At 46.4% G+C, this 42,031-nt stretch carries 40 protein-coding genes, 1 tRNA gene and 1 pseudogene; 21 read left to right on the top strand and 21 right to left on the bottom strand.

All coding sequences use genetic code 11. The features are described from left to right. The first annotated feature begins 377 nt into the window (after positions 1–377). Positions 378–866: a hypothetical protein gene (locus tag V6C93_RS30525; RefSeq protein WP_333480440.1), complete on the top strand. Its 489-nt coding sequence runs from the start codon at positions 378–380 to the stop codon at positions 864–866. A 189-nt stretch (positions 867–1,055) separates the two neighbouring features. Here the strand turns inward: V6C93_RS30525 and V6C93_RS30520 are convergent. Beyond that, positions 1,056–1,385: pseudogene (locus tag V6C93_RS30520) on the bottom strand (endonuclease domain-containing protein). 275 nt (positions 1,386–1,660) lie between these two features. Continuing rightward, complete coding sequence (gene murJ, locus V6C93_RS30515; protein WP_333480439.1) at positions 1,661–3,259, bottom strand: murein biosynthesis integral membrane protein MurJ; 1,599 nt, start codon at positions 3,257–3,259, stop codon at positions 1,661–1,663. 199 nt (positions 3,260–3,458) lie between these two features. Here murJ and V6C93_RS30510 point away from each other — a divergent pair, with 199 nt between their 5' ends. The 7 genes from V6C93_RS30510 to V6C93_RS30480 all read left to right on the top strand — a co-directional run bounded on the left by V6C93_RS30510 (position 3,459) and on the right by V6C93_RS30480 (position 16,012). Then, on the top strand, positions 3,459–6,548 hold the full coding sequence (locus tag V6C93_RS30510; RefSeq protein ID WP_333480438.1) for a PAS domain S-box protein: 3,090 nt from the start codon (positions 3,459–3,461) through the stop codon (positions 6,546–6,548). Between the two features lie 228 nt (positions 6,549–6,776). Then, positions 6,777–7,655 carry a DNA/RNA nuclease SfsA gene (sfsA, locus tag V6C93_RS30505; protein WP_333480437.1) on the top strand — a complete coding sequence of 293 codons (879 nt, stop codon included), beginning with the start codon at positions 6,777–6,779 and terminating at the stop codon, positions 7,653–7,655. A 129-nt stretch (positions 7,656–7,784) separates the two neighbouring features. Next, positions 7,785–8,714: an NAD(+) kinase gene (locus V6C93_RS30500; protein ID WP_333480436.1), complete on the top strand. Its 930-nt coding sequence runs from the start codon at positions 7,785–7,787 to the stop codon at positions 8,712–8,714. A gap of 1,057 nt (positions 8,715–9,771) precedes the next feature. Next, complete coding sequence (locus tag V6C93_RS30495) at positions 9,772–11,568, top strand: ABC transporter ATP-binding protein (RefSeq protein ID WP_349262886.1); 1,797 nt, start codon at positions 9,772–9,774, stop codon at positions 11,566–11,568. Between the two features lie 30 nt (positions 11,569–11,598). Continuing rightward, the gene (gene ccmS / locus V6C93_RS30490) at positions 11,599–12,030 is read left to right on the top strand and encodes a beta-carboxysome assembly chaperone CcmS (RefSeq protein ID WP_349262885.1); all 432 of its coding nucleotides are present in this window, start codon (positions 11,599–11,601) and stop codon (positions 12,028–12,030) included. 407 nt (positions 12,031–12,437) lie between these two features. Beyond that, positions 12,438–13,946 (top strand): adenylate/guanylate cyclase domain-containing protein, encoded by a 1,509-nt coding sequence (locus tag V6C93_RS30485; protein WP_333480433.1) that lies wholly within the window; start codon positions 12,438–12,440, stop codon positions 13,944–13,946. A gap of 362 nt (positions 13,947–14,308) precedes the next feature. Then, positions 14,309–16,012, top strand: a complete 1,704-nt coding sequence (locus V6C93_RS30480; protein WP_333480432.1) for a TAXI family TRAP transporter solute-binding subunit — start codon at positions 14,309–14,311, stop codon at positions 16,010–16,012. 5 nt (positions 16,013–16,017) lie between these two features. Here the strand turns inward: V6C93_RS30480 and V6C93_RS30475 are convergent, their stop codons facing one another. The 4 genes from V6C93_RS30475 to V6C93_RS30460 all read right to left on the bottom strand — a co-directional run bounded on the left by V6C93_RS30475 (position 16,018) and on the right by V6C93_RS30460 (position 21,113). After that, on the bottom strand, positions 16,018–16,767 hold the full coding sequence (locus V6C93_RS30475; RefSeq protein WP_333480430.1) for a hypothetical protein: 750 nt from the start codon (positions 16,765–16,767) through the stop codon (positions 16,018–16,020). Positions 16,768–16,778: 11 nt separating this feature from the next. Next, complete coding sequence (locus tag V6C93_RS30470; RefSeq protein WP_333480429.1) at positions 16,779–18,320, bottom strand: BON domain-containing protein; 1,542 nt, start codon at positions 18,318–18,320, stop codon at positions 16,779–16,781. A gap of 67 nt (positions 18,321–18,387) precedes the next feature. Then, positions 18,388–19,026, bottom strand: a complete 639-nt coding sequence (locus tag V6C93_RS30465; RefSeq protein ID WP_333480428.1) for a hypothetical protein — start codon at positions 19,024–19,026, stop codon at positions 18,388–18,390. A 212-nt stretch (positions 19,027–19,238) separates the two neighbouring features. Next, entirely contained in the window at positions 19,239–21,113 is a 1,875-nt protein-coding gene (locus tag V6C93_RS30460; RefSeq protein ID WP_333480427.1) for a mechanosensitive ion channel family protein, read from the bottom strand. 217 nt (positions 21,114–21,330) lie between these two features. Between V6C93_RS30460 and V6C93_RS30455 the strand changes: the two genes are divergently transcribed. The 3 genes from V6C93_RS30455 to V6C93_RS30445 all read left to right on the top strand — a co-directional run bounded on the left by V6C93_RS30455 (position 21,331) and on the right by V6C93_RS30445 (position 24,491). After that, positions 21,331–21,903, top strand: a complete 573-nt coding sequence (locus tag V6C93_RS30455; protein ID WP_333480426.1) for a hypothetical protein — start codon at positions 21,331–21,333, stop codon at positions 21,901–21,903. Positions 21,904–22,098: 195 nt separating this feature from the next. Beyond that, positions 22,099–23,721 (top strand): MFS transporter, encoded by a 1,623-nt coding sequence (locus V6C93_RS30450; RefSeq protein ID WP_333480425.1) that lies wholly within the window; start codon positions 22,099–22,101, stop codon positions 23,719–23,721. 401 nt (positions 23,722–24,122) lie between these two features. Further along, entirely contained in the window at positions 24,123–24,491 is a 369-nt protein-coding gene (locus V6C93_RS30445) for a hypothetical protein (protein ID WP_333480424.1), read from the top strand. Here the strand turns inward: V6C93_RS30445 and V6C93_RS30440 are convergent. The 4 genes from V6C93_RS30440 to moaC all read right to left on the bottom strand — a co-directional run bounded on the left by V6C93_RS30440 (position 24,488) and on the right by moaC (position 26,037). Continuing rightward, on the bottom strand, positions 24,488–24,730 hold the full coding sequence (locus V6C93_RS30440; RefSeq protein ID WP_333480423.1) for a hypothetical protein: 243 nt from the start codon (positions 24,728–24,730) through the stop codon (positions 24,488–24,490). The genes V6C93_RS30445 and V6C93_RS30440 overlap by 4 nt on opposite strands. Positions 24,731–24,799: 69 nt before the next feature. After that, positions 24,800–25,108: a DUF3181 family protein gene (locus V6C93_RS30435; RefSeq protein ID WP_333480422.1), complete on the bottom strand. Its 309-nt coding sequence runs from the start codon at positions 25,106–25,108 to the stop codon at positions 24,800–24,802. Positions 25,109–25,185: 77 nt separating this feature from the next. Further along, positions 25,186–25,458, bottom strand: a complete 273-nt coding sequence (locus V6C93_RS30430; RefSeq protein WP_333480421.1) for a 2TM domain-containing protein — start codon at positions 25,456–25,458, stop codon at positions 25,186–25,188. 69 nt (positions 25,459–25,527) lie between these two features. Next, complete coding sequence (gene moaC, locus V6C93_RS30425) at positions 25,528–26,037, bottom strand: cyclic pyranopterin monophosphate synthase MoaC (RefSeq protein WP_333480420.1); 510 nt, start codon at positions 26,035–26,037, stop codon at positions 25,528–25,530. A 73-nt stretch (positions 26,038–26,110) separates the two neighbouring features. Here moaC and V6C93_RS30420 point away from each other — a divergent pair. After that, a tRNA-Arg gene (locus tag V6C93_RS30420) sits at positions 26,111–26,184 on the top strand. Positions 26,185–26,649: 465 nt separating this feature from the next. Here V6C93_RS30420 and V6C93_RS30415 read toward each other — a convergent pair. From V6C93_RS30415 to V6C93_RS30390, 6 genes are all read right to left on the bottom strand, one after another. Then, a complete protein-coding gene (locus V6C93_RS30415; RefSeq protein ID WP_333480419.1) occupies positions 26,650–27,492 on the bottom strand; it encodes a hypothetical protein in 843 nt (280 codons plus the stop codon). Positions 27,493–27,509: 17 nt separating this feature from the next. Beyond that, positions 27,510–28,796: an MFS transporter gene (locus V6C93_RS30410; RefSeq protein ID WP_333480418.1), complete on the bottom strand. Its 1,287-nt coding sequence runs from the start codon at positions 28,794–28,796 to the stop codon at positions 27,510–27,512. 32 nt (positions 28,797–28,828) lie between these two features. Beyond that, complete coding sequence (locus V6C93_RS30405) at positions 28,829–29,860, bottom strand: glycosyltransferase family 2 protein (RefSeq protein ID WP_333480417.1); 1,032 nt, start codon at positions 29,858–29,860, stop codon at positions 28,829–28,831. A 91-nt stretch (positions 29,861–29,951) separates the two neighbouring features. Beyond that, a complete protein-coding gene (locus V6C93_RS30400; protein ID WP_333480416.1) occupies positions 29,952–30,305 on the bottom strand; it encodes a hypothetical protein in 354 nt (117 codons plus the stop codon). 205 nt (positions 30,306–30,510) lie between these two features. Continuing rightward, entirely contained in the window at positions 30,511–30,765 is a 255-nt protein-coding gene (locus V6C93_RS30395) for a hypothetical protein (RefSeq protein ID WP_333480415.1), read from the bottom strand. Beyond that, a complete protein-coding gene (locus V6C93_RS30390; protein ID WP_333480414.1) occupies positions 30,762–31,049 on the bottom strand; it encodes a hypothetical protein in 288 nt (95 codons plus the stop codon). The genes V6C93_RS30395 and V6C93_RS30390 overlap by 4 nt, the downstream gene beginning before the upstream one ends. A 315-nt stretch (positions 31,050–31,364) precedes the next feature. Here V6C93_RS30390 and V6C93_RS30385 point away from each other — a divergent pair, with 315 nt between their 5' ends. The 4 genes from V6C93_RS30385 to V6C93_RS30370 are packed head-to-tail and all read left to right on the top strand — an operon-like array spanning position 31,365 to position 32,438. Continuing rightward, the gene (locus V6C93_RS30385) at positions 31,365–31,595 is read left to right on the top strand and encodes a helix-turn-helix transcriptional regulator (protein WP_333480413.1); all 231 of its coding nucleotides are present in this window, start codon (positions 31,365–31,367) and stop codon (positions 31,593–31,595) included. Positions 31,596–31,617: 22 nt separating this feature from the next. Then, positions 31,618–31,821: a hypothetical protein gene (locus tag V6C93_RS30380; RefSeq protein WP_333480412.1), complete on the top strand. Its 204-nt coding sequence runs from the start codon at positions 31,618–31,620 to the stop codon at positions 31,819–31,821. Between the two features lie 16 nt (positions 31,822–31,837). After that, on the top strand, positions 31,838–32,092 hold the full coding sequence (locus V6C93_RS30375; RefSeq protein ID WP_333480411.1) for a hypothetical protein: 255 nt from the start codon (positions 31,838–31,840) through the stop codon (positions 32,090–32,092). Further along, positions 32,085–32,438, top strand: a complete 354-nt coding sequence (locus V6C93_RS30370; RefSeq protein WP_333480410.1) for a type II toxin-antitoxin system RelE/ParE family toxin — start codon at positions 32,085–32,087, stop codon at positions 32,436–32,438. The genes V6C93_RS30375 and V6C93_RS30370 overlap by 8 nt, the downstream gene beginning before the upstream one ends. Positions 32,439–32,464: 26 nt before the next feature. Here V6C93_RS30370 and V6C93_RS30365 read toward each other — a convergent pair whose 3' ends face one another. Together V6C93_RS30365 and V6C93_RS30360 are read right to left on the bottom strand one after the other, a co-directional pair. Further along, positions 32,465–33,097, bottom strand: a complete 633-nt coding sequence (locus tag V6C93_RS30365; RefSeq protein WP_333480409.1) for a Uma2 family endonuclease — start codon at positions 33,095–33,097, stop codon at positions 32,465–32,467. A 54-nt stretch (positions 33,098–33,151) separates the two neighbouring features. Then, the gene (locus tag V6C93_RS30360; RefSeq protein ID WP_333480408.1) at positions 33,152–33,841 is read right to left on the bottom strand and encodes a C40 family peptidase; all 690 of its coding nucleotides are present in this window, start codon (positions 33,839–33,841) and stop codon (positions 33,152–33,154) included. Positions 33,842–33,945: 104 nt separating this feature from the next. On the opposite strand from V6C93_RS30360, the gene V6C93_RS30355 reads away from it, so the two are divergent. Then, on the top strand, positions 33,946–34,884 hold the full coding sequence (locus tag V6C93_RS30355; protein WP_333480407.1) for a serine hydrolase: 939 nt from the start codon (positions 33,946–33,948) through the stop codon (positions 34,882–34,884). 46 nt (positions 34,885–34,930) lie between these two features. Here V6C93_RS30355 and V6C93_RS30350 read toward each other — a convergent pair whose 3' ends face one another. Together V6C93_RS30350 and V6C93_RS30345 are read right to left on the bottom strand one after the other, a co-directional pair. Then, a complete protein-coding gene (locus V6C93_RS30350) occupies positions 34,931–36,004 on the bottom strand; it encodes an SDR family oxidoreductase (RefSeq protein ID WP_333480406.1) in 1,074 nt (357 codons plus the stop codon). Positions 36,005–36,214: 210 nt separating this feature from the next. Beyond that, positions 36,215–36,733, bottom strand: coding sequence for a WbuC family cupin fold metalloprotein (locus V6C93_RS30345; RefSeq protein ID WP_333480405.1), 519 nt, complete (start codon positions 36,731–36,733; stop codon positions 36,215–36,217). Between the two features lie 546 nt (positions 36,734–37,279). On the opposite strand from V6C93_RS30345, the gene V6C93_RS30340 reads away from it, so the two are divergent. Further along, positions 37,280–37,582, top strand: coding sequence for a Dabb family protein (locus V6C93_RS30340; protein ID WP_333480404.1), 303 nt, complete (start codon positions 37,280–37,282; stop codon positions 37,580–37,582). A gap of 87 nt (positions 37,583–37,669) precedes the next feature. Here the strand turns inward: V6C93_RS30340 and V6C93_RS30335 are convergent, their stop codons facing one another. Continuing rightward, positions 37,670–38,011, bottom strand: coding sequence for a hypothetical protein (locus V6C93_RS30335; protein WP_333480403.1), 342 nt, complete (start codon positions 38,009–38,011; stop codon positions 37,670–37,672). A 365-nt stretch (positions 38,012–38,376) separates the two neighbouring features. On the opposite strand from V6C93_RS30335, the gene V6C93_RS30330 reads away from it, so the two are divergent. The 3 genes from V6C93_RS30330 (at position 38,377) to V6C93_RS30320 (ending at position 41,825) form a co-directional block, all read left to right on the top strand. Continuing rightward, entirely contained in the window at positions 38,377–39,405 is a 1,029-nt protein-coding gene (locus V6C93_RS30330) for a hypothetical protein (protein WP_333480402.1), read from the top strand. Between the two features lie 137 nt (positions 39,406–39,542). Then, positions 39,543–39,677 carry a hypothetical protein gene (locus V6C93_RS30325; RefSeq protein WP_333480401.1) on the top strand — a complete coding sequence of 45 codons (135 nt, stop codon included), beginning with the start codon at positions 39,543–39,545 and terminating at the stop codon, positions 39,675–39,677. A gap of 648 nt (positions 39,678–40,325) precedes the next feature. After that, positions 40,326–41,825 (top strand): ABC transporter substrate-binding protein, encoded by a 1,500-nt coding sequence (locus tag V6C93_RS30320; RefSeq protein WP_333480400.1) that lies wholly within the window; start codon positions 40,326–40,328, stop codon positions 41,823–41,825. Positions 41,826–42,031: the final 206 nt, after the last annotated feature.

Genomic DNA, 42,031 nt, shown 5'->3' with positions numbered 1-42,031 from the left:
CATAGTTGCATTTCAACCTTCAGATGCGGTGAAAGAGCGGGTAGCAGACTTGATTGACCGTGAAAAAACTGAGGGACTTGCCTTAGAGGAAAAGTCAGAACTCGACCACTATATGCTGCTAGAACATTTGATGAGGTTAGCTAAAGCACACGCTCGTCAGTATTTGAACCCTGCATAGAGACAGAAAAGATGAGCCGTCCCTACATGAGTGAAGAACTGCGGCGTCTGGTTGCTAATCGTGCGGATTATCTATTTGAATATTCAGCAATGGGGAAGAGTAGAGCAGCATAGAACTGCTACCTTTATCAGTAAATTCCCCATTGTCAAATCCTAATCCAGTTATCTAGATTAGGGTTGAGTCATTTTATCAAAAATGTATGTCTATTTTAGAATTTCTTGCCTCTGCCGATGGAATTGCTCAACTTTGGGCTGCTGATGGTCAATTCTTGGGGGTGCTTTTAAGCAATCAGTCTGACCCAAACTCAATCAATAATCAAAATACTTATGGCAGTTTCTATAGCTATCAAAGCATCAAAAATCCAGCTAGCCCCTACGGAGGAGCTTGTGGACTATATAGCCCTTACAATATCACCTGCATAAACCCTCCAGTGATACTTTACCAAGGTCAGCCGATACTAGTAGTCAGTAAAAATTTGAGCGTTCTGACTAATGGCTTGTCGATTATTGACCCAGATTTGATGTTGAGCGTATATACACAAACTACCTATCAGAATCCAGCCCTTGTACATCAACAGACGATAGCTGATTTCACTAATACACTGTTGCAGACTTCTGCTGATAGAAGTGCGATCAGTGCGAATGCCATTAACCAGGCAATGCAGAACGCTGCTAACCTTTTTCATTAATCCAGCCGTAGGTCTCTTTATCGAGGGTACAGTTCAAAATCTTTATGGTACTAGCAACTTTTTTGAGACATTACAGCCTGCGCCTGAGAACCATATCAGAAACTTCATGACTTGGTAGGAGGAGATTTCAGTGCGGCTCGTATTACCTCTCTAGCACTAATCAGGCGAATCAAATCTCCTGCTCTCCCCTTAATAAGGGGGGCTGGGGGGGTCATTCCGCAATTCTCCAATCTTCTGAAGAATCCTCTCCAAAACTCCCTCCAAATTCCCATACACCTCATTATTAGTGAACCTTAAAAACCGAATTCCCACCGACTCAATAAAAGCCTGTCTTTCTTGGTCATATTCTTGTGCACCATCTTGAAAATGGCTGTCTCCATCAATTTATATCGCTAATTTAAGTTCAGTACAATAAAAATCGACAACAAACCAACCAACACTATACTGACTGCGAAACTTAACTCCTTCAAGTTGCTTACCCTTGAGCTTTTGCCAGAGCAGAAATTCAGCTTTTGTCATATTCCGTCGAAGCTGCTGGCGTTTCGCTTTCTCTGAGGTTCTGTTGTAAAGTTTGGTCATTCCTGCACCCAGGTTTTGTAGAAGGTTAGTCCTGATAGATGTTTCCCCTGGTTAACCCCCCCAACCCCCCTTGGTAAGGGGGGAGTAAGAGAAAGAATCTAAGAAGTCGGGAATCTCTCCTCCAACCCATCAAACAGCGATCGCATCAACGACGCCAGCGATGAGTAACAAGAGAATGCGATCGCACTTCCACCCACCGTCATCCATCTAATAGGTTACCGACCGAACTTCTGGCGCATACGAGAGACAAACATATCCACCTCTGGTAAATTGAGCCGTGTGGCAAACAAAGCAAAGACGCCTAGGCCAACGATTCCGGCTAAACTCAATTGCACTAGCCCAACCAGCAATCCTTGAGCACTCCAAACTTGCTGAATACCCCAATTAACTCCCCAACTGGCCAACCCAGCCAAGACGCTGCCAGCGGTTAAACCCAGGATCGGTACGCTCCATTCAAGCAACGGTAAGCCTCGGAGTTTGCGATTCAATAGCCAAAGTAGCGCGATTGTTGAAGTAAAGTTCACTGTCACCGTTGCCAAAATCAAACCCGGAGCACCGAAACGCTTCACGAGAAAGTAATCGAGTACGGCGTTGAGCAAGATATTGATGATACTAATGCGAAAGGGTGTCTCACCATCGCCCAAGGCATAAAACACTCGCACCAAGACATCGCGCGCCAAGTAGACAAACATCCCAACCCCGTAGGCTACTAGCAAGGAAGCAACGAGCTCTGAAGCTTGGCTCTGAAAGGCTCCACGTTGATAAACCACTTGTACGATGGGAACCGCCAACGTCATCATCAATGCACCCAAAGGCAACATGGTAATGGCGGTAAGGAGTAATCCCTGACGAATGCGCTGCTTGAGTTCAGGCCAATTTTCAGGAGCGGCAAGTCGAGAAAATGTTGGCATCAACGGCACTAAAATCATATTGGAAATAATTCCTAGTGGCGTTTGCACTAATAACCCTGCATAGCTGATTGCCGCTGCTGCGCCGGGGATGGTAGAGGCGAAAAACAAATCGGTGTAGAGGTTAATCTGCAACATGCCGGAGGAAAGGGTGGCTGGCCCCATGATTTTGAGAACGTCAGTTACTCCGGGTTGCTTCCAGTTAAACCGCAGGCGTAACGTCCCTAAACCCGCCCGCCACTGAGCCACGAGTTGGACTAACCACTGTAAGATGGCTCCACTGAGTGTCCCCCATGCCAAAACCATGCCGCCTAGCATGACATATTTGGGCGCGGTGATTTGACTGCCTAGTTGCAAGGCTAAGATACCAATTCCACCAATCACGGTGATACTGGAAAATAAAGGACTGACTGAGGGCAGCCAGTACATGTCAGCGGCGTTGAGGGTGCCGAAGCCAATGCCGATGAGTCCGGCAAGGACAGCCATCGGAGCCATAATTTGTAGTTGTTGGATGGCGATCGCACGCACTTGGGGTGTTAACCCTGGCCCGATCAAGTCGATGAAGACGCCGGAAAATAGAATCAGAACCAGGACGACGAGCAATAAAATCGCTCCCACGAAGGTTGTGATCGTTTCCACAATGGGAGCGGCTTCCGAGCGATCGCGCTTAGCCAGGACACTGATGATCGCGCTGTGAAACGGGCCATTGATCCCACCCAGTAAAATCAACAAAAAGCCCGGAATGACGTAGGCGTAGCTGTAAGCATCAACCGCTGGCCCGACCCCAAAAGCCGCCGCGATCGCTTGTTGACGCACCAATCCAAAAACTTTACTAATCAGTGTGGCAACCGCCACGATGCCGGCAATTCCGGATAGGGAGCGAGCGGTTTTCTGGGTTTTCGACACAAATAATTATTAATTACTCCAGAGAATCATAATAATCAATTCCGAATTTCCTCTAACAATCGGGAGTCTTTTTTTCTGGGGATTATTGGCTCATTGCGCTTCCATGCAGGTGCTCAGAGCGGAAAATGGATACTTATCAGAGGCCAAGCGGCTCACTAAGATTAGTAGCAAGGGATAGGTGTACTGAAAAATCAATAAGATGACTCGCTTAAACCTGGATGACTTCGCCAACCAGATACAGGATTTGCACCAGCGTGTAGCTCAACTGCAACAGCTGATCGGTGAATCGCCGACGCTATCACCTGCTGAGGCTATGAACGATGCTAACCCAACGCGATCGCTAACCGAGCAACAACAACTGGAAACAAGGGCAATAGCCTTTGCAGAACTCAGTGTTGCTGTGGAAGAACTGCACGTCGCTAGCGACGAACTGTATCAGCAGCATGGGGAGTTATTATTTGCTCAACAAGATTTAATCGCAGAGCGCCAGCGCTACCAGCAACTGTTTGAGTTTGCACCCGATGCTTACCTAGTGACTGATGTCAATGGGGTGATTCAAGAAGCCAACCATGCTGCCGCCATACTACTCAAGCATTCGCAACAGTTCTTGGTAGGCAAGCCGTTAGCCGGTTACGTTGTGGAGGAAGAGCGTCAAGTCTTTCGTCATCAACTCAATCAGCTGCGTCATGTGGAGGGGATACAGGAGTGGGAGGTGAGCCTGCGATCGCCCAATCAAACACCGCTGATTACTGCCGTGAGGGTGGGGACTATCCAGACTCCGGAAAGTCAGCCAATCGGTTTCCGTTGGTTGATGCGCGACATTACAGAACGCAAGCGGCTAGAGTTAGAACTGCGGCAAGCTCATGAGCGCTTGCATCTTGCTGCCAACGCCTTAGATGGCATTATCTACGACTGGAACGTTGAAAATGGTACGGTTAAAAGGACACAGGGTCTTGTCGAAGTTGTAGGCTATCGTCCTGAAGAAGCGCAACCTACCCTTAATTGGTGGACTCAGTTAATCCATCCCGACGATCAACCGCGTGTTCGTCAGGTGATTTCCAGCGCCCTCGCCAACAGCAGTAGTTTTGCCACCGAATATCGGATTCGCGACAAAAACCATCAGTACCTGCATATTTGGGATAGAGGACAGATTATCAGAAATGCCAGTGGACGAGCGACGCGTGTCGTTGGTAGTACCTTGAACATTAGCGAGTGCAAACAAGCCGAAGAACAAGCTCAGCGAAGTGCTGCCGAGATTCGTCAAATCTTTAATTTGCTGCCCACTTTGGTCTGGAAATTCTGCCCTGCCAGATTTCAGTTTGTCTATATAAGCGAGATTATGACGGAACTCAGTGGCATTTCCAGAGAGGCATTCTTGGAGAATCCTCAAATTTGGGATGACCGAGTTGACTTGGGGCATGAGTCGCAAGAGGCGCTCAGAATCGCTTGGGAAGCCATTTGCAAAGGCGAATCCTACCAAGTTATTTATCTGTTTCACACCCTTCACCGAGGATCTCGATGGTTTGAAGTGATCGGGCGAGCGGTTGATGAGGAGGGCGTACTCTATTACTACGGCAGCACCACAGACATCACAGAGCGCAAGCAAGCAGAAGAATCCTTACACAGGCTGAACGAAGAATTAGAAAATCGAGTCACAGAGCGCACGGCTGAGCTAGAAAAGCTCAATCACCAACTCCTCGGAGAGATTGCTGAACGCGTGAGCGCTGAGGCAGCACTCCATCAACGGGAACAGGAATATCGAGCCTTGGTAGAACACGCGCCTGATATTATCGAGCGGTTTGACCGACAAGGGTGTCATCTCTATGTCAACCCAGCGATTGAACAGGTCACAGGCAAACCACCGAGTGAGTTTATTGGCAAAACCAATCGGGAACTTTTTATCTCAGAACCCAATTTATCTCTCTGGGAGGATGCGTTAAGTAGAGTTTTTGATACGGGACAGGAAGAACAACTGGAGTTTAGTCTTGTCACCACCCAAGGTCTAAAGTACTACCAAACCCGCTTAGTTGCGGAATTGGAGAGTGATGGCAATTTCATATCTGTTTTGGGAATCAGCCGTGACATCACCGATCATAAGCTAGCGCTTGAGGCACTGCGGGAGAGCGAAGAGCGCTTCCGCCAGTTGACCGAAAATATCAAGGAAGTATTCTGGATGGTTACCCCAGATTCCAGCAAAAGATTATACGTTAGTCCCGCCTACCAGGAGATATGGGGTCGCTCTTGCCAGAGTCTGTATGAACAGTCTAATTCTTGGAGTGATAGTATTCATCCTGAAGATCGAGAGATCGTGATAGCCAAGCTGGAGCGACAGTCTCGTGGTGAATATACGGATGTAGAGTATCGGATTGTGCGACCGGATGGCTCAATGCGTTGGATACGCGATCGCTCGTTTCCCATCTATGATGCACAAGGTCAATTTTACCGCCTTGCTGGAATTGCCGAAGACATCACCTTACGCAAGAAAGCAGAACTAGAAACGTTTAAGGCACTCCAAAGAGAAAAAGAACTGAGTACCGTAAAGTCCAGCTTTGTTGCCATGACTTCCCATGAGTTCCGCACTCCTCTGACGACGATTCGCTCGTCTACCGACTTGTTAGAGCGTTACCGCAACCGCTTGTCAGAGGACAAACAACAGACTCATCTGCATCGCATTAAATCGGCTGTGGAACGGATGACTCAGATGTTGAATGACATCCTCCTGATGAGTGAAGCGGAAGCAGGCAAGCTGCTATTCAACCCTGCACCTTTGAATTTACTCCAATTTTGTCGCCATTTAGTAGACGACGTGCAACTGGGTGCCCAAAAACAGCAGGCGATTCATTTTACCTGTCCCAGCGATGCCGAAGGCGGTTCGCTTCGCGACCATCGCATCCTAGACACACAAGATACCCCTAACCAGGAGACTACACCCTTAGATTCTCCCCTGTGTTCGGTTTCATTGGATGAGAGGCTGCTGCGGCATATTCTCAACAATTTGCTCTCGAATGCTCTAAAGTATTCTCCAGAAGGCAGCACCGTCCAATTTAACCTTACTGCCAAGGGTGACCAAGTAATATTCCAAATTCAAGACCAAGGGATTGGTATTCCCCCAGCAGACCAAACTCGCTTGTTTGAAGCCTTTCATCGTGCCAATAATGTCGGTACGATTCAGGGAACAGGATTGGGATTGGCGATTGTTAAGCAGTGTGTGGACTTACATCAGGGTGAGATTACGTTTACCAGTGAAGTCGGCAAAGGCACAACATTTATCGTCACTTTACCGTTATAGTGCCTGACAAAAACCTTTATTGCTCACTGCTCACTGTTATGGAATCAATCTGCTACCTTCCATTCCTCCAAAGTTGCAATGCCAACCTTGAGGTAGGGGTTATCCAAGAACTCTTTTATCGTTTCCTTCCATCCAGGTCTCATAGAGCGGACAGTCGCTCTGAATAACCATATGCTTTGTGCGATCGCTCTTTCCCAACAGCAGCAACTTCGGTGGTAAATTATTTTCATGCAAGATTGGATTTACCGTTACCCGCCCTTAGAAACCGGAGTCTTACTAAAGCGCTACAAACGCTTCTTTGCTGATATTGAACTGACCTCTGGGGAAGTTATAACGGCTCATTGCCCTAATACTGGCCCCATGACGGGTGTCTCCACTCCTGGGAGTTTAGTCAAAGTTTCCCGCAGCGATAGCCCTAAGCGAAAGTTACCCTACACCTGGGAGATGATTCAGGTTGATGACAACGAACCCACCTGGGTTGGTGTCAACACCGCACTCCCCAATCGAGTGATTAAGTTAGCGTTGGCACAACGGCTATTTCCAGAGTTAGCCAACAGCTACAACGAAATTTGCTGCGAGGTTCCCTATGGCAAAGAACTGAAAAGTCGGGTGGATTTTTTACTAAAAAGTGTTCCCATCCCCTTGAGTGCAGCCACCAAGGAACTCGCATTGTGTGAGCAACTTCCCATCTATCTAGAAGTCAAGAGTGTCACCTTATCTCAAGGAACTGTGGCGCTATTTCCCGATACAGTAACCACTCGCGGACAAAAGCACTTGCGAGAACTGATGGCACTTCTACCCCAAGCACGAGCCATCATGCTTTACTTCATTAATCGGGGAGACTGTCTTTCCTTTGCTCCTGCTGATAGTTATGACCCCGTCTACGGTCAATTGCTGCGAGAAGCTGTACTTCAAGGAGTTGAAGTATTACCCTGCCGCTTTGAAATTACCCCGGAAGGAATTCGTTATTTGGGGTTGGCTGAGTTTCTCCCTATGCAACCTCCAGTAATTGCGACAGCTGATGTCCCTGTTGTAACGACTCATACTGAGTTGGAGTCTAACGTAGAATTTAACAAACCACAGAGTCGCTCCAGGACGCTGAGCTAAGAGAAAGAGAACGTTAACCTTCTCTCCCCAGCTTCCACAACTTTCTAAGCTACTACGATTGAACGCAACTTCGTATGAGTCGGCAGTCTAGAATGACGATTATCAGACGGGCTAGAAGATGAGGTTAACGTGCAGCTAAAGCAGGTGATCATTGCGTATAAAGCCAAAGACTCCCACAGCCGCAGTTGGGCAGAAAAATGTGCTCGGCAATTGGAAAATCGCCAGTGCCATATTTTGATGGGGCCTAGTGGTACACAGGATAATCCTTACCCTGTCTTTTTAGCCTCCGCCATGAGTCAGATCGATTTAGCTGTAGTACTAGGGGGCGATGGGACAGCACTCGCTGCCGCGAGACATCTTGCAGGGGAGGGAGTACCGATTTTAGCGGTTAATGTGGGCGGACACTTGGGGTTTCTTACTGAACCGTTTGAAGAATTTAAAGACACGGAGCAAATTTGGGATCGATTAAGCGAAGATCGCTACGCCATTCAGCGGCGGATGATGGTTCAAGCGGCTGTATTTGAAGGCGATCGCAGCAACATGGAACCCTTTAGCGATCGCTTCCTCGCGCTGAATGAGATGTGCGTTAAACCCGCCTCAGCCGATCGGATGATTACCTCAATTTTGGAGATGGAAATTGATGGGGAAGTCGTCGATCAGTACCAAGGGGACGGACTCATTGTCGCCACACCCACCGGCTCAACTTGCTACACCCTTTCAGCAAATGGGCCAATTTTACACGATGGCATGGAAGCCATTACTGTAACGCCGATTTGTCCCTTGAGTCTTTCCAGTCGCTCCATTGTTTTACCCTCTGGTTCTGTGGTTAGCATTTGGCCTCTAGGGGATTATGAACTCAATACCAAACTCTGGATGGATGGTGTTCTAGCCACTTCCATTTGGCCTGGACAACGGGTGGATGTGCGCATGGCGGATTGTTACGCAAAGTTCATTATTTTGCGAGAGAACTATTCCTATTACCAGACGTTACGAGAAAAGCTGCAATGGGCGGGTGCCAGAATTCCTTATAGTAATAACCATCGTAACGGAAAATCGTAATGGGTAATGGGTAATGGGTAATGGGTAATGGGTCAAGCAACCCTCAAAAGTTATTCCTTTTCCATCCCTCATCCATTCATTACCCAACTCTAGGATGCTGCTCCTCTGATATCCCCATAATTATTGATGGCAAATTCAATCTGTAGGAGCAAGCGCTCTTTCTAGGTTGGCAAGGTACCTTTGTGGAAACAAGTCGCATCTTCTGCAAATCCTAAACCCGCTGGGCCGCAGATTGTCACCAAATTCTCACCGAGCCAGTTTACGCATCAGAAACAATTTAGGATTGTAGGTCAGACACTGGTAACTCTTATGGCAGTAGTCAAATAATTTGCCCCATAAATTTTGAGGGGTTTGAGCCAGAACTGTCATAATTGTAAATACTCCTGTGAGAGTAAGGGTTGACTGTTACTAGACGACATGCAGCTAGATTCTTTCCAGCCATGAATTTCCGTACTTGTTTAAAGCCGGACTTGGTGAATTAAGCGCAAATAATCGTTGAGAAGACAGAGTCAGGACTTACACCATTGGACTATTAGCAATACACAACCGACAGAGCTAATCTTTCCAAACTTGTACTTTTTGTGTATCAATTGGAAGTATTCCCTGAAAATCTTAATCTGATCCAACCCACAACTGCAAAGAAGCAGAATGAGGTCTTAGAGATTCTTAACAAAGAGTTGATTTTTCAGGAAGAAGTACTATCTCGGACAAATGACTAGACCCAAAACCACAACACTGAGTTGAGTGAGAGAGTGGAAAATGAGAAGGGTTAGTCAGTTGGTAGATACGTGAAACGAGTGTTCATGAGAGGGATAAATCCTAGTTTGATTCCGAAAAACATTTGAGGTATTTTTCTCTCTTTGACGCCACCCTTGAGCAAATTGTTTCGGAACTACTCCCAAAAAAGTCAACACAATATAAGGTTTTGTAATTTAAGATTAAATAACTCTGAGCAAAGTAAACTTTATGAATTTAAGGTTTGATTAAAGTGTCACGTTTGCAAAAACAAGCAGATGGCAACAAGAAGCAAGCTGCTTTAGGCGGTACCCAGGCGCGATTGCATCGCTCTCAATCGAAGCGCAACCGAGCGTCTTCCTCTCCTCCTCTATGGCGTCTGATTCATTACGGGCACAAGTACCGGACGCAAATTTGGCAAGCGATCGCGTGTTCAATTCTCAATAAAATCTTTGACTTAGCACCCCCTGCCTTAATTGGTGCGGCAGTGGATGTGGTGGTGAAGCAACAGGATTCTCTGATTGCTCAGTTGGGGGTAAAAGACATCTTTGGGCAACTCCTCATCTTGAGTTTCCTTAGCTTCATCATTTGGGGATTTGAATCCATTTTTGAATATGCCTACGCTCGACTGTGGCGTAATCTCGCCCAGGCTATACAGCATGACTTGCGCTTAGATGCCTATGGGCATTTGCAATCACTGGAACTGGCTTATTTTGAGGACAGAAGTACTGGCCGATTAATGTCGATCTTGAGTGATGACATTAATCAATTGGAGCGGTTTTTGGATGTAGGAGCCAATGATATTATCCAGGTAATCACAACAGCCATTGTGATTGGTGGAGCTTTTTATATGCTGGCTCCCAATGTGGCTTGGATGACGATTGTGCCGATACCTTTTATCCTGTGGGGTTCGATCGCCTTTCAGCGTCTGCTGGCTCCTCGTTATGCGGATGTTCGAGAAAAGGTGAGTCTGATCAATGGGCAATTGGCGAATAATTTGACAGGCATCACCACGATTAAAAGCTTTACCGCCGAAGAGTATGAATTAGGTCGAATTGAAGCCCAAAGTGATGGGTATCGCGTCAGTAACAAGCGTGCGATCGCACTTTCTGCCGCATTTATTCCCTTGATTCGGATGCTCATATTGTTGGGCTTTACAGGTATTCTGCTTTACGGGGGGATGGATGTTGTTGCCGGAAGGCTGGAGGTAGGAACTTATAGTGTTTTGGTATTCCTAACTCAGCGCTTGCTTTGGCCGTTGACGCGATTAGGCGAAACCCTCGATCAGTATCAACGGGCGATGGCGTCCACCACCCGTGTGATGAATCTCTTGGATACTCCCATCGAAATCCACTCAGGGGACACACCGTTGCCTGTTGAGCAGGTGCGCGGTGAGGTGGTGTTGAAAGAGGTGACTTTTGCTTACCATGACCGTGCCCCAGTGATTCACAATCTGTCCCTGCACATTGGAGCGGGAAAAACCATCGCCATTGTGGGTTCGACGGGTTCTGGAAAAAGTACTTTGGTTAAGTTATTATTGAGGTTATATGAAGTACAATGGGGAACTATATCCCTTGACGGCATTGACTTACAACAACTACGGCTAGGGGATTTACGTCGGGCGATTGGCTTAGTTAGCCAGGATGTGTTTTTATTTCATGGCACGGTTCGGGAGAATATCGCCTACGGCACCTTCGATGCCACTCACGCCGAGGTATTGGCAGCAGCAGAGATTGCCGAAGCCCACGAGTTTATCAGCCGACTGCCCCAAGGGTATGACACGATTGTTGGGGAACGGGGACAGAAACTGTCGGGAGGGCAACAGCAGCGGATTGCGATCGCGCGTGCCATTTTGAAGAATCCCCCGATTCTGATCTTGGATGAAGCCACATCTGCGGTGGATAATGAGACGGAAGCCGCGATTCAGCGCTCCTTAGAGAAGATTACCAAAAATCGGACAACGATTGCGATCGCTCATCGCCTCTCCACCGTGCGTAATGCCGATTGTATCTACGTCATGGAACACGGCAAATTAGTCGAACAAGGGCGGCATGAACAACTGCTGGAGCAAGAGGGGATTTATGCCAGCCTCTGGCGGGTACAGTCTGGTCTAAAATGAGATGCGCTTGATAAGGACGGAATCTAGAAAATGATCATGTTTGGTCGCCCCCAACCAGAGAGGGCAGAAGATCAGTGGAAACATCAACTTGCTCGCTTTGCTAGAGACAATCAGCAAGAGTTGGCAGCACTCTCTTGGGGGCTATTTCTAGAACGGGGAGAAAGCGAGGATACGCTGGGTATTGACCTGCATCCAACGCCGCATTTTGTTTATTGTCCCCGAAAGGCGATCGAGGAACTGAATCAAAGAGTAGAAAACCACATTCAGGAAATTCTGGGAATTGTGGACGCCCACCAACCGGAGAAGGAAGTTCTGATTATTGGGATTGGCAATGACCAAATCAAGCTGATTCAGTTTGAACCGGAACCTGCACCTCCCGCTTGTTTTGAGCAACTCGGTAAGGACGTTAATATCTTACTAGAGCAATTAGAGCAACGCCTATGTCAGCATTTGGAACCCTAGTATATAGAGGTTCTCAATCGAGTGGAATACACATTCTTTGTAGGGCACGGCATTGCCGTGCCCTGACTGTATTCTAGGCTCCATCCAATGTCTCATTAACTACCTCACGGTACGGAGTTGATATCCACCCAGGCTAAAAGCTCGTTGGAAATGCCACTGCTATCGGTTCGCTGAAAAGAATTACGCAGAACTCACAAAATTAACTGGAGGCGCTTATCTCGCCTCCGGTTGAGATAGCTATTATAGAGAATAGGAATATCAGGGAGCTTTTTTCGAGCAATTCGCTTTAGTAGTGCAGTCGGACAAGAAAGATATGCCGTTTGCTACTGAAATACGCTGTTGCGAGTTTCAGCGTGTCACGAAAAAAGAATCCGTTAGTTTCTCCAAAGTTATAGAGGGATTTATAAATGAGCCTTGAAAGTGACGAAAAAGGCGTCATTTTAATTGTTGATGACAACCCGGATACTTTGGATTTACTGTTCTTCGTTTTGAGTGATTCTGATTTTACAGTATTAATGGCCAATAGTGGCAAAAGTGCTCTCCAAGCCGTCGAAGAGGCTCATCCCGATCTCATCCTTTTGGATGTGATGATGCCGGGAATTGATGGGTTTGAAATCTGCCGTCGCTTGAAAGCGAATGAGTCCAGTCAAGACATTCCGGTCATTTTTATGACCTCACTTTCCGATACGGACGATAAGGTCAAGGGTTTTAATGTGGGAGCGGTAGACTATATCACCAAGCCGATTCAGGAAGAAGTCCTTAAAGCTCGGATTACGACCCACTTAACCATCCGAAAACTGAATCGTAGCTTAGTTGAGCAAAATAAAAGACTGCAAGAGGAGATTAGAGAGCGTCATCAGAAAGAACAGGAACTGCGACTCTCGAACCAGGCGATCGCAGCGAGTAGTGATGGTATTGTAATCGCTGATGCTAGAAAGCCTGATATGCCCATAACCTACGTTAATCCCGCGTTTGAGCGGCTAACGGGTTACGAGGCTCAGGAAGTCATTGGAAAAAACTGCCGTTTTCTGCAAGGAAAAGATACCGATCAACCCGGTCTCGATGAGCTACGGGAAGCAATTCGAGAAGGGAAGGGTTGCAAGGTTATATTATCCAATTATCGCAAAAATGGGACACTTTTTTGGAACGAGTTAAGTATTTCACCGATCTATGATGCGGATGGAAACTTAACTCACTTTGTGGGTATTCAATCGGATATTACAGAGCGCAAGGTGGCGCAAGAAGCGCTGCACTATCAACAGGAACAAACGGAAAATTTACTGCTCAATATTTTGCCTGGGCCAATTGCAGAACGGTTGAAACTGGAGCCAAGCACGATCGCTGACAGTTTTGAGGAAGTAACTGTTTTATTTGCTGACCTCGTTGGTTTTACGGAGTTCTCCTCTCGGCGGTCGGCAAAACAACTGGTTGAAGTTTTGAATGTAATTTTTTCGGCGTTTGACCAACTCGTTGAGAAACACGGTTTAGAGAAAATTAAAACCATTGGCGATGCCTATATGGTAGTCGCCGGTTTGCCCACACCCCGAGCCGATCATGCTAGTGCGATCGCACAAATGGCTCTTGACATGCAACAAGTACTGACCAAGATAAACGTACAGACCGACGAATCCTTTAGTATGCGGATTGGTATTAACTCCGGTTCAGTTGTGGCGGGCGTGATTGGTCTCAAAAAATTCAGCTACGATCTGTGGGGCGATACCGTGAATACTGCCAGCCGCATGGAATCACTTGGGATTCCCGGTACCATTCAGGTAACCGCAGAGACTTATGAACGATTACGAAATGAATTTCTGTTTGAGGAGCGAGGCGTCATCTCTGTCAAAGGCAAAGGAGAGATGACTACTTATTTGCTCAAAGCTAGAAAAACAGCTATCTTTGACCGTAAATTGGGATAGGCGCGATCGCGAACCGTCATCCTATTTCTTGGTGAGTTCATGACAGGAAGCTTGGAGAATTTCAGAGGTGCGATCGCACTCTTCCTATACAGGATAATACAGTTTACTGTATCCGTCGTTACTGAAATGATGAATTGCTGACTGTATAAAGCGCACGATTAGTCAGGTTCCTGTTTCATGGTCATCCAGCGATGAACAATGAATAAAAAATAATCGCTCCTATTTCTGATAATATTTTGCAAAAGTGTTATAAAAAGCGCTGAATTACTATTCTTCTAAGAGTGAGAAAATGCGTTTTGGAGGCGATTGCTACCCAGGCAAAAGCTACTTTGAAGTCATACTAGAAATTTATTTACTTATCGATGAATTTGCCTAAAAAGTTGCGTAAAGCTAATCGTCTTAGTTTTTTTCATAATCTCGACCCTCTGACTGTCATCGTTTTGCTCAGCCTTGGAGGCTTAACGATCGGCTTAATTGCAGCCGTTACCTGGCATCTTGTCCACCGCAACCAAGTCAATCACCTCACCCTAGTGGCTGGTAATAGGGATGGAGAAAGCTATATTCTCAGCCAAGCCATTGAAAAGGTCGTTGAAGCCAATAATCCCAAGATTAAAATTGATATACAAGAAACAGGGGGAACAACAGAAAACCTCAAGCTCTTAGAACAGGGAAAAGCCCAGCTAGCGACTGCCCAAGCTGATGTTCCCACAGGGTCTTCAGCACGCGTCGTAGCCGTACTGTATCGGGATACCTTTCAGTTAGTTGTCAAGCAAAAACCTGCAATTAACCGATTGCTTGACGCTAAGGGTAAGCCTACTGCTGTGCCGCAAAAGCCTGCAATTAACCGCTTGCTTGACGCCAAGAACAAGCCTATTACTGTGCTGCCAAAGCCTGAAATTAATCACTTTAGTGACCTCAAGGGTAAGCGGATTGGTCTACCTGAAAGTGGGGGGCAATTTCGCTCATTCCTACAGATAGCAAACCATTACGGTCTCAAGAAAGAAGACTTCCAATTTGTTGGTGTGAATGACGAGGACGCTGATCAGGCATTTCGCCAGAATCGGGTAGACGCCGTGTTTCGCGTCCGCGCTCTGGGTAATAAATCTATCCTGAATCTCGTACAAAAACACCAAGGACGATTGCTGCCAATTGAACAGGCGGCGGCGATGAGAATTCAGTATCCTGCATTTGAACCCACAATTATTCCTCAAGGAGCCTACAAGGGCAGTCTTCCCTCTGTGCCTGCCAATTCCTTGCCGACAGTAGCCGTGCAAAGAGTACTGTTAGCCAACGAGACAGTGGAGCAGAACATCATTCAAGAAATCACCGCCATTCTCAATGAGCATCGTCAAGAAATAGCCGATGCTATCCCTAAAGAATTTGATGAGGTTAAACCCTTAGTGGCTGCCATTAGTCCCCCTAGCACTACAAGTGGAACAGGTATACCCACCCATCCCGGCGCGATCGCATTCTATGAGCGTGACAAACCCTCCTTTATCCAAGAAAATGCTGACTATGTAGGGCTTATCCTGACCATAGTCTTGCTGTTCGGGTCTTGGGTTTGGCAGCTAAAATCATGGATTGAGCAGGGAAAGAAAGATGCAGCCGACGTTTACATCGCATCAGCGATCGAGCTAATGAAGGATGATGACTGCGACCCTGAAATTAGGCTCAAGGAACTCCATAAAGTTTTCAGGCAAACTGCCACCGATCTAGTTGAAGAAAAAATTTCCCAGGAATCTTTCCGAACATTTAATGAAGCCTATCAAACAGCAAGAGAATCGATAGAACGCCAAATCCAACTTGTCCAGAAAGACAGCGAGAAGCAGGTAAAATTAGCCGAACAAAAGCAGAGAGAAATATCGGCTCACTATGTAAAATCTGTGGTGGAATTATTGCAAGATCGGAAAAGAGATATGAGTTTAATTCAATCCGACTTAGATCAACTTCTAGAAACAGCAGCGGCAAATCTAATTCAGGACAATATTTCCCAGGAATCCTTCCGAACATTTATTGAAGCCTACAAAACCACAAGAGATTCCATTGAACGGAAAAAGGTTTCCTGAGCTGATCATTCCTTGGGAGGATAATACATTCCATTCCGATATACCCATCCCGTAAGCTGATTCAAGTAATCTGAGGCCGATAAGCCTCGCATACTGGCATTTCTACCGAGGTTACTAGGGTTAATTCCAAATTCTTCGCATAGGGCTTTTTGAGTCAAGCCTTTTCCATCATCTAGGTTAGTGTCTAGATTCTTATCGGTGTCTGATGTACTCTCTATCGTAATGGCTTCTATATCGATCAACTTGATAGATTTATATTCCTCATTCTTCAGTTGAGGAGCTGTGTTTTCGACTTTCTCCACGCGTTCATCGATCTGTCTGACTGTCTTTTGGAGATGATTGAGCATCGCATCAAAACTGGCAATTTTTTGCTCCACAACTTTTTCAAGCTGAGGGTCTTTCTCCAAACGTTCATCAATTTGTCTAACCGCTTTATGGAGATAATCTAGCATCGTATCGAAACTAGCAATTTTTTGTTCCACAGCTTTTTCAATTTGAGCATCTAGGTTCTTACTCAGTGCGGTTACCAGCTGAGTTTCTAATTCAGGTTCAAGTAATTCGGGTTCAAATAATTCGGGTTGAGAGGACTGATTTCCAGCAAGATAGCTTTCAATGAAGGTAACTAATGCAGCAGATGCTGTTATCCCTTCTTCCCGCGCCGCCTTTTGAAAATCCTGCCATTTTTTATAGGGAATCATGAAGGTGGCTAACACCATCTCATCTGGTTTTCTCTGTCTTGCCTGTTTGGGCATCATCGTTCGACGAGTTAATGAGTTGCTCCTTGAGGAGCTTTTGGGTTAGGTTGAATAATTTCAAACAGTACGCATCGGCTTAACCAGTGTTCTTGATCGGGACTCACATTTGTGGGAGAGCCTTTACGGCTAATGGCTCGCAGGCGGCGGCGATCAACACCAATATCTTCTAGGATAGTTTGCACCGCTTGCGATCGCATCAATGCCATTTGCGTACCAGCTCTATCCGTTGGATGACTGTAACCGACGATTTGGAGCTGAAGGCTAGGATATTGCCGCAGCAGTTGCTTGATTGGGGCAAGTTTGACATCAATATCACGCGGTTCGACACTGACTGAGTTTGAATTAAAATAAATCCGCGTGGCGATGGAAAAAGGCTGTATTTTCACCTGATTGATCACAGACTGCACCCCAGGAATTTGTTTAAATGCCTGGATAATGTTCTCAGGATTGGTGAGTTGAATCGCTGTTCCCTTTAAGGTGACTTTCCCGTCCGCAAAATCTGTTGAGATGGAAATTCCGTCGATCTGATTGAGTGCCATTGCTACTCGTTGAACTTCTGTAACGACTTGGCTGCGATCGCGGAGCTCATCGACAACGATAATATCGTTAGCTAGCCTGAAACCTGGAACAACAGAATGGGTAAGCTGTTCTGCGTGACGACGTAAGTCGCGACTTGGTAACTTCCCCGTTAAGTGGACTGTTTTTCCCCGAACATCCGCGCCCAAGCGATAAACCGCTAATTCTGGTGCAGCGGCTAAAGCTTGTGCTAGTTTTTGTTCGAGCCGATGCTCATTTATCTTGAAATATTGATAAATTCCCCAAGGTACCCCTATTAAAATTGCCAAGCCTACCCCTAAAGGGACGAGGGAGAGCCGATTTGTGCTTTCCTTTTTCTGAGCCTTAGCGGCTGTGTTCCGTCGAGAGGTGGGTTGGTTAGAGGTATCCCATTGTTCTTCTAACTGAATCGATTGCTGGTTCAGTGGGGTAAAACGTTGTTGAAAGGGGGAAGATTCTAACTCGTCGGCAGTAGAATTGGCTACAGTGACTGGAGGGAGTTGATCAGAGGGCAGAACGATCAATTCCTCCAGTGCTGCTGCTGTCTTTGGCTCTGTCCGATCTGGCTCTATGAGCGCTAGTAACCCTTCCAGTGCCGTTGCTGTCTCCGGATCGCTGTAGTCTGGCTCTATGAGAGCTATCAACTCTTCGACTGTCGTTGCTGCCTCCGGCTCGGTCTGCTTTAGCGGTGCTGGCTGGGTAGAGACTACCGAGTCTGCCTCTGGTGCTGGAGGTGGAGACGCTGGAACTGACACCGTTTGCTGGGGGAACTGGACAAACCCTGAGTTCGGGCTAGCTGTAAAGGGTGCAACGTCCTCGGTTTTCACCTCGCGATCGCTACTGGCAGTTTGCCCCCCTGCATCGACATTGAGTAGTTGAGCAAGCTGACCGAAAAAACTCTCAATTTGTTTATAGTCCTGGGGAGACATTTCAGTCGATTTAGACTGCCCATTTTCTCGACCAGAAGCTACGGTTGGATCGTCTGCGAATGAAACCATCTGTCGTCTCTATCTAGCTGTGAGCGCTACTCCCACCTGAGACAGCAAGGTTAGCGCTGAAGGTAACTTAACCGTCAGTCCTAGATTCTTCAGGTAAGAAATAATTAGCCTTTTGGGAATCACCCGGCTCTTTCCACGGAGCCACCAAATCAGTACCTTTGAGTTTGAGAACGAGTTCAAAGAATAGTTCCGCCATATCCTCTTTAGCCATTTTGACAGCTGTGAGTGGGGAAATGCGTTTTTCCAATTCCTCGAAGAACTGGTTTCTTAATTCCATTAGATCGCCTTGGAGCTTCTTGTGGCTGGACAGAAGATCATCGCGAAGAGATCGGGTTTGTTTGTCAATGGCTTCATCCAGGGTGGCAACATTGCTTGATAGCCGCTTACTCAGGCGATCAATTTGCTGTAGAGTCTCGTTTCTCTCTTCTTCATTCCTGACACCGATAGATCTGAGTTCCTTCGTCAGCTCCTCGAGCCCTGACTGGAATTCCGTAGAGAGGACTTGTTGTACCCTCTCTAGGCTTTTATCGGTTTCTAACTTGAGATTTATTAGACGTTTATCCGTTTCTTCTTTGTACTCCTTGAGGGCAACCTCCAAGCTTTGGATGCGGTTGGAGTATTCTTTGAGCTGAGGTCCGAAAAGAATGTCACGGATTTGATCAACGTTGCCAAACCCTTGACCCATATCCGCGCTAGTGTCATTCATGTTTTAAACCCTATCCTGTAGGCTCCCTAATTGACTTCGGTAATAGCCAATATTTTGCTTTTACAAATTCTCGTTTAATTTTTACAGTTTATCAATAGTTTGGATGTCAAGAAACTATGATTTACTCATTCAACCCTACAGTATGCCATATCTAGGGATACAGCGGTACATTTACTTGATGAAATAACTTGAAACCGTTGTTCATAATACGTCTAGTTTGAGTTGCGGTCTTGCTTGCTAGCCTGCTCTCCTGATGGAGTATTGGGAGTGGTAATCTGTTTGCCATTCTTGCCATTCTTGCCATTAGAACCCCATGTCAGATCTACCTGGAAGAGGTTGCCAAGGGAATGCAGTTGAAATCCTCGTGGGCTATAGTTCTTGGGCAAGGCCTCTTCTGGAAGAGTACTCATATTGCCATCTCTTACGGCTGAGTAATGGGGGGAGAGGATTTCAATCCCGGCTGCGATGCACTTATCCCGAATATTTTTATTGAATTCCGAAAAAATCGAAGAATCCCCTTGCGGCTGAGTGGTATAGAGTCTGACCTCATAAGTAACTGAGAAATTATTGAGCTTTTTTTGATAGATTTTGGCAGCCGGTTCTTCTAGGACACCACGGGTAAGAAGAGCGGCCTCAGTTAGAATTTCATAGATTTTTTGCCACGGTACATCATAAGAAAAATCAACGGTTGTGGAGAGAAGCACTGGTTTTTGGCTATCTCGAAATGAAGCACTGTAATTCTTGATATTACTGGCTAGTAAGCCTGCATTGGGCAGCGTAACAATAACATTAAGGCTTGTGCGAATTCGAGTCACTAAGAGAGATTTTTCTTCAACATCTCCTCGAATAACGTCTCTTCTCAGATCCACTATCTCAATGCGATCGCCAATCTGGAAAGCACGGGTATAAATTAGAATAATGCCAGATACCATGTTAGCAATAGCTGCTGAAGACCCTAGGGAAATCAGAAGGCCCATAAAAACAGAAATGCCTTGAAATGAAGGCGAGCCGAAACCTGGCAAGTAGGGAAAGCTAATAATACCTGCAATCGCTAGAACAAGCACTTTAAGTAAGTTATACGTTGGTTCAGCCCATTCAGGATAAAATCCAGGTAAAGAAATCGTTCCCTTTTTTAATTCGTTAAAAATTAACTTTAAAAAGCGAATAACGTAATAGGTAACAATAAAAACAATAATAATATTGAAAATTTTTGGGCTGTAATTGGCAAACCCTATCCAAGCTTGATTAAAGGCTGAAACAAACTGGCTCCAAAGGCTTAATCCGAAACGTCTGGTCCAAGGGAAAAAGCTTAGAACTAATACCGTATAAATGCTAATAACCACCAGGTTACTGAAGGAACGAATGGCTTTAAGTATCTTCAATAAAATATCACTGACATGACGAGAACTTAGTAATTGAGAGTTACCAACTCTCAACGCTAGGCGTTCCGCGTTTCTTTGGGAGTGCAGCTCGGCAGAAATTCTAGTAAAGATTTGATGGACGAGAAACAGAAAAATAATCAGTATAACCGTAGAAATTAGAGTGTAAGAAATGGCGTGAGTATAACTGAATCGAGCGCCAGGACTTGTTAAGGAAGATGCATTCTGTAACGCTTCCTTGAACCACTGCCATATTCCTACTTCAACAGCATCACCGCTGAACCCAGACTCGTTTCTATATTGACTGATAGCGTTTTTTAGTTTTTGAATATAGGCATTGGCTAATTCACGGGGAGTGGTGTTGGCAGCTTTCGCATCAGCGTCTGTAATTTGCGCAATGACTGTCTCTCCGGAGAAAATCACTGTCACCCCATTTTGGTCTCCCAATTGAATCGATTCAACTGGAATCGATGAATCTTGAGCCAAGGACTCAACTTTTTCAGTGATTTCTTGCGATCGCTGTTCTGGGGAAGTGGAACCAAAACCTTCTTGGATGGTGAATAGTGTTTGGTTACCCAGAATTACAGCAGCCTCCTGGGAGCTGCTACTGGATGTAGCGTTCTCCTGAGAACGAGCCAAGGTTGGAGCTGTAACGAGCAACACGGTTGCCAGAGCTAAGCCTATCAGCGATCGCCAATAAATTTTCATTGTTTATCGTGAGTCGGGTTAGCTTTTCATTGTCCGCTCAACCATGTCGGTTTTGTCAAGATCTTCTTGCCTTCTTTTCCTACTTTCCTGATTCCTCAGTACTCAAAGCCTTATTTGACAATAATTTTTTGAAGGGACTGGTGACAAATCTGAGCGGATAACGTTCTTTCAAACCGATTACCATAATAATGCTACCTTGTATTAATTTTTATCTGATATGACTGAAGCAAACAATGAAGAGTTAGGAAATTTAGAAGAATTTTTATTAAACAGTTTAAGTTCTTCCACTAATGCAGATGATGGATACGAGCGCTTGCAAGAACTCTTGATCAAACCTGAAATGATCAGGATACGTGACCAAGTTGCCCGACTCGAAAAAGAGCTGCCTCAAATATTGAAAGTGCGCGATCGCGTTGTTGAACTGGAACAAGAGTTTCCCAAACTACTGGGAATGCAAGATCGCATTGCCGGGCTAGAACAAGAAATTCCCGAATTTTTGGGAATGCGCGATCGCATTGCCGGACTAGAACAAGAAATCCCCGAACTTTTGGGGATGCGCGATCGTGTTGACAGACTAGAAGACGGGCTTGCAGAGCTTGAGCGCCAGCTTGACAGATCAGAAGAACTCACCAAGTTAATGGTGCCCTTAATTTCTGAACTATTGAATCGTAAGTTTGCTGAATTCAAAAAAGAGATGCTTGAGGAGATTACTCCTCTCATTGAGCAACTCGCCCAGGAAGAGAAATCCCTTTCCATCCGAGTTACTGGGCTACCTCAAACGACTCAGTAGCCTCTCAACAAAGAGCCAGATAAGCAGTTATTCTAATTGAAACCTTCGTTAGCGCTAGACCAGCTTGGCAGAAATAACTATCCAGTTTAAAAAGGTTAAAAAGCTTACTGTACAAGCTTTTTTCCTTCTGCCTTCTTGCGCTAGCTCCTCCATAGGAGTGCCGCAGTTGTTTACGTCCTTCACTCTCAAGGTTTCATGAACGCATCAACCATCACGCCTCCATCTACCTGGAGTCCTTTACGTCAGCCTGTTTTTCGTGCCCTTTGGATTGCGTCTGCGGTGTCCAGCATTGGCACTTGGATGCATGACGTGGGGGCAGCATGGCTGATGACTTCCCTTTCGCCTTCACCCTTTTTAGTGGCACTGATGCAGGCGGCATCAAGCTTACCATTCTTTCTACTCGCGTTACCCGCCGGTGCGATCGCAGATGTGGTAGATCGGCGCAAGATGCTGTTATTTACCCAAGGTTGGATGCTAATTGTCGCCGCATTGCTTGGAGTATTAACGGTTACAGGTATCACGACTCCTTGGATACTCCTGATACTCACGTTTGCCCTCAGTGTCGGGAGTGCGATGAACATGCCCGTCTGGCAAGCGATTGTCCCGGAGTTGGTGGCAAAAGAACAACTTTCCTCCGCCGTTACCTTAAGTGGTATTGTGATCAACCTATCGCGTTCTATTGGCCCTGCTGTGGCAGGGATAGTGATTGCGGCGGCGGGAACCGGTGTTGTTTTTCTGTTAAATGCAGCTTCATTTGTTGCGGTAATGCTGGTGCTCTATCGTTGGCAGAGAACAACCCAAGCCAGTGCCTTACCTGCCGAACGGTTTGTAGGAGCCATCCAAGCCGGAATTCGCTATGCGCGTTTTGCACCCCTGCTTCAGACGGTATACGTTCGTACAGCCGCTTACATTCTGTTTGCGAGTGCGCTATTTGCCCTATTACCCCTTTTAGGACGCAGAGAATTAGGTCTGGATGCGCTGGGATATGGCATTATTCTGGGTTGTTGGGGAATCGGTGGGTTAGCGGGAGCGTTTATTATCCCCAAAGTGCGGCAAAAGACTTCGATTGATCATTTGGTTGCCGGGGCATCCGTGTTGATGGGTGTGATGATGCTGGTGTTAGCGTCTGTCCGCAGTGTCTACCTCGTCTGTGGTGTGATGTTTGTGGTGGGTATTGCCTCCCTATCGGTGATGGTGAGTTTGAGTGTGTCTGCTCAAACCGCTGTTCCTACTTGGGTGCGTGCCAGAGCCATAGCAACTCAGATGTTGGTGTTCCAGGGATGCATGGCACTGGGGAGTTTATTATGGGGTGCGATCGCGCAACGGACTGGAATCTCCACTGCCCTCACTGTTGCCGCCGTAGGATTAATTGTCTGTGTGGGACTGACGACTCGCTATCGCCTGCGGTGTGTGGAGAAATTCGACTTCTCTGCCTCTCTACACTGGAATCAACCCGTTCATGCCTTTGAGCCTTGCCCGAATGACGGGCCGGTAATGGTTACACTGGAGTATCGCATTGACCCCGACAACGCGGAAGATTTCACCAAGGCGATGCAGGCACTGAGTTTAATTCGTCGTCGAGATGGGGCGATTCAGTGGGGATTGTACCAAGATTTATCTGACCCCGGTCGGTTTGTGGAAACGATGGTCGTGGAATCTTGGGCGGAACACAAGCGGCAATTTGAGCGGGTCACCAATTCGGATCGGGTAATTGAGGAGCGTGCTCGTGCGTTTCATATTGGGGATGCACCGCCGAAGGTTTCCCAAATGATTTATGCGGATTACACAGATGGAAAGGGAGTCCGACAACCTTGCTGAAGTTGACCAAAAGGGGAGTAGGGAGTAGGGAATTGGGAATAGCGAAAGCGTTGCGAGGCGTGACGCTGGAACGAGCTGTTGCCGATTCTTCTGATCAGAAATCTCATTTAAGAAGGGTACAAGCCCCCACAAGACCAAGTGGCTGGTTTCAGGTGGGGTAAAAATCCCCTTACTGTTACCTACCCCATTCCCTACTCCCAATTCCCAACTCCCCTTTAAGTTGCAAGGTTGTCGGACTCCCGTGATTCAAATCACATCTAAAGTCGATCGGGTTCACCCTGCTTTGCCCTACCCATCACTTTTTTAGGGTTTGAATATCACCTGTTTTGATGACCTATTCCAAGGCAGAGCTAGGAACAAAAGTTGTAGAGTGAAACAGTAAACCCATCCCACTTAAAGCCATGCCACTCTTTGATTCCAGCAACTGTTCTGAATCGGAAACTTCTAGTGAACTGCTAGAACAAAAACTTTTACAGACAAAAAAATACTTGTCAGCTAAAGCTAATTTTATAGTGTTTCAGGATTGGTCTTCAGAGAGTCAAGGTATGGTCATGGGTGATAAAAATTGGTTTGATGACGAGCAGCTAGCCGATGAGCTCGCCCAATTGTTCAATCAGGATGAAATATTGGATGAGCAGCTAGCCGATGAGCTCGCTAGTTTGGAAGAGTATTTGCTGGAGTCTCAAACCGTTTTAGTGACTTGCCCAAAAAATATGCCCCGGTGGGAAAATGCGTGGTGGGGAGAAAGGGTGCTTAGAGAGTTAGGCTAATTTTCTCTGATCGACTCAAGGGTGTCTTTGGGTGTACTTTCTGTAACGTGCAATTTTTCCCCATGAAAGACACTGATCAGGCAATAATTTTTATCAAAAATACCATAAGTGCTTTCCGTTCCGTGAGACAAGGCACTGAAATTGGTCTGTTTAGAGGGAAATTCTACGCCAAGTCTTCTGTACTTTGAGTATAAAACAGTTCGCCCTTTACTCAAGAATTCGTTAATATCTTGACGCATGGAGCGTTTAAGTAATGGGGAATGGGAAATGGAACAAGAGGTCAAAATTCCAATTCCCAATTCCTAATGTTAGAGATTCCGCTGATACTCTTCAAGTAAATCCATCAGGTTCACCTGGCAGCTTTTGGGCAGTAGGTCGATTAAAGCAACTTGCCGTTTACCTCCCCCCAACTGGACGGGGATATCTTCCAGAATTTTGATGACTTGGCTTTCATCGAGCCTGTTATTGGTTAGCAGGGGATAGACTCGTTCTGCCACCGTGGTATGCAGATGGGCTTCCCTTAAATAAAGGTGCCACTTGGAAATATCAATGTAAATGTTTTCGCCAATCTCGGCTGCGAGGGCTTCGATCGCTTCTGAGGTGTTAGTTTTAGCCATAAAAATTAACCGTTTCTACTGGAGTCGATGCCTGTGTGATCAATACTACTGTGGCGTTTGGTGAGGTTGGTTGAACCTTAGGATGATTTTGGGGGAGTCGGTTTGGCAGGCAGGGGGGAATAATTTGCGATCGCAAAGATATAAAGGGCATGTCCCACCACAATCAATGCCCAAAGTCCGGTAACCCAGTAGGCCCAAGGCCAGTCGGTATGATACAGGGTTCTGAAAAACCAAATCCCAGAGTTAAAGGCTGCAAAAATTGCCACATGGACAGCGAAGTTCATTCGGTCATCTAGGCGGCGAAAGTCTGGGTCATTGCGATCGGGTTTGCGAGGCCAGCGAGGAGGCATAGATAGTCGTCAGGAGTGAGGAGTCAGGAGTTAGGAATCAGTCCTAACAACTAGCTTAATTCTACGTCCTTAGCTGTCATCTTCCTGAAGGATGTAGTCGCCTGACTTGCCCCCTGTTTTACTCAAGAGGCGAATCGCTTCAATCTGGATGGATTTTTCCAGGGCTTTCGCCATGTCATACAGGGTAAGGGCGGCGACTGAAACCGCTGTCAGCGCTTCCATTTCCACGCCGGTTTCCGCTTTGGTCGTCACGGAGGCTTGAATTTGGTATCCCGGTAACTGGGGGTCGGGCGTTATTTGTACTTGCACTTGGGAAAGTGGCAAGGGATGACACAGGGGAATCAGTTGGGAGGTTTGTTTGGCTGCCATAATTCCAGCCAGCCTTGCTGTTCCCAGTACATCCCCCTTGGGGGCGTTTCCCGCTTCAATGGCCTCAAAGGTGGTGGTTTGCATTCGCACTTGGGCGGCTGCGATCGCTTGCCGTCGGGTTGACACCTTGCCGGAAACATCGACCATCTGGGCTTGACCCTGAGTATCTAAATGGGTCAGGGGTTGAGTTGAAAAATTTTCTTGCTGCATTTGCTTGCTGCATTTGGTTTAGGTGTGATACTATCAGTAATCGGTGAGTGAATGAAAAAAGTTACTCAATCGAGGGCTTGTAGCTCAGTGGACTAGAGCACGTGGCTACGGACCACGGTGTCGGGGGTTCGAATCCCTCCTAGCCCGTTCAAAAAGGCAGAAGAATCAAATCTTCTGCCTTTCTTTTTTTGTCGATTAACTTGATTATCTTTCGCTCAACAGACTTGTCTCGATCAATAGACCTGTTTTGAAAGTCTCCTTTCATCCTGGAGTGTGAGCAGATGCTCATGAATGTCTCTTGCTCTCATTCAATTTTTGCCCCCCTAACCCCCCATGAATAAAATGCTTCGTCCTTACTCCTCTCCCGTAAAAGGGGAGAACTCTTTTGGGTGGGGGGAACCGGAATCTCAAAGTCCCCCAGAATTGGGGGATTTAGGGGGCATTCCAGGATTTATGCAAGAGGTCTAATTTAAAAAATGCTGTATTTGGTAAGTGATTTTGCGGGAATCATTCACAACGATCGCCTCCTAATTCGGTATCTACCACTCAGAACACATCCTGACTCGTCGCTGTCATTGTCTAGGCATAACGGATTTGTGATTCCAGACGGAGTTATTGTTGGACAAGTCCTAAGCTTACTGTAAAACCTGCATCATTTTTGTGACCCCCGCCGCCTAGTTGGCGAGCTACTTCACTCACATCGAACTCACCGACAGAACGCAATCCCCACTGTCTTTTACCATCGCTTCGATCAAAGTAGTAAGCCACAAAGGGCGCTTCTGGATACAGTTCACAAAGCTTGGCTTTGACTTCCAAAAATAAACAGGATGCATTGACAGCAGGGATTCGGTAGCCAGCTATATCCAGCCAAGTGACAGCCGTGGTGCACATCAAATTAACCGTCTGTGTGGCGAATCCTGCGATCGCCTTACCCTCGACTCGCAGCTGTTCAACGCTCAGAGTATCCCACACCTCAAAATCCATCGGGTAGCCACAAAGAGCATAAAATACCTCCTGACTATCAGGAAGACTAAAACGCTGTAAATCTCGATCTTGGATGTAGTGGATGAGTTCTGGTGCAGGTTCCTCCGGATAAAAGTGATTCCAGGCGAGCATTGCCCCAGAGCGATTTAGATCGAACTCGACTCGAAAACCCATGTCTCGATTGTCAGCCATTGACCGAATTGCCTCCTCCCGGAGTTCCTCCAGTGGTAGCTGTTCACTTCTGTGATGATCTAGAACAGTAACGCGGTGCCGTTTTAGCATTTCCAGCAGAATCTGTTTGGCATAGCAAAAATCAATAATGTAAACCTGGGAGTTCTCTGGTATTTCGGGTGGTGGGTTTCCATGCCTAACAGGAAGGTAGTGAGCCTTGTTCCCAAAGCATTTCCAAGCAACATAGGCACCGCCAAAGCCGTCATAGCAACCAGCGTGGTAAAGTATGTAGTCACGCATTACCCATTGTCCATCCCTTAATGTGTATTTAAGCCAACAGGAGACAAAGCATAGATATCCCGCTCCCGACCCGTAGCAAATCGGAGAGAATGGCGTAAATCCTTACTATTCTGGGTAAGGAAGATGATGAAAGCCAGCAAAGTAAAACCAAACGAGATCGAAAAGATGCCTTGATAGCCCAACTGTTGGGCAAACGTCCCAAAAACTGGCCCTGCGATCGCAATTCCCAGATCAAGTCCCCCAAGGCATAGGGAAAAAACTCGTCCACGTTCATGGGGATGAGAACGGTCAGAAATCAGGGCAATCATGGCGGGAATCAAGGTTCCACTGGCAATCCCTTCTAAAAAACCAGCCAGCAAAAAGGAAACCGAACTCTGCGCCTGGGAAAGTAGCAGCATTGACAGACTATAGAAGACAAAACTCGCTGTAATAAATAATCCTCGACCATAGCGATCGCTTGCCCGTCCAGTGAAAAAGCGACAGCAAAAACTGGACATGGCGGCGGCGGTATAAAACCATCCCGCATTCAAATCAACATTGGCTTCTCGGATATACAACGCCACAAACGTCGCTATTACCCCAAAGACTAAGCCGGTCAGTAACATAACCAAGGTAGGAATTCGGAGGCGAGGACTGCCGAGTAATTGCCAGAATTTATCGCTGTCCGGCTTCACGGACAAGGGGTTAGTCGAGTCACCCGTTGTAACTTCCCTTACAGACGACGGGATAATGCGAGGTTCTTGAACTTGGAACGCCACGAATAAACCAAGCAATCCCATCGCGAATGAGAATAGAAATAAAGGCGTATACCCTGCTTGCTCTTGGAGAAAGCTGCCCATAGCAGGCCCGATCGCCATCCCAATGGGATTGGTTAAACTCATGTAGCCAATCACCTCACCCCGCTTGTCCACTGGCGACAAGTCTACGACGAGAGCACTACTGCTGGTTGTATAGGCTGCAATACTAATGCCATGAAAGATGCGAATCAACAACAGCAGAGGAATTGATTTGGCAAATAAGTACCCTATAGGCGCGAGGGCGACTACCCCATAGCCAATTAGCAGCACTAGCTTGCGACTGCGGCGATCGGATAACTTGCCCAACCACGGACGAAACAGCAGTAGCCCGATCGCAAATGCACCGATCACCACACCAATTTGTTGCTTGGTGCCGCCTACATCTTCCACATATAAGGGTAGTGTCGGCAGTAAACAAGCCAAACTTGCCCAAAACAGAAGACCAGCAACAAATAAAAGGAATAGGTTTCTTTGTGATTGCGGTTCAAGCCTACTAAAAATCTTCACTCACCCGGTTTTCCCGCAAAGTTCAAGCGGGTTTAATCTCCCTCTTTATATTCTGTAACATTAGACTCGACCACTTCCCTCACCCGATAGATTGGTCTTCCTTGAGATTCGTGATAAGTTCGCATTAATAGCTCACCCAACAGACCAAAACAAAACAGTTGGATACCGGTTAAAAGCAAGACGACTGCCAAGATAAGTAAAGGTCGATTGCCGATGTTTTGACCAAAACCCAGCTTAAGAATGGTCAGATATACGCCTAATCCGATCCCTGAGGCGGTTGAAATAATTCCTAATAACCCAAAAACATGCATGGGTCGCGTCAGAAATTTTTTCATGAAATAAATCGTAAATAAATCCAGTACCACCCGGAAGGTACGCCCTAATCCATATTTACTGCTACCGTGGCGGCGGGCATGATGACGCACAGGTAACTCTGTAATTCTGGCTCCTTCGATAAACGCCAAGGCGGGTAAAAATCGATGCAACTCACCGTAGAGGTTCATATCGGCGATGAGTTCTGCACGGTAGGCTTTGAGAGAACAGCCGTAGTCATGAACGTGTACCCCAGTAATTTGTCGAATCAGCCAGTTGGCAATTTTGGACGGTAGTAATCGAGTTAAGGCTGCATCCTGGCGATTTTTGCGCCAGCCGGTGACTAAGTCATAGCCTTCGTCTAGCTTGGCAATGAGCATGGGAATGTCAGCGGGGTCATTTTGTAGGTCACCATCTAAGGTAACAATGGTGCGACCTCGTGCATGTTTAAACCCGGCTGCCATTGCTGCGGTTTGACCGTAGTTGCGACGTAGAATGACAGCACGTAAATGAGGACGGGTGAGGGCTAGTTGTTTAAGCAGTTCAGCTGAGCCATCTTTAGAGCCATCATCCACACAGATGAGTTCGTAGTTCATGCCTGTGGGGTTCAGTGTGGATGCGATCGCCTCAATCAGGTGAGGCAAACTCTCCACCTCATTGTAAATGGGCACAACTACGGAGACATCAGGGAGAGGCTTGAAGGCAGAATCTCTGGGTACTTGAGTGCTTTGAGATAATAATGAAGGGTTCATACTTTATATGAGAATTCGCGCCAGGGTTTAAGTGAGTGACGGTCTGATTTTACAGACTCTATTACAAATGACTGACGTGGAAAAGAAAAAGTTATCTAGATAGGTGACGACGCAAATAGGCTTGTTGTTGTGCGTGAATTTCTGAAAGTCGGTTGAATGCTTCTTTTGTGTATCGATCTACTTCTCGTTCAATGGCTGACCAAACGAGCTTCAGTACTTTCGCTTCGCGGCAGGCACGAATTAAGGTGCAGCAAGCGGCTACCCATTGTTCTAACTGGCGATAGCTAATGAAGTAGCCGCCCATGCATTGGATATGCACCCAAAGGACATGCTTCCATTTTTCCCAGCGCCAAACTCGGCTTGGGTCGATTTTGAGATATTTGGCAAGTTGTTGGCGGGTAATAACAAAGGTTTCGGGGTTGAGGCGATCGCGCAGGATGTTCATGGTTGTTATGGAGTCGGTGCTGTCTGTGCTGAATCTTGGAAGAACCCCTCCCCAGCATTTGCCCCCTAAATCCCCCAATTCTGGGGGACTTTGAACTCCGGTTCCCCCCACCCCTCTCGTTCTCCCCTAAGAGGGGAGAGGAGTAAGGACGAAGCCTTTTTTTATTGGGGGGTTAGGGGGGCGAAATGCAGTGAGTTTAACTAAATCAGGAGATGTCTGTAGACGGTAGCCTTAATAAAGGGGATTGAGGGGGCTTCGGGGACTGTTGCACGTCAGTATCTAGCTCATCTGGCATTACGTCAAAAACAACTTCAAAGGGAACGCTGGGTATCATTTGCTTGAGGATTCGCAGATGTCCCTCCGCGTCTACTCGACGGCGAAAGCGTCCGACGATGAGGGTACGCATATTGGGGAAGGGGCGAATAATGCACCAGGGATTGAGCCGTTGTAAGTAAGTCATGACGCCCTCCTAATCTGGTTTTTGGGTTGCTTTTTTAGGGTGTTTTGAATGATGGTTTCGATTGTGTGGCGTCGGGTGTTGTTGTTTTGCGGGTGGAGTACCCAAGCGCTGATGGGATCGGGCTGGTAGGTGAGTTTGTAGAAAAGTTCGGGGGTGATGATAACTTTCCAGACTGGCTGTTTGGGTTGTTTGCGAAGTCGGTAGCCGCGTTTGTGGAGTGCTGCTTTGATGGCAGCAATCTCTGTGGCGACTCGGAATGCTTCCGTCGCTTTTGATTTTTTCATTGGTAATCTATTAGTAGTAGATTTAGCAGCGATCAGCCGAGGCGAAATTACACGCAGGGGCGATCGCATTTTTTGCTGTTGGGTATGACACTGATTCAGAGGTCAGGAAAAACAGCAATCAGGCAAGCGAATCTGTGAACATCCAAGAGCTAGTAAGCAGGTTGGATGACCGTTTCGTGATATGAAACACAAGAGAAAGGCAGACATCTCAAGGGCAACCAATTTTCAGCCAGAAGTTGGCTTTACGATTTGTACACCCTTTTTACGTCCGCTCCCTCTGGTTTATGTTTAAACATTTATGTTTATTATCTTAGGATGTCCGAGGAGAAAGATCAACTAACGTTAGCGAAATTGCGAAAACGGGCTGGGCTAACTCAGCGTCAGGTTGCAGATGGCTTAGGTATCACCAACAAAACGGTTAGCGAATGGGAGCGAGGGATAGGTGAGCCTCATTTAACCATTTCTGAAACTCAGCGTCTGATGGATATTCTGCAATGTACGTTTGAGGAGCTACTGGAGGCGACGAGTCAGCGCCCTCAGAAGTAGGGACTCTTCAACAGGGCAATGAATGTGGCGAGCGATCGGCTGCAACATGCTACAACTTGAAGGCGATCGCTTTACCTCTAATCACTGGGTTGATGGAACACTGCTTCGCTATCGCCAAACCATATTTCGCACTGCACAACCGGACAACCACCAGTTTGGGAGATTGACAAGAGCGATTTTTAACCCATCAGCTTATCAATTGGGGTTGCTATCATATTCGGAGTAGCGGTAGGGATAGCGAAATGACGCTCGCGGACGTTCGTGAACTAGTGCAATATGTCACCAATGCTCAGGGTAAAACGATAAGCGTATTAGTACCTCTAGAGGTTTGGGAAGAGATTCTGAAATCGTGGCAGGCTCTTTCAGACCAGCTTGAGCAAGTGGATGAAGCGGAACCTAACGAGCAAATTCTGGCAGATTTGAAAGATTCCCTTCGCCAAGTAAAAGCAGGACAAACATTCCCTATCTCTGAATTATGGGATGGAATTGATGTCTGAAGATTCGACGATTGAGGTTCGATTTACGCTGCCGTTTAAGCGTCGGCTGAAATCCCTCTCTAAGCGTTATCGTCAGATTCAGAAGGATATTCAGCCCATCATTGTTCAGCTTCAGGCTGGAAATTTTGTTGGTGTTCGCATTGCTGGGACAAACTACATCGTTTTCAAGGTGCGGGCAAAAAATAGCGATATTCCCAGTGGAAAAAGTGGCGGGTATCGCTTGATTTATCAGTTGTTGTCGCCGCAGTGTGTTTCGTTACTGTTGATTTACGCCAAGTCCGATCAAGCAGATGTGGCTACGGAAGACATCGAAGCGGCGATTGAAGAAGTAATGGAAGAAACCTAAATACTTAGACCTCTATAGTGCTTTAATCAACGCATCTGTATTTTCAGTTCGCGCAGCATCCGACTAGTTCCCTCATCAATCGCTTTTTGCACCAGTTGCGGAATCATTTCGGTGATAGGCAGCTTGGGAAAGATAAAGCTGACAGATGATTCAGCGTAGTCACCATTGTGAAGGAGGTAAATCTTGAGTTGGCGATTCCGATAAATCCACACTTCCGGAACCCGCAAACTTTCATAGGCATCCAAAGTAGTCTTTGAGGTGACATCAGACTCAATGGCAAGATCGGGGGGTGGATAAACTGCCAAATCCATATCGGTACAGCCTCGAACACAACTGGCATTCTGGATGTAAAGGCAAGTATCAGGTTCAACTCCCGCAATTTCGGGTTGCTTCAAAGTAGTTGAACCAAAATCTTCCCAGTCCCGCTCTTGGGCATCCAAGATAGCTTTGACAATATCACCAATGATGCGATGGGGTCTTTCATGTAATGCCAGAGGAGACATAATTTCTAGCGTTCCTAGGTAGTAAGCGATGCGGGTGTTGCGCTGTTCTCCCAGTTCAGCAAGAAGTTGTTCAAAATCCTGCCAAGAAAGGTTATGAATGCTAATCATGCTACCCGGAGTCAGTTCAATGGCACGAATGGGAATGGTAACGCTCATCGGTAGTTCCTCCGTTGATACCTGACGAAAAATAGAAAGAAGAACAAGAAAAATCTAATCCCTGTTCTGATAACTAGCAACCACTCTCCCCGCCTTAACAAACTGCCGAAAATACGATCGCCCTATCTCATCCCCATCTTCCGAGAGTTGGTCAACGGCAATCCCATTGCGTCCTGTTTGTTGACCGGAACTATGGATGTAATACCCATCACCTAAATGTAATCCCACATGGTTCACTTTCTCAGCTTTGGCGAAGAAAACCAAATCCCCTGTACGTAGTTCTTTAAACTCAATCTCTTGGGTAAAATCGGCTTGCTGATAGGAGTCTCTGGGTAGCCAAATTCCCGATGCCGCAAATGCCGCTTGCATCAGTCCGGAACAATCGTAGTTTGGCCCTACCGTACCGCCCCAGAGGTAGTAATTGGGTTGCTGCATCGCCGCTTTTGTAAAGGCAATAATAGCGGGAATACGTTCTTGAATTTGCTCTAGGGAAAGAGCGATCGCACGATACCTCGTTTCCGCTGGCTCCAGTCCAGCAAACTCCTGCACGGGCAACCAAGCACCATAGCCATCTTCACACAAACGCACCTCCAACGCCTCCTCAACAGAATTTTTTGGCAAAATCTGCAAGTGACGCCCTACAGCGGCCTGCGTTGCCAAACCCTGGCAGCGAGGAGAATCATACAGGTTTAGATTGACAAGGCAGCGGTACTCATCAGCTTGATACGAGGAGTCATGAGTCATTTGAGTTATTCGTGATAGATAAGCAGTAATCTGGGAAAGACTTTAACCTTAAACAGCAAAATTCCAAAGTCTAAACACCATTTCTAATCACTCAACTGCCACTAATGACATTTTTCCGGAAAGACGAACCACTAGAAAAACTCGGTACCGAAATCCTTGAAGCCACTTGGGCTGAGTTTCCAGGACTTGCCCGCAATCAAATTGCGCTGACTTGGATTGTCTACGACCCACCCGTGCCTGTCAATACGGGGGGTGCCCTTTCAGCAGAGGAATTCTGGAAACACCAAGTCCGGGGTTTTAGCTATCGAGGTGTGGAGCGAATTTACCCAGCCAGTGTGGTAAAACTCTTCTACTTGGTTGCGATCGCGGAATGGTTGGAAAGTAGCATGATTCCCCCCTCGGCTGAGTTGGACAGAGCGATGCGGGACATGATAGTCGATTCCAGCAATGATGCCACAAGCTTAGTCGTTGATATCTTAAGCGGCACCACCAGCGGCCCGGAGTTACCCAATGGTCCCTTTGAAACCTGGAAGTTCCAGCGCAACATCGTCAATCGTTACTTTCAGTCTTTAGGCTGGCAAGAACTGGAATCCATCAATGTGAACCAAAAAACCTGGGGAGATGGCCCCTATGGGCGGGAGCGGGCGTTTTTGGGAGAAATGATGGAAAATCGCAATATGCTGACGACTGAGGCTACGGCGCGGCTATTGCACAGCATTATCGGGGGAGTGGCGGTTTCTTCTGTGCGATCGCAAGCCATGATGAGTTTAATGCAACGTAACCTCAACCCTGCTGACTTAGGGCAGGATGAGGAAAATCAGATTACAGGATTCTTGGGTGAACCCCTTCCCCAAGACGCTCAACTTTGGTCTAAAGCGGGTTGGACTTCTCAAGTACGCCACGACGCCGCCTACATTGAGATTCCCTCCCTACGTCCCTACCTGCTAATAGTCTTTACCGAAGGTAAAACTCATAGCAAAAATCGAGCCATTCTTCCCTTTGTTTCCCACCAGGTTATCGCCGCTGTGAATAAATTAGCCTAATGAGGAATCATCTAGTAGGGTGCGTCGCGACGCACTCTACAGGTTTTTAAGCGGCGTAACTTAAGGTATGGCTTAGAGTTGAAAGAGCAGAATGTGGCTTCCAGAATAATTCTGAGTCAATTTGTTGAGTCCGAATGAGATACTCCAATTGTGTTAACCGCGTGAATCCTCTAAACCGAAAAATATCTTCAGTCAGATCGATTTTATTGAACAAATCAAACAATTGTTGGGTACCTTGTTGAGCATTCCACTCGCATTTGAATCCAGGCAATTTATGATTAATTTTCTCAAAAGAAACTCGATAGCTGCGGTTGTCTGTACCTCGCGCTCCAAAACTCAGCTTACACTCGTTGAACACCGTGGCAATCATCTCAGCAATCTCTTTGATTGTGTAGTTGAGAGTGGTATCACCAACGTTAAAGACTTGGTTGTGAACGATGTCTCTGGGCGCTTCAAGCGTGCAAACAATAGCATTACAAATATCAAGGACGTGAACTAACGGACGCCAAGGACTCCCATCACTCATGATCTTGAGTTGTTGAGTTGTCCAAGCCATTCCGGCTAAATTATTTAAGACGATATCAAAACGCATTCTAGGAGAAGCGCCGAAAGCAGAAGCATTCCGCAAAAAAGTTGGAGAAAAACTATCATCAGCTAACGGTTTGACATCTTGCTCAACCAAGGCTTTACATTTGGCATAAGCTGTTTGTGGATTGACAGGGGTTTCTTCTGTCGAGAAGTTCTCCTGACTCGCAATGCCATAAACACTGCACGAAGACATATAAACAAAGCGACAGATATTCATTGCCTTAGCCAGTTGGGCAAGACGAACCGAGCCTTTGTAGTTGATATCGTAGGTGATACTGGGAGCCAATTGTCCAGTAGGGTCATTAGAAAGTTCTGCCATGTGCACGATGGCTTCGATTCCTTCTAAATCTTCTGCTGTAATATGCCGCAAATCTTTGTTGAGGGTTTTAGCGGTTAATTCTGTAGCATTGTACAACCAACCTACTTTATAAAATCCTGTATCTAGTCCAATGACTTCATGTCCGCGTTGCATCAGAATTGGAGCTAATAAGGAGCCAATATACCCTTCAGTTCCAGTTATCAAAATTTTCATGGATTGTCACAAAACTGATTAATTGACGTCAAAAAATACTCTTTACTCTAGAATCTTAAAAATTATGCAAAGCCTCTATTTTTAGGGGGTGTTAGGGTTACATATTTACCCTAATCCTATAAATGGTGCCGTTGCGTAATTCCTGATTTTAAAAATAAAGAGATTGTTGATTTTTGTGTTTTTCGATTGGAAAAATTGAATAGTGTCTTGCTAGTTCATCACACCTGAGACTTCTCTAGATGGAACAAAGTAGCTCTGCCAAGTTTCAACTAAACGCTTAGACTCCGGAGTTCCTTCTACAGGAAATATTTCCATAAACTCTTTATCAGTGTTTGGGTCGTATGGCCCTTCTTTGACTTCCAGTGTCACAGTATTAGGAGCCAACGCTACTGCCGTATGATAAGTTCCTTCAGGGACTTCGATTCCAAGGGTTGAGCCATTGGCACTCACTAATTCTTGGTGAATAATTTGACCTGTTTCATCCATGAAAATGAGTCCCATTGCACCCTGGATAACCAAGAAAAACTCAAAGCCATTGATTTCCGGTGGGCGGATGTGTCGATGGGGACGGACGTAAGTACCAGGTTGGAGGACATTAACAAATCTTTCAACTTTTTCTGAGTGATGATGGAAATTATAGTTCTGACGTTGGCGATGATTTTTGCTCGATTGCTCTGCTACTTTTTCCAATAATTCTTGGGTAAGCCGCTTGATCGGTAATGATTCCATGCAAGAATTCCTAATGACTAAATTCTTCAAAAATGAAGATGATCACTCTATAAACAGCCAACTGAAACCCTCGTTTTTCTAGGGTTGATACCTAGGATAAATTAGTATTCCCTTAATGGCTGTACCTTAACTTTCAAAGCCTCATGTATTAGCCGTTATCATATGTCAAGCAACTTAACAATTTTAAAGAAGGCTTAAGAGTGTATTGAAGAGATAAATAAAACACTTCCCCAAATTACCTGACCAGGGTTTTCACTATTTCTGAAATACAGCAATTTGGTTAATTTCCCTTTTATTTTATTTGGGTTTTTTGCGATTTATTTTACAAGATAAATTTATTCTCTCTGTAAAGTAAAGCTTTGTCAAGGAAAAATTTTCATATATGAAAACCCCAAAAAACCTTCGTAGATTTTGTAGATTCTATGAACTCGATTGTGGTTCTGCAAGAAACGACAAAATTATAAGATTGAGGTTGCACATTAGGTGAGCGTTCTTGTTGTGCGATCGCCAGTGTTCTGCCTAAACAAAAATTAAGAAACGCAACCCATGCCTCAGATTCAACATATGGTTTTGCTCAAGTTCAAGCCACAGGTCACACGCGAACAAATTAATCAGGTGTTCGGCCTACAGGCAAAACTTCAGCAATTAATTCCGGGTATTACCTATTTTTCCGGGGGGTCATACTCCAGTCCAGAGGAACTGAACCAAGGTTACACTCATGGATTTCTGATGACATTCGAGAGTGTAGAAGCTCGTGATGCCTTTGTGCCCCATCCCGAACACGAACGGGTCAAAGCTGTATTTTTTGAATTGCTCGAAAGTGCGATCGCATTTGATTTTGAAGCGTAGTGGTTGCCTGGATGGACAAATCAAACAGGTAAACCATTTTCATCCGTCACACACAGACCCTACTTACTAATACCTCCACACCTGTTCTCAGACACAACCTTTAGCGTGCTGTTTGAGGAATGCCAATCCTTCATAGGCGATCGCCTCCGGCGTCGAGGCAAGGTTCCGCCAGATGCGTCTGAGGGTCTTTTGGCGGACACGACTATCATCGTCAATCAAACTATATTCTCCGCTCAGACCGAAACACATCGTGCATTCCAGCTCAGTTCTCTCCAATTCTCTGCGGATTTTCGTCGCCGGAAAGTCATTATAGTCAAAACGGGCGATCTCGACGCCGTCACAGCCATGTTCTTTCAACTGTGCCAGAAGCGCTAAGTTCGACTCGTTAAATGCTGCTGTCCAGAGAAAGGTGCTGATGCTGTATTTCATGACTCAAGCAGAAATCCTTTGACAAACGTGATTTAGGAAAATGACTATTTATCACAATAGGTCTATATACCACCTTTTCAAAAAGTAAAATCGGTATTTTTGGTTTTCACGTTTTGTGTCAATCCTTCAGCCTCTGTGCCAGAGACTCTATCACCCGTCGTGCAGGTCAGTCTGAGGATGCATTCTAAAATCCTCCGACAGATGGAAGATTGTTTTGTTAAGTCTCTTCCAGAGTATGTAGCGTTAAATCGCAGAATCTTTTAAATTGACCTCAGGGATTTTAGTTGTCTAAGACTATAATCCGAGAAAATTGACGAATAAGTTGAGTTTCTTGCAGTTTCTGACATCATTGTCGAGGGGTGACCGTGAACCGTATCTCTTTTAAACTCATTTCTTTCTTACTCGGTATGACAGCGTTAACCGTCGTCAGCAGTACCGGGTCTGCTAGAGCTGAAACGCCTAGCACTAATTCATCCTATGGGGGCTCCGCAGCGACGGCTGTACCGATGCAAGTCGATGCGCCCACCGCGACAGCCATGACCACTGTTGATCCACTGACGGCTAATTCTACTCCTCCAGTAGAGCAGTCTGCGCCGATTTATGCACCACTGCAAACGGCTGAGTCTGCTGCCACACCCGCCACAACTGTTGACCCAGTCGCGACGAATCCTTCTGTCGCGCCAATTCCAGAACAAACATTGGCTCAACCCCAGGAGCAACAAGCTCAGCTTCCAAACCTCAATCCTGCTCAAGCTGATGCTCAGAGACGGCAAGCGGTAGCAATGGGTGATGACCAGCAATCTGCTCCTGAGGTAACGACTGGTGTCAGCACAGCTAACCCAATGCCAGGACAATCCTCGACCTCTGCCGCTTATCTCACAGAGCAGCCAGAAGCTCCTTCTCAGCCACAGATGTCCTCTGAGCAGGCAAACACCACTGTGGCTCAAAGCCTGGAAAATATCGAGCCAGGTCGAGCTACTCGTGGGGGTCGGAGCTACGTCGGAATTGGTGGCAACCTGGGTTTGAGTGGTGCCACTGGTATAGGGAAGGGTGGCTTTGTGATTAACAGTAAAATTGGTTTGACTCGAAATATCTCCGCTCGACCTTCTGTCATCATCGGAGACAGTACCGATTTTCTGATCCCGCTCACTTACGACCTCGTCCTTGAGTCTGCCGATCCCTTTCAACCGGTTCCCTTCGCTCCCTTTTTCGGTGGGGGTGTTGCTTTCACTACAGAGAGTAACAACGATATTGGTTTCCTACTTACGGGTGGCGCTGATTTCCCGTTGTCCAGGAACTTTGTTGGCAATGCGACAGTTAATGCGGGTTTCTTTGGAGACACCACATCTATTGGCATTGCACTAGGCATTGGTTATCAATTCTCTGGTTTCTAAACCGAGTTGAAACGTCAGTTCTTAAAGTAACGGTCAGCCCCCTAGAGGAAATCCTTCCTTCTAGGGGGCTTAATCTATATGGGAGTTTCAATAACGCTCTTCTGTCACTCTAGGAAAAGAAAAATAGCAGCCAACGGATGAAACTCCTACTCCATGAACGATGTAGCGATCTGCGCTTCTCCCAAGGGGAGACGCCAAGGGCGAACGCAGCAGCGCTTCGCTATCGCAAACTGATAGAAACCCATGTCTTAAGCCGAATGGCACTGACTTAAGAACTTTCCTAGCTCACCAACCAACCCTTGTGCAGGGGGTCTGGGGGAGGCACCCCGTCCCCCAGTGGGGGGTTTGGGGGGAACCCCCCCAATCTGGGTTTTTCCCAAACAACGATCACTTTTCCCTTAAGTCAGTGACATTCGTCTTAAGCCTCTATGCCGAAAGTCGCTTTGTGAATACTGACACTACTTGGGGTTACGGTGTCATTTTCTAACACCAATCATTTGCGGCTTAGGGGTTTCTCCTGATTGGTGCAAGATCTGAGTTTATCTACTTATCAGTAGCGCAAGCGACAGTCTATGGAGCCGACTTGGTGTGTGGATTGCGGGTCTAACACTCGACTTGCTACATCGGACAGTTACTTTTCCCCCGAATAGGCGTTGAAAGCCATAGCCACCATATCAAAAGGTGCTTCCCTCCATCGCGAGTTTCCAAATTTGACAACTTCAATTCAAGAAATCTATCTATAAATACGAAAAGTCTATCGATAAACCGAAGTTTATGTCTTGTCTTCGGCGTTTGACTATGGCATCCTTTTAAAACAGTTAAATTCCGAGCGACAAACCGGAGATTAAATTTGGCTACTGCTCCGACGTGATTTGAGTGAAACGAGTGGGGCAGCAGATTCAATGCGGGGATGGAGCCGTATGCATATCAAACGATTGTCTTTAAAGAGTGTTGTTTTTTCTCTGCTAGTTGTTTCCTTAACCTTTACCAACGCTTGTGGTAACACCTCTGCCAATACTTCAGGTGGTTCCTCTGGCAAAAGAGTGATTCGGATTGCGATCGGTACCCAAGATCAAACCATTAACACCGTGACAGGTGGTGCAGTCATCCGAGAAGAAAAGCTACTGGAGAAGTATCTGCCAAAAACAGGGAAATACCAAAATGTTGAGTACAAAATTGAGTGGTCTAGCGCCACATCAGCTCCACCAATTACAAACAAAATGTTGGCGAATCAAATTGATATCGGCAACATGGCGGACTTTCCGGCAACGATCAACCTGACGACGTTTCAGAAAAAAGGCAATGGCGTCAAAACGGTTTTAATCTCATCTCTTGCCTACAGCCCTAATGGAGCTGGAAATGCGGTTGTTGTTCCAACCGACACACCTTACAAAAAACTAGCAGATTTGAAGGGGAAAAGCATTTCAGTTCCTTTCGGTACCTCCGCGCATGGAATGCTGCTGCGGGCGCTGAAGAATGAGGGCATTGATGCACAGAAAGAAGTGACGTTAGTAAGTCAATCACCAGAAGTAGGTGGCACGAGCCTGAGAAGCCGTCAGATCGATGCTCATGCGGATTTTGTGCCCTATGGTGAGTTGTTTCCCTTTAGAGGCTTTGCTCGCAAGATTTACGATGGTGCGCAAACGGAAACTCCAACCTTTCACGGAGTTGTAGTGCGATCGGACTTTGCCAAGGAAAATCCCGAAATTGTGGTGGCTTATCTGAGGGCGATGCTGGAGGCGAATCAGCATTTCCGGGAACAACCAGAAGCCCTCTCTGCAAAGTTGGAGAAGTGGACAGGGGTTGAGAAAGAAATCTTTTATATGTTCCTCGGTCCATCGGGTATTCAAAAGCTCGATCCGAGAATTCAGCCCTACCAAATCACTGCACTCAAAAATAGCGTGACGACGTTGAAGCAGATTGGAAAATTGGATGCCAGTGTGAATCCAGATGATGTGGCAAGTTGGACGGATGACAGTTACCTGAAACAAGCGCTCAAAGAGAGCAACATTAGCGAACAAGATGTGGCTAAATCGGCGGATAATTTGGTTCGTGGTAATGATGCACTCACTCAAGAATCGATTCAAGATCCAAAACTAGCAGCTCAGATTTGGGTAGAAGGAGAAGATAAAGTTCTCAGTTTTGCCTCAATCAAGAATATGCTGACAAAGCTGCAACAGCTCAAGTCTGAGAGCAAGACAGCGGCTGTATCCTTCGTGCACGATCGCGACAAAGGTTGGAAATTATTCGCCCAAAATTCTTTCTATGTTCAGAATGGTGACCAGGTATCTGCGTTCCTACTAGAGAAAGATGCACAAGCATTTGCTAGTAAAACTGGAGTGAAGGTTGCAAGCTTTCAAGAGTTGCAGCAACTTTATGCCAAAAATATGCAGTCGAAAGATTTAGCGGTTGCGCGATGAATGAAGTGGAGCGATTGAAACCATAGAACTATATTGATTCAAATGAGAGGTTTGTAATGGCTGTATCTTCAAAAGCAGCACAAAAGGCAAAAGGAGAGAAGTACAGTACACTGGGTAGCAAATTTTTGAGGCAGCGCTCCCTGGCAAAATTAGCGGTTGTCAGTCTGGCACCGCTCAAAAGTCGCAATTTAAAGCGAGCAATTTCC

The sequence above is a fragment of the Allocoleopsis sp. genome (assembly GCF_036703385.1).
In the GTDB taxonomy this organism is placed as follows: Bacteria; Cyanobacteriota; Cyanobacteriia; order Cyanobacteriales; family Coleofasciculaceae; genus Allocoleopsis.
Note: the sequence above shows the minus strand (reverse complement) of the source record. Positions and strands in the feature narration are given on the sequence as shown.

Excerpts from the sequence above, each read along its gene's own strand:
- V6C93_RS30485 (WP_333480433.1), top strand. The coding sequence starts at position 12,438 with ATGAGCCTTGAAAGTGACGAAAAAGGCGTCATTTTAATTGTTGATGAC.
- V6C93_RS30400 (WP_333480416.1), bottom strand. The coding sequence starts at position 30,305 with ATGAACATCCTGCGCGATCGCCTCAACCCCGAAACCTTTGTTATTACC.
- V6C93_RS30325 (WP_333480401.1), top strand. The coding sequence starts at position 39,543 with ATGAAACTCCTACTCCATGAACGATGTAGCGATCTGCGCTTCTCCCAA.
- V6C93_RS30320 (WP_333480400.1), top strand. The coding sequence starts at position 40,326 with ATGCATATCAAACGATTGTCTTTAAAGAGTGTTGTTTTTTCTCTGCTA.
- V6C93_RS30450 (WP_333480425.1), top strand. The coding sequence starts at position 22,099 with ATGAACGCATCAACCATCACGCCTCCATCTACCTGGAGTCCTTTACGT.
- V6C93_RS30460 (WP_333480427.1), bottom strand. The coding sequence starts at position 21,113 with ATGAAAATTTATTGGCGATCGCTGATAGGCTTAGCTCTGGCAACCGTG.
- V6C93_RS30475 (WP_333480430.1), bottom strand. The coding sequence starts at position 16,767 with ATGATGCCCAAACAGGCAAGACAGAGAAAACCAGATGAGATGGTGTTA.
- V6C93_RS30335 (WP_333480403.1), bottom strand. The coding sequence starts at position 38,011 with ATGAAATACAGCATCAGCACCTTTCTCTGGACAGCAGCATTTAACGAG.
- V6C93_RS30370 (WP_333480410.1), top strand. The coding sequence starts at position 32,085 with ATGTCTGAAGATTCGACGATTGAGGTTCGATTTACGCTGCCGTTTAAG.
- V6C93_RS30360 (WP_333480408.1), bottom strand. The coding sequence starts at position 33,841 with ATGACTCATGACTCCTCGTATCAAGCTGATGAGTACCGCTGCCTTGTC.
- V6C93_RS30510 (WP_333480438.1), top strand. The coding sequence starts at position 3,459 with ATGACTCGCTTAAACCTGGATGACTTCGCCAACCAGATACAGGATTTG.
- V6C93_RS30405 (WP_333480417.1), bottom strand. The coding sequence starts at position 29,860 with ATGAACCCTTCATTATTATCTCAAAGCACTCAAGTACCCAGAGATTCT.
- V6C93_RS30380 (WP_333480412.1), top strand. The coding sequence starts at position 31,618 with ATGTGGCGAGCGATCGGCTGCAACATGCTACAACTTGAAGGCGATCGC.
- V6C93_RS30345 (WP_333480405.1), bottom strand. The coding sequence starts at position 36,733 with ATGGAATCATTACCGATCAAGCGGCTTACCCAAGAATTATTGGAAAAA.
- V6C93_RS30525 (WP_333480440.1), top strand. The coding sequence starts at position 378 with ATGTCTATTTTAGAATTTCTTGCCTCTGCCGATGGAATTGCTCAACTT.
- V6C93_RS30415 (WP_333480419.1), bottom strand. The coding sequence starts at position 27,492 with ATGCGTGACTACATACTTTACCACGCTGGTTGCTATGACGGCTTTGGC.
- V6C93_RS30395 (WP_333480415.1), bottom strand. The coding sequence starts at position 30,765 with ATGACTTACTTACAACGGCTCAATCCCTGGTGCATTATTCGCCCCTTC.
- moaC (WP_333480420.1), bottom strand. The coding sequence starts at position 26,037 with ATGCAGCAAGAAAATTTTTCAACTCAACCCCTGACCCATTTAGATACT.
- V6C93_RS30445 (WP_333480424.1), top strand. The coding sequence starts at position 24,123 with ATGCCACTCTTTGATTCCAGCAACTGTTCTGAATCGGAAACTTCTAGT.
- V6C93_RS30350 (WP_333480406.1), bottom strand. The coding sequence starts at position 36,004 with ATGAAAATTTTGATAACTGGAACTGAAGGGTATATTGGCTCCTTATTA.
- sfsA (WP_333480437.1), top strand. The coding sequence starts at position 6,777 with ATGCAAGATTGGATTTACCGTTACCCGCCCTTAGAAACCGGAGTCTTA.
- V6C93_RS30385 (WP_333480413.1), top strand. The coding sequence starts at position 31,365 with ATGTCCGAGGAGAAAGATCAACTAACGTTAGCGAAATTGCGAAAACGG.
- V6C93_RS30390 (WP_333480414.1), bottom strand. The coding sequence starts at position 31,049 with ATGAAAAAATCAAAAGCGACGGAAGCATTCCGAGTCGCCACAGAGATT.
- V6C93_RS30340 (WP_333480404.1), top strand. The coding sequence starts at position 37,280 with ATGCCTCAGATTCAACATATGGTTTTGCTCAAGTTCAAGCCACAGGTC.
- V6C93_RS30365 (WP_333480409.1), bottom strand. The coding sequence starts at position 33,097 with ATGAGCGTTACCATTCCCATTCGTGCCATTGAACTGACTCCGGGTAGC.
- V6C93_RS30375 (WP_333480411.1), top strand. The coding sequence starts at position 31,838 with ATGACGCTCGCGGACGTTCGTGAACTAGTGCAATATGTCACCAATGCT.
- ccmS (WP_349262885.1), top strand. The coding sequence starts at position 11,599 with ATGATCATGTTTGGTCGCCCCCAACCAGAGAGGGCAGAAGATCAGTGG.
- V6C93_RS30455 (WP_333480426.1), top strand. The coding sequence starts at position 21,331 with ATGACTGAAGCAAACAATGAAGAGTTAGGAAATTTAGAAGAATTTTTA.
- V6C93_RS30465 (WP_333480428.1), bottom strand. The coding sequence starts at position 19,026 with ATGAATGACACTAGCGCGGATATGGGTCAAGGGTTTGGCAACGTTGAT.
- V6C93_RS30440 (WP_333480423.1), bottom strand. The coding sequence starts at position 24,730 with ATGCGTCAAGATATTAACGAATTCTTGAGTAAAGGGCGAACTGTTTTA.
- V6C93_RS30470 (WP_333480429.1), bottom strand. The coding sequence starts at position 18,320 with ATGGTTTCATTCGCAGACGATCCAACCGTAGCTTCTGGTCGAGAAAAT.
- V6C93_RS30430 (WP_333480421.1), bottom strand. The coding sequence starts at position 25,458 with ATGCCTCCTCGCTGGCCTCGCAAACCCGATCGCAATGACCCAGACTTT.
- V6C93_RS30435 (WP_333480422.1), bottom strand. The coding sequence starts at position 25,108 with ATGGCTAAAACTAACACCTCAGAAGCGATCGAAGCCCTCGCAGCCGAG.
- V6C93_RS30480 (WP_333480432.1), top strand. The coding sequence starts at position 14,309 with ATGAATTTGCCTAAAAAGTTGCGTAAAGCTAATCGTCTTAGTTTTTTT.
- V6C93_RS30355 (WP_333480407.1), top strand. The coding sequence starts at position 33,946 with ATGACATTTTTCCGGAAAGACGAACCACTAGAAAAACTCGGTACCGAA.